The following is a 54,910-nucleotide window of genomic DNA, read 5'->3' as shown; positions in this document are numbered from 1 at the left end:
CCGTCGGCTTGGTCTCGACGTGCGCCCCGGGGGTGCGGGAGACGATCTCCTCGAGGGCGGACCGCACCCGGGACAGCAGCGCCACCTCGTCGTCGTCGAGGGGGGAGTCGAAACCACCCTCCCACTCCGACCCGTGGCTGCCCACCAGGACCACCGGGGCGTCGGCGCCGCTCACCTCCGCCAGCGCCGCGCGGTTACGGCCGGACAGCAGGGCGACGGTGGTCCGGGGCAGCCCCGCCAGTCTCGCCAGGGCGTCCGCGGCACCGGGGGCGGGCACGGCCTTTGTGGGGTCGTCGACGAACGGGGCGAGCGTGCCGTCGTAGTCGCACGCCACCACGAGGGTGGGGGCGTCGGCGGCGCGGCGCAGCGCCTCGTCCAGGGTCTCGGCGGTGGTCATGGACGTCAGGATAGGCGCGCCGCCCGGACCCGGGCACCGCGAAAGCGCCCGGCACGCCATGTGACGCGTGTTACGTTAAGGAGACTCAAAGGCTGAAGTCGGGCGTCGGAAGGACGTACCGGTGAGCGCAGAGGATCGGGCACCGGGTGCGCCCAGTGTCCGACCGCGACCGGAAGGTGAGAAGACCATGGCACCATCAGTGCTTAGGACATCCGTACGCCGTCGTCCGATGAGCGTGATCGCCGCCGCCGCGGTGATCGGCCTGGGGCTCACGGGCTGTACCTCGACGAATTCCGACGACGACTCGAGTCTGCTGGAGACCCTGCAGGACCGCGGCAGCGTGACGGTCGGCTTCGCCGGCGAGGCGCCCTACTCGTTCCAGGAGAACGGCGAGCTCACCGGCGCCACGGTCGCCCTCCACCGCGAGATCTTCGGGAATCTGGGCATCGACACCGTCGAGGGCGTGAACGCGGACTTCGGTGCCCTCATCCCCGGTCTCCAGGCCAACCGCTTCGATGTGGTGAGCGCGGGCATGTCGATCCTCCCGGAGCGCTGCGAGCAGGCCGCGTTCAGCGAGCCCGAGTTCAACTACACCACCGCCCTCATGGTCGAGGAGGGCAACCCGATGAACCTCACGGACATGCAGTCCGTCGCCGAGAGCGGTGCGCGGCTCGCGACGATGACGGGCGCGATCGAGTCCGACTACGCCTCCGAGCTGGGTATCGACAGCATGCAGGTCGCCACCCCCCAGGACGGGATGGACGCCGTCACCTCCGGGCGCGCCGACGTCTTCGCCCTGACCGGCATCTCGCTGAACTGGATGAAGAACAACAACCCCGACGCCCCCGTCGAGGTGACCGAGTCGTTCGTCGCGGAGATCAACGGCGAGCCGCAGGTCGGCGCGGGCGGTACCGTGTTCCGCACCGACGACCAGGAGCTCCTCGACGCCTACAACGAGGAACTGGCCAAGATCACCTCCGATCCGGAGAAGTACCTCTCCATCGTGGGTGAGTTCGGGTTCACCGAGGGGGAGCTCCCCGACCCCGCGCTGACGACCGCCGACCTCTGCGCCGGCGAGTGACGGTGCACGGAGTCCGGTGACGAACGACCGTGGAAAGTAACATCGAGGCCTTCCTGGAGGCGTGGCCCCGCTTCCAGGAAGGCATCGTCACCACCATCTATCTGACACTGGGCGGTGCGGCGCTGGGCTTCGCCATGGCGCTGGTCCTCGGCGTGGCGGCCGGGTCCCGCCTCATGGTGATCCGCGGGGTGTCGAGGACGATCGTCGAGTTCTTCCGGGGCACCTCGTTGCTGGTGCAGCTGTTCTGGCTGTTCTTCGTGCTGCCGCTGCTCGGCTACGAACTCGATCCGCTCTTCTGCGGAATCCTGGCGCTGGGACTCAACTACGGCGCGTACGCCGCCGAGGTGGTCCGTGGTTCGCTGGCCGCCGTCCCGACCCCGCAGAAGGAGGCCGCGGTCGCCCTCAACTTCTCGCCCTGGCATCGCATGTCCAAGGTCGTCTTCCCGCAGGCGTGGGTGCAGATGATCCCGCCGCTGAACAACCTCCTGGTCCAGCTCCTCAAGGGGAGTGCCCTGGCCAGCTTCATCCTGCTGCAGGACCTGACCTTCCACATCGGGGAGCTGCGCCGGGTGACCGGCGATACGGTGTTCGCCTTCGGCGTTGGGCTGATCCTCTACTTCGTCATCGCGTACGTCCTCACCCTGTTCATGAATCTCCTCGAGGTCCGGGCGAAGTCCCGACTGGGGGCGGGGCCGTCGCTCCGTGAGGTGCTCAGCCTGCGACCCGAACGGGTCAACGAGGCAGTGGGGGTGGGCCGATGAGCGTCGATTGGAGCTGGGAACGCGCCATCGAGAGCATCCCGATCCTGCTGGAGGGGTTCCGGATCACCCTGCTGGCCACCGTCGTCGGCTTCCTCATCGCCGCGGTGCTGGGACTGGTCGTCGCGATGGTGCGTCGCGCCGCGCCCGCCGTGATCACCGTGCCCCTGCGCCTGGTCACCGAGTTCATCCGCCTGACCCCGCTCGTCGTCCAACTGTTGTTCGCGTACTTCCTGCTCCCGCAGTTCACCGCGCTGCAGATCGGCATCGCCGTGATCGGCGTGCACTACGCGACCTATATGGCGGAGGTGTACCGCGCGGGCATCGACGCGGTCCCGACCGGGCAGTGGGAGGCCGCCCGGGCACTGTCACTCCCCGCGGGGCGCACCTGGCGTGCCGTCGTCCTGCCCCAGGCGATCCGCAACACGGTCCCGGCGCTCGGCAACTACGCGATCTCCCTGTTCAAGGACACCCCGTTCCTGTTCGCGATCACGGTGGTGGAGATGGTGACCGCCGCGCAGCAGTACGGCGCCCGCAACTTCCAGTACCTCGAGCCCATCACCCTCGCCGGGGTGATCTTCCTGCTCGCGAGCTACCCGACCTCGATCCTCATCCGGAGACTGGAGAAGTCCCTTGTCTACTGACCCCAGCACGCCGACGCGGCCGAGCACGCCGACAGGCGGCGAGTCGCCGATGGTGGTGTTCGAGAAGGTGGTCAAGCAGTTCGGCGACCACGTGGTCCTGGACCACCTCGACTTCACCGTGCGGCGGGGCGAGCGGGTCGCGCTGATCGGCCCCAGCGGGTCGGGCAAGACGACGATCCTGCGCCTGCTGATGACCCTCGAGGAGGCGAACGACGGCGTGATCTGGGTGGAGGGCGAACCCCTGACCCACCAGTTCAAGGGCGACACGCTGGTCAAGGCCTCCCAGAAGCACCTGCGCGCCGTCCGCTCGAAGATCGGGATGGTGTTCCAGCAGTTCAACCTGTTCCCCAACATGACGGTGCTCGAGAACATCACCGAGGCGCAGATCCACGTCCTGGGGCGGTCCAAGGGGGAGGCGGTGGAGCGGGCACGTGAGCTCCTCGACACGGTCGGTCTCGCGGACAAGGAGAACGCCCACCCGACCACGCTGTCGGGCGGGCAGCAGCAGCGGGTCGCCATCGCCCGGGCGCTGGCGATGGATCCCGATATCCTGCTCCTCGACGAGGTCACCTCGGCTCTCGATCCCGAGCTTGTCGCCGACGTGCTCGGGGTGCTGCGGATGATCGCCGAGTCCACCGACATCACGATGCTCATCGTGACCCACGAGATGGGGTTCGCCCGCGACGTGGCCGACCGCGTGCTGGTGTTCGATCAGGGCAAGATCGTGGAGGAGGGCACCCCCGAGGCCATCTTCACCGATCCCAAGCAGGACCGGACACGCACGTTCCTCAAGGCCGTCCTCGAACGGTGACCCGCCCCGTGTGGCGTGACGCTTGACCGTGACCCGGCCGCCTGTAGGATTGTCGACAATCAGACGGTTCCATGGAAGGCGCGCCGATGACCCTGTCGCACACGGCCCTCGAACTGGCCGACGGCTACCGCCGGGGCGAACTCTCCCCGGTCGATGCCGCCGAGGAGGTGCTCACCGCGATCGATCGGGTCGACGGCGAGATCAACGCCTTCTGTCACGTCGATCGTGACGCGACGCTGACGGCCGCGCGGTCGTCCGAGGAGCGGTACCACCGTGGTGAACCGCTGAGCCCGCTCGACGGCGTCCCCACCACGATCAAGGACATCTTCTACACCCGCGGCGTCCCGACGCTCCGGGGTTCCCGCCTCCTGGCCGACAAGCCCGGTGCGTCCGATCCCGCCTCGTGGCCCGACGACGCCCCCGTCACATCGGCGGTCGGTGAGGCCGGGTGCGTGGTGATCGGCAAGACCACCACCCCGGAGTTCGCGTGGAAGGGGGTCACGGACAACACGCTCACCGGGATCACCCGTAATCCGCACGACCCGGGCCTCACCCCGGGCGGATCCAGCGGCGGGGCGGCGGCCGCGGTCGCCGCCGGGCTCGGCCAGCTCGCGCTGGGCACCGACGGTGGCGGGTCGGTGCGCATCCCCGCCGCGTTCTGCGGGATCGTGGCGCTCAAGCCCACCTACGGCGTGATCCCTATGTTCCCGTCCAGCCCGTTCGGCACGCTCGCGCACGCCGGGCCGATGACCCGCACGGTCGCCGACACGGCGGCGTTCATGGACACCCTGCTGCGTCCGGACCCCCGCGACTGGTCGGCGGTGCCGGCGCGCGCGACGACCCCCGGTCCGGGCGGGTACCTCGCTGCGGCCGTCGACGGCTCACGCGGGGACCGCCCACTTGAGGGACTGCGCGTCGCGTACAGTCCCGACCTCGGTTTCGGCACCACCGACCCGGAGGTCGAGCGGGAGGTCGGACGCGCGGTCGCCGTACTGGAATCGCTGGGAGCGCGGGTCGAGACGGTCGACCCCGGGATCACCGACCCGGTCGACGCGTTCCACGTCCTGTGGTTCGCCGGACTCGCCGCGGTCCTCGCGCCCCACGGACCGGGCGCCGTCGACCACGTCGACCCGTCGATGCGCGAGGCGCTGGGGCGGTACCACGACTACTCCGCCGCCGACTATCTCGACGCCGTCGCGGTGCGGATGGCCCTGGGCGCGCGGATGGCCGACTTCCACCAAGCCCACGACATCCTCATCACGCCCACCACGCCGATCGCCGCCTTCGCGGCGGGATCGGACGTGCCGCCGGGCTGGCACAGTCCCGACTGGACGTCGTGGACGCCGTACACCTATCCGTTCAACATGACCCAGCAGCCGGCGCTGAGCGTCCCCTGCGGGACGACCGACGCGGGCCTCCCGGTGGGGCTGCAGGTGGTGGGTGCGCGGTTCGAGGACCGACTGGTGGTCCGGGTCGGTGCCGCACTCGAAGCCGCGCTCGGTCAGGTCGTGCCCACCCCGCGGGTCCACGCGGCGGAGCGGCCGGGGGACGGTCGGCCGTGATCGACTCGACCGCGGGACTGGAACCCGTCGTCCAGGAGTCGACGCCGTCCCTCATCGCGCGCGCTCTGCGGAGGGGCATCGCGGACGGCTCGCTGGCCCCCGGGACACAACTGGGCGAGGCCGCTCTCGCACGCTCGCTCGGCGTGAGTCGCGGCCCGCTGCGCGAGGCGATGCAGCGGCTCACCCAGGAGGGGTTGCTCGTCTCGCACCGCAATCGCGGACTGTTCGTCGCCGACCTGACGCCCGACGCCGTCGAGGACATGTACCTGCTGCGGACGACCATCGAGACCGGTGCTCTGGAGCGGGTGCTCGATCTGGGTCTGGGGGAGGCCACTGCCGACGCCCTCGACGCGGCCGTCGACGCCATGGCGGCGCTGGCCGACGAACCCCGGTCTGCGGCCATGGTGGCGGCGGATCTGGACTTCCACCACGCGCTGGTGGAGGCCGCGCGGAGCCCGCGGTTGTCGCGGGTGCACGAGACCGTGGTGGTGGAGACGAGTATGTGCCTCCACGCGATGCGCAGCACCTATACCGACGCCGCGTCCAGGCTCACGGAGCACCGCGCGATCGCGGACGCGGTGCGCTCGGGCGACCGACTCCGGGCCCGGACGTTGCTCGTCGACCACATGCGGGACGGGCTGGCCAGGGTCAGCGAGGGCGCGTAGCTCGGGGGACGGCGGTCAGGGCACGGAGCTCAGTTTCTCGACCCGAGGCCGTTCCGCAGTGCCCACGCCACGGCCTGCGGCCGGGTCGTCACCCCGATCTTGCGGTAGGCGTCCCGGATGTAGGACTTCACGGTGTTGATCGACAGGTAGCAGGCCGCGGTGATCTCCTCGTTCGACCGGCCCTGGGTGATGAGCGCCAACATCTCCGCCTCCCGGGGGGTCAGGCCCACACCGCCAGTGGGCCACGGCGCGGCCGGCCCGGAGTCCTCCCGGTCGATCACCGTGACGCGCTCACCGGCAGCGATGCGTTCGATACCGCTGACCAGCTCGTCCCCGATCAGGGACTTGGCGAGAAAACCCCGGGCCCCGGCCGCCAGCGCCTCGTCGACGGCCTTCGGATCGGTGATGAACGAGTAGACCGCCACCGCGCCGATCTGCGGGTCACGGGCGAGTTCGGCGCACCGCTGCTGCCACCCGGGGCCGGAGCCGAAGGTGTCGAACAGGGCGACGTCGACCGGCGTGGCGACGTCGGTCGCGTGATGGGTCGGCACCACGTGCACCCGGTCGGCGTACGGACCCAGCAGGGCCTCCACGCCGGCGACGACCAGCGAGTAGTCGTTGACCACCGAGACCCGGACCTTCATGAAGGGACATTAGCAGTTGTGACCCATCCCACCCCTGGGGGTGTGCCGAATCCCCCGGGGACATCGGAAGCTGGACCGGACGGCGAGGGGAACCATGATGCAGACAGCGATGACCAGACTCGACGATCGGTGGGCGTGGGCCGACTCCGGGATGTGCCGCGAGATCCCGGACCTCTTCTACAACTCGGAGGACGAGGCCAAGTCGACGCGGCGCCGCAAGGAGGCCGCCGCCAAGAAGCTCTGCGGGCAGTGTCCGGTCATCGACGCGTGCCGCCAGCACGCGATGGCCCAGCGTGAGCTGTACGGCGTCTGGGGCGGGATGACCGAGGCCGAGCGTCACCGCCGAGCCGGCCGCGTGCGCACCGGCTAGGGGAGCCAGCGGGTCGGCTCGGTTCGGGTCGGCTCAGCGCACGGGGATCGCGACCAACTTGGTCTCGACGAACTCTTCGATCCCGCTGAGCCCGCCCTCGCGCCCCAGCCCGGACTGCTTGATGCCGCCGAACGGGGCGGCCGGGTTGGACACCACGCCGACGTTGATGCCGACCATGCCGGCCTGGAGCCGCTCGGACATGGTCATGGCGCGGTCGAGGTTCTCGGTCATGACGTAGGAGACCAGGCCGAACTCGGTGTCGTTGGCCAGTGTCACGGCCTCGTCGTCGGTGTCGAACGGTACGAGGGCGGCGACGGGGCCGAAGATCTCGGTCGACATCAGCTCGGCGTCCGGGGTGACACCGGTGAGCACGGTGGGCGGGTAGAAGTAGCCGGGGCCCTCCAGGCGCGAACCGCCGGTCAGCACCTCGGCCCCGCGCTCGACGGCGTCGTCGACCAGGTCCACGACCTTGGTGACGGCCTTCTCCTCGACCAGCGGGCCCACGTCGGTGCCCTCGGTGGTGCCGTCACCCACGGTCAGGGCGGACATCTTCTCGGTCAGGCGCCGACCGAACTCGTCGAGGACCGAGCGGTGCACGAGGATCCGGTTGGCCGACGTGCAGGCCTCGCCCATGTTGCGCATCTTGGCGGCCATCGCGGCGGCCACGGCGGTGTCCATGTCCGCGTCCTCGCAGACCACGAACGGCGCGTTGCCGCCGAGCTCCATGGAGGTGCGCAGCACCCCGCGCGCGCACTGCTCGAGGAGCGTGCGGCCGACGGGCGTGGATCCGGTGAAGGACAGCTTGCGGGCGATGCCGGAGTCGATCCACGGCTCCACCACGCCGCCGGCGTCGGTCGTGCACACCACGTTGAGGACGCCGTCGGGCAGCCCCGCCTCGCGCAGGAGGTCCACCACGTACAGCGAGGTCAGTGGCGTGAGGTTGGCGGGCTTGAAGACCATGGTGCAGCCGGCGGCGATGGCGGGTCCGATCTTGCGGGTGGCCATGGCCAGGGGGAAGTTCCACGGGGTGATGAGGATGCACGGTCCCACGGGCTCGTGGGTGACCATGAGCCGGGTCTTGCCGTCGGGGGAACGGCGGGCGTCGCCGCGGATGCGGCAGGCTTCTTCGGAGAACCAGCGGAAGAACTCGGCGCCGTAGGTCACCTCGCCCTTCGCCTCGGCCAGTGGCTTGCCCATCTCTGTGGTCATGAGCAGCGCCAGCTCGTCGGCGCGCTCGACGATTAGCTCATAGGCCCGGCGCAGGATCTCGGCCCGCTCGCGGGCGGGGACCGCCGCCCACGACGGCTGGGCGCGACCGGCGGCCTCGATCGCGGCGGCGGCATCACCGGCCCCGCCGTCGGCGATGGTCGCGATCGCCTCACCGGTCGCGGGGTTGACCACGTCGAACGTCGCGCTGGAGGCGGCGTCGCGCCAGGCCCCGTCGACGTGGATGCCGGTCCCGAGGGCACTGATGATGTCGGCTGCGGAGCGGGTCATGTGGGCCTCCTGGTGGGTGCGGGGCTGGGGTCGGGACGGGGGTCGGGGTCGAGCAGTTCGAACAGGTGACGGCCGGTGCGGCCTGGTCCCGTGGTGGGGTCGCCGGCGCCGAGGTGGTCGACCTGGGTGGCGCACGAGAACCCGTCGGTGAGGACGGGGGCGTCGGTGTCGGCGCGCAGGGCGGGGGCGAGGGCTAGTTCGGCGACGGCCGCGGTGACGGTCTCGTGGCCGGCGGTGAAGCCGAAGTCGCCGGCGACGCCGCAGCAGCCGGTCGCCTCGCGGACCGAGCCCACGCCGAGGGCGGTGAGCATGGCGCGTTGGACGCGGTTGCCGAAGGTCGCGTACTCGTGACAGTGGGTCTGGACGGTGACGCGGTCCGGGGGCGCGCCGCCGGGCCACGCGGGGGCGCGGCCCTCGGCGGCGAGTCGGCCGAGGTGGTCGGCGGAGGAGCGGACACGGGCGGCCACGCGGCGTGCGGCGTCCGCGTGGGGGGTGTCGGCGAGCAGGCGGGGGAGGTCCTCGCGGAGGGTGGCGGCGCAGGAGGGTTCGACGACGACGACGGGGACCTCCTCCCCGCCCGGCCCGCGGATCGCGTCGAGGCGGCGCGCGGTCGAGGTCATGGTGCGGCGTGCGGCGTCGAGTCGGCCGGTGGTGACGTGGGTCAACCCGCAGCACTGGTCGGCTGTGCAGGCGACGGAGGTGTGCGTGCCGCCCAGCACGCGGGCGGCGGCGCCGGCGGCCGCGGGGCGCAGTCCGCGGGTGAACGAGTCGAGGAACAGCACGACCTCTGCGGAGGTGCGCCCCGGTGCCGGTTCGCGGACGGTCCACACGCTCTCCGGTACCCGGGCGAGCTCGTCGCGCAGCTGCCGGGCGGACGCGAAGCGGGGCAGGGTGCGCTCGGTGTTCAGGCCCCCGATCCGCGCCGCGGCGCGGCCGGCGCGGGTTCCCAGCAGGGCGTTGATCGGCCCGGCCGCGCGGACGGTGCCGCGCAGCCACAGCGGGAGCAGGCCCAGCGAGTAGTGGGCCGTCGGCCGGATTCGACGCCTGTAGCGACGGTGGAGGGCCTCGGACTTGAAGGTGGCCATGTCGACGCCGGTCGGGCAGTCCGAGGAGCACGCCTTGCACGCGAGGCACAGTTCGAGCGACTCCTCGACGGCCGGGTCGTCGATCGGCAGGGTGCCGCGGACCACCTCCTGCAGGACGCGGGCCCGACCGCGGGTGGAGTCCTTCTCGTCCCCGGTGGCCCGGAAGGACGGGCACATCACGCCACCGGAGGTGGTGCGGCAGCGGCCCACGCCGATGCAGGCCTGGACCGGGTGGGCGCCGTCCGGCGAGGTGAGCAGGCCCAGGTCGCGCCGGCCCACCCCGGCCAGGGCCAGGTCGGCGTCGAGGGGCCGGGTGGCGGTCAGGCCGCCCGGGGCGAGGATCCCCGCCGGGTCCCAGACCCCGGCGAAGCGGGCGAAGGCGTCCAGCATCTCGGGCGAGTACATCACCGGCAGCAGTTCGGAGCGGGCACGGCCGTCGCCGTGCTCCCCGGACAGCGACCCGCCGTGCCGCACGACGAGGTGGGCGGCGTCGGTGCAGAACGCGCGCATGACGGCCCGGCCCGCGTCCGAGCGCAGGTCGAAGCTGATGCGGATGTGCATACATCCCGCCCCGAAGTGCCCGTACATGACGCCCGTGAGCTCGTGCCGGGCAAGCAGGTCGCGGAAGTCGGCGAGGTAGTCGGCCAGCCGCTCGGGGGCGACGGCGGAGTCCTCCCAGCCGGGCCAGGACTCGATGGTCGCGCCCGTCGCCGGATCGGTCAGTCTCGAGCTCAGCCCGGCGCCGTCCTCACGCACGCGCCACAGGTCCGCGCGGGCCACGGGATCGGTCACGACGAGGACCTCGAGAGCGTGGCCGTCCCGCGTCAGCTCGTCGGCCAGTTCGGCCACCCGGGCGTCGAGCCCACGACCGCCGGCGCCGGCCTCGTCGTCGTCACCCCCGTCGTCGTCGCCCCCGTCGTCGTCACTCCCGTCGTCATCGAGTTCCACGAACAGCCACGCGTGGCCGCGCGGCAGCTCGGCGACCGAGTCGGCGCCGCGGCGCTGCCGCATCGTCGCGACGATCACCTCGTCGATACCCTCTACAGCTGTGGGGCGGTGTCGCAGGATGGCTGGCACGTCCCGCGCAGCGTCCACCACGTCGGCGTACCCCACGACCGCCAGCCCGGTGCGCGCGGAACGGGGGACGGCCCGCACGGTCGCGGCGGTGACGATCGCGCACGTGCCCTCGGAGCCCACGAGGGACCGCGCCACGTCGAAGCCCTCCTCGGGCAGCAGGTGACGCAGGTGGTAGCCGGACACCTGGCGGGGGAGGCGGCCGAGTTCGGTGCGGATGGCGGCCAGGTGGTCGGCGGTCAGGTCCTGCAACCGTGTGGTGAGGTGCTCGGCGCGGGCGGCGGCGGGCGCGTCGGCCGGATCGGTGGCCTCGACGCCGCTGCGGGTGGCGGTGAGGCGCAGTCCGTCGGCGGTGACGATCCGCAGCGCCTCGACGTGGTCGGCGGTCCGGCCGTGGCGCACGGAGTGGTTGCCGCACGCGTCGTTGCCGATCGCGCCGCCCAGGCAGGCGCGGGACTGGCTCGAGGGGTCCGGGGCGAAGGTCAGGCGGTCGCCCGTGGCGGCGTGGACGGCCTCGCGCAGGGCCGTGAGCACGGTGCCGGCCTCGGCGGTGACGGTCCCCGCCGCCTCGTCCACCTCGAGGACCCGGTTCATGTGCCGGGACAGGTCCAGGACCAGGCCGGTGCCGATCGCGTTCCCGGCCATCGACGTGCCGCCGCCGCGTGCGGTCGCGGGCACCCCGAGCCGGTGACACACGGCCAGGGCGGCGGCGACCTCGCTCTCCGACCGCGGGAACAGGACGGCCGCCGGCACGACCCGGTAGTTCGAGGCGTCGTAGGAGTACTCCGCGATCCGGCGGGGGTCGGACTCGGGCGCCAGGCCCGCGTCCACGAGCGCGCGAACGAGCGCCCGCCCGGGGGCGTCCGGTGCGACGCGGGAGGTCACGCCGCCCCGTTGCACACCCGGTGCACGGCGCGGGTGAAGCGCTCGACACCGGCGTCCACCTCGTCGGCGGTCACCACCAGCGCGGGAATGAGGCGCACGACCGAACCGGTCGGGCCGCAGGTCAGGGTGAGCAGGTCCTCGTCGATGCACGCCTGCTGCACCGCCGCGGCCAGGCGGGCGGCCTCGAGCGCACCGGAGCTGCCGGCGGGCGCGCCTGCGTCGCCGAACTCGACGCCCAGCATGAGCCCGGTCCCGCGGATGTCGCAGATCTCGCCCACGTCGCCGAGGGTACGCCGGAGCCCGTCGAGAAGCTGGGTCCCGCGGGCGGCGGCGTTGTCCACGAGACCTTCGCGCTCGACCACGCCGAGGGTGGCGACCCCGGCCGCCGCGGCGACCGCGTTTCCGCCGTAGGTCCCGCCCTGGGATCCGGGCCAGGCCTTGGCCATGAGGGCGGAGGGTGCGGCGATCGCGGAGATGGGGAAGCCCGACGCGATGCCCTTGGCGGTGATGATGATGTCCGGCACGAGCCCGTCGGTGTGCTGGTGCCCCCAGAACCGGCCGGTGCGCCCGATGCCGGCCTGGACCTCGTCGAGCACCAGCAGCGCGCCGATCCGGTCGGCGCGCTCGCGCAGCCCCTGCAGGTAGCGCGGGGGAGTGGCCATGTACCCGCCGTCGCCCAGCACGGGTTCGATGAGGAAGGCCGCGATCTCGCGGGAGTCGACGCGGGTGGCCATGAGGTAGTCGAGTTCGGCCAGCGCGAAGTCGATCGCGTCGTCCTCCGTCCACCCGTGGCGCAGGGCGTGCGGGAACGGGGTCATCACCACGCCGCCCATGAGCGGGGAGAACCCGGCGGAGAAGCGGGTGCCGGCGGTGGTGAGGCTGGCGGCGGCGACGGTGCGCCCGTGGAAGCCGCCCTGGACGGTGACGATGTTGGGCCGGCCGGTGGCCATGCGGGCCAGCCGGACCGCGGCCTCGACCGCCTCGGACCCGGAGTTGGCGTAGAAGACCGAGTCGATCCCCCCGGGCAGGTGCTCGCCCAGTTTCTCGGTGAGCTCCAGCAGCGGCTGGTGCATGACGGTGGTGTACTGCGCGTGGATGATCTTCCCGCACTGCTCGCGGGCCGCCGCGACCACGTCGGGGTGGCAGTGGCCGGTGCTGGTCACGCCGATGCCGGTTGTGAAGTCCAGGTAGTCGCGGCCGTCGGTGCCGTGGATCCACGAGCCGAGGGCGTGGTCCACCACGACGGGCGTGGCCTGCTTGAGATGGGGCGACAGGTGCGCGGTCATGGGTGCCAGTGTGTGGCGCGTCATGGTCGATTGTCAACAATCCGACGATCCTGGTTTCCGGCAGGGTCGGCGCGTTACGGTGGGGCCATGACGCAGCCGCACCATGACCCGGGCAACCGCGACCTGGGCCACCACGACCCGGGCAACCATGACCCGGGCACCCGGCCGACCGTCGTCGTCCTCACCGCGGACGGTGTCGAGCCCCCCACCACCCTCGCGCTCATCCGCGAGCTCGCCGACGTGCGCGAGTGCACGGCCGACACCCTCGTGCTGGCTCTGCCCGGGGCCGAGATCCTGCTGGTGTGGGACATCTTCTCCGACGCCCTGGCCTCCGCCTGGCACGCCGCCGACGCGCTGCGGTGGGTCCACGTGGCCGCCGCCGGGGTGGACAAGCTCCTGTTCGACGAGCTGCGCGACTCCGACGTGCTGGTCACCAACGCCCGCGGGGTCTTCGACGGGCCGATCGCCGAGTACGTCCTGGCCTGCGTCCTGGCCCACGACAAACGGCTCCACGAGACCGAGGCCCTGCAGCGCGCGGGTCGGTGGCGCCACCGCGAGACCACGCGGGTGGCCGGTCGGCGCGCCCTGGTGGTGGGCACCGGCGGCATCGGACGGGCCACCGCGCGCCTACTGCGGGCGGTCGGGCTCGACGTCAGCGGGGCCGGACGTCGACCGCGCGACGACGACGAGGACTTCGGCCGCGTCCTGGATTCCGCGCACCTGTCCGAGCATCTCGGCGAGGTCGACCATCTCGTCATGGTGGCGCCCCTGACCGACGCGACGCGGGGGATGCTCGGCCCCGCGGAACTGGCCGCCCTGCCCGACGGCGCCCACGTGGTGAACGTCGGTCGCGGAGAGTTGGTCGATCAGGACGCCCTCACGCGCGAGATCGGGACGGGCAGGCTCTCGGCGCACCTGGACGTCCTCGTCGTCGAACCCCTCCCCGGGGGCGACCCGCTCTGGACCCTAGACGGCGCGCACATCAGTCCCCACATGTCCGGCGACGTCGTGGGGTGGCGGGACACCCTCTCCGGGCAGTTCCTCGACCACCTGCGCACGTGGACCGGCGGCGGGACTCCCGGCCCACCGGTGGACAAGGGTCGAGGATACGTCAGCGGCTGAGCGGTTGTCCGGGGGAATCTCCCCGGATACGGTCTCCTCCGCGAGGGGCGGCACCCCTCGCTTTTCCCGAGTCAGCCGGGGTTTTCAGGCTGAGGAGAGAAAGGAGTCGTAGGTGACCATTGCCATAGATGACTACCAGTCCCGCGTGAGCGGGCGGCCGGAGATCGTCGAGCGCCGGGACCCCGTCCTGTGGGGACGCAGTGAGGATCCCGAGGTCCTCCAATTCGGCGAGCGCGGCTACATCCAGCGCGAGGGCGCACTCGACCGGCAGCGGATCGACGGCTGCCTGGCCGAGATCGACCGCATCGGATCGGATCCGCGGATGGCCGGCGATCCCCGGATCATCCGCGAGGCCGGCAGCGAGGCCGTCCGTTCGATCTTCGACGTCCACGACCTGAGTGAGGTCGTGTGGGAGGCGGTCGAGCGATCCGGCGCGATCGACCTGGCCCGGCAGATCCTGGGCTCGGACGTCTACGTCCACCAGAGCCGGCTCAACTACAAGCCCGGTTTCGCCGGAGGCGCCTTCTACTGGCACTCGGACTTCGAGACCTGGCACGCCGAGGACGGGATGCCGCGGCCGCGTGCGTGCAGCGCCTCTTTGGCGTTGACGCCCAACGAGACCTACAACGGTCCCCTGATGATCATGCCGGGCACGCACAAGTACTACGTGCAGTGCGCTGGGGAGACGCCGGAGGACTACTACAAGGAATCGCTCGTCTCGACGTCGCCGAAGATCGGCGTCCCGTCCGAGGAGCACATCTCCGAGATGTACGAGCGCCACGGTCTCGACGTGCTCACGGGCGGGGCGGGATCGATGACGATGTTCGACTGCAACGCCCTGCACGCCTCGGGCGGCAACATCACGCCGCTGCCCCGGGCGAATGTGTTCATCGTGTTCAACAGTGTCGAGAACGAGTTGACCGAGCCGTTCGCGGGTACCCCGCCGCGGCCGGACTTCCTCGCGCGCCGGCCCTGAGCCGGGCACTGATGCCGGGCCCCGCGGGTGCGGGACCCGGCATCAGTGCCCCGGAGTCAGGCGGGGTCCAGGCCGACCTCGCGGGCGCCGTCGGTGAACGCCTCGACGAACGCCTGCAGCGGTCGCCGCCGGGCGTCCCGCCGGCGATAGGTGATCGACACCGTCCTGGTGAGCTCGTCCGTCAGGGGGATCACCTCCACGTCCGCGCCGAAGGTGCTCAGCCCGAGGTCGGAGGCCAGGGTGACCCCGAGGCCCGCGGCGACCAGGGACAGCGCCGTGGACTGCTCGCCCGCCTCGTGCCGCACGTCGGGTTCGAACCCCGCCTCGCGACAGGCGATCCGCACCGCGCGACCGAAGTGCGACCGCGGGTGCGCGACGACCCACGGCGCGTCGGCGAGGTCGGCCAGCGACAGTCGGGTCGAGTCCACGAAGCCGCGGGGGACGACCGCGTGCAGTGACTCCCTCGCGATGGGCACCCGCACCAGGTCGGTCACGTCCGCCATCACGTAGCTGGAGTAGTCCAGCACGAACGACAGATCGAGCGAGCCGTCCCGGACCGCGCCGGTGGTGTCCTCCGGGGCGAGCTCCCGGGTCCGCACCACGATGCCCGGGTGGTCACGGGCCAGGATCCGCATCCCGGCGGGCAGCAGCGTGACGGCCACCGACGCCCACACCCCGGCGGTGAGGTTCGTGCCGACGCCCGCACGGGCCGATTCCATGGCGTGACCGGCGTCCTCCACGGCGGACAGGATCGTCCGCGCGTGCCCGGCCAGTATGAGCCCCGCCTCGGTCAGCGCGAGCCCGCGACCCCGCTTCTCGAACAGCGGGGTCCCCGCCTCCCGCTCGAGCAACGAGAGTTGCTGCGACACGGCCGAGACGGTGTATCCCAGCGCGGCCGCGACCGCGGTGACGGTGCTGCGGCGCTCCAACTCGGCGAGCAGCCGTAGCCGGTGCAGTGACGGCTCCATTCCCCGAGCGTAGGAGCGCGCGGACGCATCGTGCAGGAAAAGTGAACGGTCCGGTCCACGAAGTCTCGCTGGACCCCCGGGACGCATGCTCCCATGCTGGAGACATCCCCGCCGGACCAGCCGGCGGACGAGGTCGCCGAGGAGGCGAGCACCATGACGTCCATCGAGATCCCGGGCACCACCGGTCATACCGGATCAGCCCCGCAGACCGTGCCTGCCGGGCACTGCGCCCCCGCACAGGTCGCCCCCCCGGCTCCGGAGAGCGCCGGCCGGTCGAGCCGTGAGCCCTACCTGCGGCTGCACTGGAAGGACGACGAGACCGGGGCCCGGGGTTACCTCGTGGTCGACACCCTCGTCGGCGGTCTGGCCACCGGCGGGACCCGCATGCGCGCCGGGTGCACCCTCCGCGAGGTCGAGGACCTGGCCCGCGGCATGACCCGCAAGACAGCGGCGTTCGACCTGCCCATCGGCGGGGCCAAGGGCGGCATCGACTTCGACCCCAAGGACCCCCGCGCCATCGACGTGCTGGGCCGGTTCTGCGAGGCCATGCGGCCGTTCCTCGACCGGCACTGGGTCACCGCCGAGGATCTGGGTGTGCCGCAGCACCTTATCGACGAGGTGTTCGCCGGGCTGGGGATGCGGCAGTCCTACCACGCGGCGATCGAGCGGTCGGCCGATCCCGCCGCCACCGCCGAGCGGATCTTCCGCGGGCTGGGCGCCGAGGTTCCGGGCGGGCTGCTCGGCGACGTGATCGGCGGCTACGGGGTCGCGCAGGCGTGCCTCGCGGCGGCGTACGTCCGGGGCTGGGACATCGAGCGCACCTCGGTGGCCGTCCAGGGCGTGGGCACGATGGGTGGCGGCGCCGCCTGGTACCTTCACGAGGCCGGGATGCGAGTCGTCGCACTGGCCGACGCCGTCGGAACCCTCTACGACCCGGCGGGACTCGACGTCCCGGCGCTCCTGGCGACCCGCGACCGCTTCGGGGAGATCGACCGTTCGGCCGTCCCCGCCCGGGTGCAGCGGCTGGACCGCGACCGGATCCTCGGCATGGACGTGGACGTGCTCGTGCCTGCCGCCGTCTCGTACGCCATCACCGCCGACAACTGCCCCGAGGTCACCGCACCGATCGTGGTCGAGGCGGCCAATGCCGCCACCACGGCCGACGCGGAACTCGACCTCACGGCCCGCGGGATCGCGGTGCTGCCGGACTTCGTCGCCAACGCCGGGGCCGTGGCCTGGGCGTGGTGGCTGATCCTCGGGGAGGTCGACGACCAGCCCGAGAGTTCGTTCCTCCGCCTGAGCCGCGAGATGACCGCCAAGGTCGCTGACCTGCTCACCAGATGGGATCCGAGCCGGGGCCCGCTGCGGTGGATCGCCGACGTCTCCGGCTCGGTCCGGACGGTGCCGCCGGTCGTCGTGCCCTGACTCCGCCTTCGCGCTCGGCTCGTTCGGGCGCGGTCGGGATACCGAGCCGAAGTCAGCCGGCGGCGGGAGCGGCGGACGGAGCGTCGTCGGTCTGGCCGGTGTCGTGGCCGTTGCCGATCGCCGAGTGCATCCGGGCCCGGCGGGGAGAGTCGTCGCTGCCCAGCAGCAGATCGATGGTGAGTCCGAGCCTGGTGGCGACCTCAGCGGCCGACGACCTGCGGGTCAGCCACGACACGAGGTTGGACATCCACACGTCGGAGACGACCCGGGCGATCGAGAGCTGCACCTCGTCCGGGGTGTCCTGGGCCATCGCGCGGGCGAGGATCCGGTCCATGTAGAAGCCGACCTCCTCGACCTCGTTGGCCACGGAGGCGTCGGCGAACATGAAGGCGCGCGTCATCGCCTCGGTGAGGTTCGGGTCGCGCTGCATGGACTTGGTGATCATCTCCACCACGACCTTCATTCGCTCCTGCGCGGTGTCGCCGGGCGGGGCGGAACGCTCGGTGCGCTGGTCGAGCCGACGGAACTCACGGGCGAGCGCCGAGACCAGCAGGTGCACCTTGGACGGGAAGTACCGGTAGAGGGTGCCCACCGCGACCTCCGCCTTCTCGGCGACGGCACGCATCTGCACGGCCTCGTAGCCGCCCTTGGCGGCCAGGGCGAGGGTCGCGTCCAGGATCCGCCGACGGCGCTCGCGTTGCGACGACGTGGTGGGCTCGTCACTCCGGGGGGCGGGATCCGACGCGGCCGCGGCGGAACCGGTCTCGGCTGAGCTCTTGGTCATGGAAGCGGTACCTTCTGCGCTGGGCGGATCGGGTCGGGTCGGCGGAGCATTCCGGCGGTCTGGGGCGGGACCCGGGTGTGCGTCGAGGACCCCGCGGGTGCATTCTAGAACACGTTACTGTGAACGCGTTCTGTGATGGCGTGCAGTTCGCGGGTCAGCGGGCCCGCGACGAGCGGGCAGAATCTCCGGCGACCACGTTGTTCTCGGCCGGGAAGCCCGTCTCCAGCAACCACTCCCACCCGGCGATGGTGTCCTCGGTGGCCGCGGGGTGCGGGTGCTCCGGGGCGAGTCGGTAGTCCGACAGGAACACGGGAGGCCGGGACCGGCCCGTCCCCGGACCAGTCCTTGGTGGGCGCCGGGCGGACGAACATCCGCAGCCCTCCCGCGAGCCCGCGGGACCGCAGAGTGCCCTGCTCGGTCGGTCTCCCGCGCCGACGAGCGATGGCCATGCTGCGGCACGTCCCCCGACCCCGTCGAACGCGGCAGCCGGAGACCGCCGTCGTACGGCGGGCCGGGATTACTGGTCCGTGACCCGCTCATGCTCGCCGCAGCAGGTCGCGGACAACGTCTCGCCCGAGGGCAACTTCAAGATCGTCATCTCAGCACCGCTCATGTACGGCGCCAGCCTGTTCACCCTGCTGGCCCACGTCAACCTGGGCGGTCAGCTCGTCATGTTCCGCGTCTTCGACGCCGAGGTGATCGTGGACGCGTCCGCCGGGTACGACTTCCGTGACGACTTCGGCGCGTCCGAGACCGGCAACGACGGCGAGATGAACCTCAACGGGCAGGGTGGGATGCTGGTGGCACCCCCGCGCCTCGGTGTGATCGCCGAGTCGATCCGTCCGATCACGCAGGGTAGGACGAGGTCGCGTACATCGTCCTACGCGGCCACGGCGAGAAGGTGTTCCCGGAGGAGGTTGAGCAGGCGCTCAAGGCTCGTCCGGCGGTCCACGACGCGCTGGTCGCCGGCGCTCCCGACGAGCGGTACGGCCAAGAGGTCGCCGCGGTGGTGTCGTTCGGCGACGGCGTGTCGGCCGCAGGAGGAGCTCTCGGCGTTCCTGCGCGAGTCTCTCGCGGACTACAAGGTCCCCAAGGTGATCGTCGACGTCCCCGAGATCCGTCGCCCGCCCGCGGGCAAGGTCGTCCTCCCGCCCGGCCGCGGTGCGTTCAGCCCGCGGTGAGGATGCGTTCGACCGCTCCCATCGGCACCGCGACCCAGCCGGGCCGGTTTCGCGTCTCGTAGACGACCTCGTACAGCGCCTTGTCGAGCGTGTAGGCCCGCAGCAGTGCACCGGTCTCGCGCGGGTCGGAGGCCCTGACCTCGGCATACCCTGTGCAGAAGGCGTCGACGTTGCGGTCACGCCATTCGCGGGCCCGGAAGCGCAGTTGCCGGTCCTCGACACCGACCAGGGTGTGCTGCGCCGCGTAGTCGAGACTGCGCAGAATGCCGGCCACGTCGCGGGCGGGGGCGTCTGCCACCCGCCGCTCGGCGAGGGGCGCGGCCGGTTCGCCCTCGAAGTCGATGACGATCCACCGGTCCGGGACCCGCAGCGTCTGCCCGAGGTGCAGGTCGCCGTGGATGCGGTGCACCCGCACCGGGCCGGATCCCGCCACCTCGTCGAACACCGTCCGGGCCGCGTCGGCGAACCCCGCCAGCTCCGGCACCTCCGCCACTGCCGCGTCCAGGCGGGCCCGCATCGACGCCACCAGGTCGGTGCCGTCCCGGGTGCCGACCCCGGTCGCCGCCGCCAGGTCTTCGTGCACCTGCGCGACGGCGGCGCCCAGCCGGAAGCTCTCGTCGGCGAAGTCCGTGCCGACCTCCTCGGCGAGCAGGTCGGCCTCGGCGAACAGGTCGCGCACGCTCGCCGTGGCCATCGCCCACCCGTCCGCCGCCCCGGCCATGAACTCCTGGGCCATGGCGAGCGTGGTGGGCCCGGCTCCGGTGTCGCCGACAGTGTCGTCGTCCAACTCCACCCATCCCCGCAGCGCAGCCACCGCCGGGCATTCCCGCTCCGCCAGCGCGGCGTGGAGCTCCACGTCCGGGTTCACACCCGGCTGGACCAGTCGGAACACCTTGACCATGAGGTCGTCTCCGAACACCAGCGACGAGTTGGACTGCTCGCCCTCCAGCAGCCGCCCCCACGTGGGCCCGGGCAGGGTTGCACCGGGGACCAGTCGGAACCTCAGTCCGCCGACCTCGTCCTGCCCGGCCAGGTGGCGGAGCAGCGACTCGGTGCTGCGGGGGTCACGCAGCCCGTCGTAGACCACGGGGGAGGCGCCCTCCGGGGTCAACGGGAACGTCCGTCGGTCCCCGGGTAGCTCGGCCGCGGTCGCGATCGGCACCTGGTAGCGCTGGGGCCGACCGTCCACCTCGACGTCCACCAGCAGGTGCTCGACCAGCACCTCGGGATCGTCCAGGAACACCTCGCGCCTGGAGATCCGCACGCCGGCCAGCTCCAGCCCCTTGCCGGCGAACCACCGCTGCTCGGGCAGCCAGTCGGTGAGCAGTCGGGCGAGCGTGTCGTCGTCGACGGCGGGGATCGACGTCCTGGGTCCGGTCATCTCGGTCCTTCCTCCGGGCTGCGCAGTTCGAGCCAGTAGAAGCCGTACCCGGGCAGCGTGAGCTGGTAAGGGTCGGCGTCGATCTCGGGGAACGGCACCCCGCCGGTGAGCTCGACGGGCTGGCAGCCGGCGTACTCCGCCAGATCCAGACGAACCGCCTGCGGGAAGCGCGACAGGTTGTTGACGCAGAGGATGACGTCACTGCCCCCGGCGGCGGGGGAGTGGAGGGTGCGCAGGTAGGACAGGATCGACGGGTTGGACCCGCCGAGGTCGGTGAACTCGCCCAAGCCGAACGCCGGGTGGCTCTTGCGGACGTGGATCATGCGCCGCGTCCAGTGCAGCAGGCTGGCGGTGGAATTCATCTGCGCCTCCACGTTGACGCCCTGGTAGCCGTACTGTGGGTCCATGATCGCGGGCAGGTACAGTCGGCCCGGGTCGCAGCGGGAGAAGCCGGCGTTGCGGTCGGGGCTCCACTGCATCGGGGTACGGACGGCGTCACGGTCGCCGAGCCAGATGTTGTCGCCCATGCCGATCTCGTCGCCGTAGTACAGCATCGGCGACCCGGGCAGGCTCAGCAGCAGCGCGGTGAACAGCTCGAGCTGGTTGGTGTCGCCGTCGAGCAGCGGGGCAAGGCGTCGGCGGATGCCGATGTTGGCCTTCATCCGCGGGTCCTTGGCGTACTCGGCGTACATGTAGTCGCGTTCCTCGTCGGTGACCATCTCGAGCGTCAGCTCGTCGTGGTTGCGCAGGAAGATCGCCCACTGGGCCGATGACGGGATGTCCGGGGTGTGCGCGAGGATCTCGGTGACGGGGAAGCGGGACTGCCGCCGCACCGCCATGAAGATCCGCGGCATCAGCGGGAAGTGGAACGCCATGTGGCACTCGTCGCCCACCGCGGACTCGCCGAAGTAATCCACGACGTCGTCGGGCCACTGGTTGGCCTCGGCCAGCAGCACGCGCCCCGGGAACTCCTCCTCGACCACGGACCGGCAGTTTCGCAGGAAATCGTGTGTCTCGGACAGGTTCTCGCAGTTGGTGCCGTCGCGCTCGAACAGGTACGGCACTGCGTCCAGGCGGAACCCGTCGATCCCCAGGTCCAGCCAGAAGCGCAGGACGTCGATCATCGCCTCCTGGACCTCGGGGTTGTCGTAGTTGAGGTCGGGCTGGTGGGAGAAGAAGCGGTGCCAGTAGAACTGCCCGCGGACCGGGTCGTAGGTCCAGTTGGACGACTCGGTGTCGACGAAGATGATGCGGGCCTCCGGGTACCGCGTGTCGTCGTCCGACCACACGTAGAAGTCGCCGTACGGCCCGGTCGGGTCGGCGCGGGACTCCTGGAACCACGCGTGGGTGTCGGAGGTGTGGTTCATGACCAGGTCGGTGATCACCCGGATGCCGCGGCTGTGGGCCTGTTCGAGGAGCTCCACGAAGTCCTCGACGGTGCCGAACTCCGGCAGCACGGTGCGGAAGTCGCGGATGTCGTAGCCGCCGTCGCGCAGCGGCGAGTCGTAGAACGGTGGCAGCCACAGGCAGTCCACGCCGAGCCATTCGAGGTAGTCGAGCTTCTCGATGAGCCCGCGCAGGTCGCCGGTGCCGTTGCCGTCGGAATCGTAGAAGGCCCGTACCAGGACTTCGTAGAACACAGCGGACTTGTACCAGTCGTGGTTGATCTCGAGTTCGGTGGCGTGACGGTAGTCGTCCGCGCTGGGCTCGACGACGTGCCCGTCGTCCGTGAGCTCCGGATCGGCGGGGTGTGACTCGGGCTGAAGGCTGGGCTTCGGTGCCATGGGGGCGAGCCTACGGCCCCGTACGATCCGTTGCATGCGGAAAATTGACCCGGTGCGGTCGTATCGGGACCGGCACGGTCGGCGCGCCCGTGCGCTGGCGGCGCGGTTCGACGGCGACGACGAGGTGGTCGTCCGCCCCTGGGAGTTACGGCTTCCCCGGTCGGTCATCTACGCGGCGGCCCGGGCCAGGGGCCTGGAACCGGTGGGGGGCACGCGGGCGCTCGTGCAACGGGGCCCGTGGCTCGAACCGATGCGTTTCACCCGCCCGGCCGCGGCCGGATCCGTCCGGGCGGCGACCCGATGAGCCTCGGCTGGGGGCTCACACTCGTAGCGCTGCTCCCGCTCGCCGCGTGGGGGATCGCGCTCACCGTGGTCGCGGTGCGCCGGTGGCTGCGGCGCCGTGGGGACGAACCGACACGCCGGTTGAGACTGGCCCGGTTGTTCGGTAACGCCGACCTCGCCGTCGTCCCCACCTCCGATGTCGATCTGCCCGAGCACACGGTCCTGGAGGTGGCCTCCGACGCGGGGATGCGGCTGGTGGGTTATGAGCGCACCGATACGCCGCTGCGTCGCCGGGTCGGGGTCTTCGTGCGGATCGGCAGCGAGCTCGACGCGGTGATCCGGGATGACCGGACCCCCCGGTAGCGTTGCGCGTATGCGCATCGGAATGGCTCTCAACTACAGCGGCGGGTTCGCCGAGACGGCCGCGGAGGCCGCCGACCTCGAGCGGGCGGGACTGGACATCGCGTTCGTCCCCGAGGCCTATTCGTTCGACGCGGTCAGCCAGCTCGGCTACCTCGCGGCCAAGACGTCCACCATGGGGCTGGCCTCGGGCATCCTGCAGATCTACACCCGCACGCCCACGCTCACCGCGATGACCGCGGCGGGGCTGGACTACGTCTCCGACGGCCGGTTCACCCTCGGCCTGGGCGCCTCCGGCCCGCAGGTCGTCGAGGGTTTCCACGGTGTGAAGTACGACGCGCCGCTGGCCCGGACGCGCGAGATCATCGAGATCTGCCGGAAGGTGTGGCGCCGCGAGAAGGTCGTCCACGACGGGAAGAAGTACCAGATCCCCCTACCCGCCGATCAGGGCACGGGCCTGGGCAAGCCGCTCAAGCTCATCAACCACCCGGTGCGCGAGGACATCCCGATCATCCTCGCCGCCCTGGGCCCGAAGAACGTCGAGCTCGCGGCCGAGGTCGCGAACGGCTGGCAGCCGCTGTTCTTCCACCCGGAGAAGGCGGACGTGGCGTGGGGTGACGCGCTGGCCAGGGGCCGGGAGAAGCGCGATCCGTCGCTGGGCGAGCTCGAGGTCTACGCGGGACCCGCGCTGGCGATCTGCGAGGAGGACGAGGTCCCCGGTTACCTGGACTTCGTGCGCCCGCACCTGGCCCTCTATATCGGCGGCATGGGTGCCCGCGGCAAGAACTTCTACAACGAGCTCGCCTGCCGCTACGGCTACGAGGCCGAGGCCGCCCGCATCCAGGACCTCTACCTGGACGGCAAGAAGGAGGAGGCCGCCGCAGCCGTGCCCGACGAGCTGGTCCGTTCGGTCTCTCTCATCGGCCCGGCGGGGTATGTGGCCGAGCGCGTCGCGGCGTTCCGCGAGGCCGGCGCCACCACGCTCACCGTCACTCCGATGGCGCTGGACGCCCCGGGTCGCCTCCGGCTGGTGGAGCAGTTCCGCGAGCTCTGCTGATCGGGCGTCGGGTGCTCTCGAATGCCGCCCGGGAGGCGACCAGCGCCGGTCAGGCGAGATCGACCACCACGTTCTTCAGCACGGGGGCGTCGTCGCGCTCCACGACGGTCGCCGCCACGAGCAGTCGCGAGCCCTCCTCCCACACGCGGATGCGCATGGTCTCGCCCGGGAAGAAGATGCCGCCGAAGGTGACTCCGTAGCTGCCGACGCGCGCCACGTCGCCGCCGAGTACCTGATCCACGACCGCCCGCAGGACCAGGCCGTACGAGCACAGTCCGTGGAGGATCGGGCGCGGGAACCCGGCCGCCTCGGCGAACGCGGGATCGGAGTGCAGCGGGTTGCGGTCGCCGCAGAGACGGTAGAACAGCGCCTGCTGGGGGAGCGTGGCCACCTCGATGGTGTGGTCGGCCTCCCGCTCGGGGTACTCGACCGTCCCGGAGATACCGCGATTGCCGCCGAAGCCGCCCTCGTTGCGGGCGAAGATGCCCGAGCGCGAGGTCCACAGCTTCTCACCGTCGGCGGAGACCGTCTCGGACTCCTGGATGATGACCGCGGCCGAGCCCTTGTCCTGGATCTCGGCGATCCTCGTGGTGGTGGTGGCGGTGCCCGAGGCGGGGATCGCCCGGTGCAGCATGACGGACTGACTGCCGTGGACGACCTTGGCGAGGTCGATCTCCACGCCCGGGAAGGACACGCGGGGAGCCTCGGTGACGTTCAGCGTCGCGGCAACGGTGGCGAACGACGGCAGGACCTTGGGCGCCGTGTCGTGGACGTACTCCAGACCGGTGGTGTCCATCGGGTCGGCGGCCGCGCCCACCGATAGGGCGTACAGGGCCACGTCGGAAGCGGTCCAGGAGAACTCCTGCGAGGGGAGCTCGGCCCCGAGGGCCTTGTCGAGGTCGATCGGCACGTCAGACTCCCGTCTTCTCGGTGGTGGGGGCGCAAGCCAGCAGGTTCTCCACGGCGAGGTAGCCGAAGACCATCGCCGGGCCGATGGTAGCGCCCGGGCCCGCGTGGGTGTGGCCCATGACCGGTGAGGAGGCGTTGCCCGCGGCGTAGAGGCCTTGGATCACCGAGCCGTCCTCACGCAGGACCCGGCCGTGGACGTCGGTGTTCGCGCCGCCCTTGGTGCCGAGGTCGCCGGGCACCATCTTGGCGGCGTAGAACGGCGCCTTGCGGACCGGGCCGAGGCTCGGGTTGGGCTTGTTGGTCGGGTCGCCGTAGTAGTGGTCGTAGCCCGACTCGCCGCGGCTGAAGTCCTCGTCGACGCCCTTGGCGGCGAAGCCGTTGAACTTCTCGGTGGTCCGCTCCAGCGCCTCCGCCGGCACGCCGATGAGGTCGGCGAGCTCGGCGAGGGTGTCCGCCTGGTGGAAGTTCTCGGTCTCGAGCCACTTCCTGGGCAGCGGTTGCTTGGCCTGCAGGCCGGCGAAGAGGTATCTGTTCTTGTACTCCTGGTCGAAGATGATCCAGGCCGGGACGTTCTCGCCGGGGGTCCCTTCCTGCCCGGCGGGTGCCTGTCCGAACTCGCCGTCGTACATCTTGTGGCCGGCCTCGACGTAGGGCAGCGACTCGTTCATGAACCGCTCGCCGCGGGAGTTGATCATGAAGGAACACGGCAGCGACCGCTCGGCCAGCGCGAACCAGGGGCCGCGTGGCAGCAGGATCGACGGGCCCCACCAGGAGTCCTCCATGAACGACAGCGAGGCGCCGGCCTTCTCCATGTACTCGATGCCCTCACCGGTGTTGGCGGCGGCGCCGACGGTCCACGAGGTGTGGATGGGCTGACGCTGGTACCTGTCGCGCATCTCCTGATTGTGCTCGAAGCCACCGGACCCGATCACCACGCCGAGCCGCGCGCGGAGGGTCACCTCCTCGCCATCGCGGGTGGCGGTGATGCCGACCACGTGCGCGTGCCTCCCCGAGCCCTCGGTCACGAGACCGGTCATCGGCGTGGAGAGCCACACCGGCACACCGGCGTCGAGCACGCCCTTGCGCATCGCGGCGATGAGCGCGCGACCCATCCCCACCGAGTTCTGCCCGCGCGCCTTGGCGAGGAACATTCGGAGGGTGACCCGGATCGAGCGCCTCATGCCCTTGGTGTGCGGACGCTGGAGGAGGTTGAGCCAGCGGTAGTCGGACTGCATCACCACCATGTTGACCGGCGCCTTGGCGTAGCTCGGCTCCAGCTTGTCGGCCTCGGACCCGAGCTGGCGGAGGTCGAACGGCTTGGGCTCGACGGACCGGCCGCCGAGACGTCCGCCGGGGGCCTCGGGGTAGTAGTCGGAGTAGTCCTTGACCCACTCCAGCCGCAGGGGGCTGTTGGCGAGGACGAAGTCCAGGACCTCGGGCCCGCGGTCGAGGTAGGTGTCGATCTTCTCGGGCTCCACCGCGTCGCCGATGATCGAGCGGAGGTACGTGCGGGCCGCCTCCGGCGTGTCCAGGACGCCGTCGCGCCGGAGCACGGAGTTGTTGGGGATCCACACGCCGCCGCCGGAGCGGGCGGTGGAGCCTCCGTAGTGCGGGGCCTTCTCCACGAGAACCACGCTGAGGCCTTTCTTTGCTGCCGCGAGGGCGGCCGTCATGCCTGCTCCACCGCTGCCGACGACGACGACGTCGAACTCCTGGTCCGCCATGTAGAACACGTTATAGAACCGATCGCCGTGGCGCCAGACGGCCCAGGTGGCTTCTCCCTCGTGCTCAACGAGGAGACCCGCGCCACGCCAGCCCGGCGACTCCGTGACGCCGAGTCCGACGTCTTGCCGATCGTGCCACTGACCGACGATCCTCCGGACATGGCCCCGGACGACGCCTTCGAGATCCAGCTGGTCGACAACCGCCGCAGGCTCGTCGCCGGCGTAGTGGTGACCGGCCACAAGGCTGGCCTGGTGTCCAAGGCGATGCAGGAGATGATGGGCGTCGACGAGCCCGATTACGGGCATCTGATCGACACGATCGCGGACAACGCCTCGTCGTGTGACTACGTGGTGGGCGAGCAGCGGGTCCAACTCGTGCACCAACGGCCCCAGCCGGTAGCGCTGCCCGATCCGTTCGACCGCGTCGTTCCGCTCGAGTGCGGCCAGTAGGCGCAGCGCCGTGGGCCTGGACAGCCCGGTCGCGCGCGCGACCTCGCTGGCGGGGGCTCGGCCATGCGGCCGAGTGTAGCGCGCGGGTCGGACACGGGGTCGCCACCGCAGTCGAACCCTTGCGCGAATGAGAACGGTGCCGTAGTTTCGAACAAGAGTACTATTACGGGCACGGCAGGGGTGGGGAAGTGACGACAACGACGAGGACACTGTTCGCGGTCCCGGAATCCCTGGGAGGGCTCGACACGACGGCGGTGAGCGAGGCGGCACGAGCCGCGACCCTGGCGCAGAACCGGGCAGGTGCCACCCGGCTGGAAGCGGCAGCGGCCCTGGTCGAGCAGATGGCGCGGGCGGATGAGGCCGACAAGTGTGCCGATGGGGTCGCGGGGAGCGGGGGTCGTGCACGTCCGGCGTACGCACGGTTGGACTCGCAGGCCAGGGCTCGTGATCATCTCGTGGCGGCCTGTCAGCTCACATGCTGGCACGCCACACGCCTGGTCACCGCAGGGGTCCAGATCCACTCTCGGCTCGTGCGACTGCGGGCCTCAGTGGAGCGCGGGGTCCTTCCCGAGCAGCTCGCCATCGACATCGCCTGCAAGCTGGCTGAGGTACCCGACTCGATCGTCTCGGACGTGGAGGACGAGGTAATGGCGGGCATCGTCGACGACCTGGACGGTGGTGACCGGCCGAGTCGCAATTCGGTGGACGGCCGGATCGATGAGGCCGTCGGCCGGCTCGACCCAGAGGGCGCCGAGGATGCTTGCGCCCGGGCGGCGCTGACGCGCACGGTCCGGTTCCGGTCGGGCCGGGACGGGATGGCCTCGATGTGGGCGAAGTTGCCGCTAGCCGATGCGGAACTGCTGCGGGGACGCGTCGAGACCGACGCCCGCGCAACCTTCAGAGACGGGATGCCCGGCACGTTGGATCAGCTGCGTGCCGACGCTCTCGCCTCCCTTGCGGTGCACGCCCCGACCCCGACCCAAGCGCCCGCCGACGCTGGCGGGACGGACTCCGATCCGGAGGATGACGGATCGATCGAGCTGGGCGAGGTCACGGTGGGCGCGGACCTGCCCAGGCCATCGTTCGGTAACGCCGCCGCAGCAGGTCGGCCGATGGTCAAGCCCCTAGAAGTGGTGTAACTGAATTGTGATCCTTCGTTGGTGATCAGGCGGGTAGTTGCATCAGTGCATCAGTGGTCACCTCCGTCTGCGAGCTGGTGTCGGTGTCGGTGGTCAGGGTGAGTCGGCAGCGGCCCAGGACTTCGAGTCCGAGGTATCGGCGTCCTTCGGCCCATTCGTCGGTCTGCTCGGCAAGGACGGCGCCGATGAGGCGGACGATGGCATCTCGGTTGGGGAAGATGCCCACGACGTCGGTGCGGCGGCGGATCTCTCGGTTGAGCCGCTCGGTGGGGTTGTTGGACCAGATCTGTCGCCACACGTCGTCGGGGAACACGGTGAAGGCGAGCAGGTCCTCGCGGGCGTCGCCGAGGTGCTCAGCCACGTCGGGCAGTCTGCCTTCGGTGTACTCGAGGAGCCGGTCGAACTGCTCGTGCACCGCGGTGTCGTTGGGCTGGTCGTACACGCTGTGCAGCATCGCCTTCACGGCCGGCCACATGGACTTGGGGCACACCGCCATGAGGTTCGCCGAGTAGTGGGTGCGGCAGCGTTGCCACGCGGCTCCCGGCAGGTTCGCCGCAATCGCCCCGACCAGCCCGGCGTGGGCATCGGAGGTCACCAGCCGCACCCCGCCCAGGCCGCGGGCAACCAGGTCGGCGAAGAAGGTGTTCCACGAGGCCGTGGTCTCACTGGTGGCGACCTGTATGCCCAGTACCTCGCGGTGGCCGTCGCCGTTGACGCCGGTGGCCAGCAGCACGGAAGCCTTGACGACCTGCTTGTTCTCGCGGACCTTGATCGTCAACGCGTCGGCGGTGACGAAGGTGAACGGCCCGGCCTCGTCCAGGCGGCGGTGCCGGAACGCCGCGACCTGCTCGTCCAGGTCCTGGGCCATGCGTGAGACCTGCGACTTGGACAGCGAGTCGATACCCAGGGTCTTGACCAGCTTGTCCATCCGGCGGGTAGACACCCCGGCCAGATAGCAGTCGGCTACGACGGTGATCAGCGCGGACTCGGCCCGCTTGCGGCGCTCGAGCAGCCACTCGGGGAAGTAGCTGCCCGAGCGCAACTTCGGGACGGCGACGTCGACGGTGCCGACCCGCGTATCCAGGGGCCGGTGGCGGTAGCCATTGCGGTGGTTGGTGCGCTCAGCCGAGCGGGCGTTCCACTCGGCGCCGCACACAGCGTCGGCATCGGCGGAGAGCAGTGCGTTGATCATGGTCTGCAGCAGCTCGCGCATCAGATCCGGCGACGCGTCAGATAGGGCTTGGCCAAGCAGGCCTGCAGGGTCGACAATATGGGGTGCGGTCATCGCGATGACTCCTCGAGGATTCTTTAGACGGTTGACTCGAAAGATCACGCGGTGGCCGCTCTACATCCGTCAACGACACGGATGTCGGAGACGATCTCGGCCACCGAGTTACACCACTCTATGGGGCACTACTCGGCCGATCCGGGTGAGTGTGATCGCCGCGGCCGCGCAGGGGCTGCCCAACCGCGTGGAGTTCGTGCACGGGGCGTACAGCAGTTTCAACTGGTTGTGCCAGCAGTTGTTGGAGGGCGAGGACGCGAGCGTGCGGTTCGAGCTCATCGACCCTGCCCCCGGCGTGCTCGACTCCCCCGAACACGCCCTGCGCTACGTGATCACCCCGGCGATGGCCGAGCGCATCCGCCTACGTGACGGCACCTGCCGGCACCCGGGGTGCTCGGTTCCCGCCAAGGACTGTGACGTGGACCATGTGATCGCCTTCAACAAGAAGGACCCCGAACTCGGCGGGCCGACCACCGAGTGGAACCTCGTCTGCCTGTGTCGGAAACACCACCGGGAGAAGACGTTCGGGACCAACGCCTACCGGCCCGGGCCGTTGGGTGAACTCGTCATCATCACCGACACCGGACACGAACACCGCACCAGGCCCAAGGGCCCCTTGGCCCGTGCGCGCGACGCCATACGAGAACGCGAGTGGACCGCCTTCGCCGACCGGCTCATCAGTGCCGACGGCTACGTCATGAATCGTCCGGGCGCGGCTCGGGCACGCGGACGACCGGCTTGAATGACGGCGTGCACCGTCCTGGAGTGCCGCAATTCCACTGCGATCGTGGGGTCCGGCAACATCGGTACCGACCTCATGTACAAAATTCAGCACAGCGAGTTCATCGAGCCGAAGTGATCGGCATCGGCGCCGAGTCCGAGGGGATGAAGCGCGCCGCCCAGGAGGGCCTGTTCTGTATGGCCGGCGGTGCCGACGAGCTCCTACCTCGATCGAGGTCGGGGGCGAGAAGCCGGACCTCCTCTTCGAGGCGACGAGCGCCCAAGTACGAAGCCGCCGGCATCGTCGCGATCGACCTGACCCCCGCAGCGGTGGGGCCGATGGTGATCCCGCCGGCCAACCTGCGCGACTACCTCGACTCACCAAACACCAACATGGTGACGTGTGGCGGGAAGGCCACCATCCCGATGGTCCACGCCGTCTCCTCGGTCGTGTCGGTCGACTACGTGAACATCGACGAGTCCACGCTCACCACCAAGATGGCCATCGAGAAGGTGGGGCGGCGGATGCTGGGGCGAGGTCGGCGAGCTCGACGGCGGGCGTACCGAGTCGTCTGCCTGGGGCGGTGGCGTATCGCCGGGTGTGCCTAGCATCCGACTCACTCGGAGTACGACACCTCGACACGGTCGGACTTGGGCAGGAGCTGGCAGCTCAGGACGTATCCCTCTTCCTCTTCCTCGGGGTCGAGGATCCCGTTGTGCATCATCTCGACCTCACCGGACTTGAGGATGCAGGCGCACGCCGAGCACTCGCCCTTCCGACAGGAAAACGGTGCCTTGATCCCCTTGGAGAGCAGGACGTCGAGGAGCGGGGTCTTGCGGGGCCAGGAGACCTCGTGTACCTCGTCGTCGAGCTCGACGATCGCGGTCGCCGGGCCTGCGCCGTCCTCGTCGGCCGAATCGTCGATGACGATCTCGGCGAACGGGTCGCCCTCGATAGAGGAGAACACCTCGGTGTGGATGAGGTGCATGTCGGCGCCCGAGCGGCGGAGCCCGTCCTTGACGGTCTCCATGAACGGGGCCGGTCCGCAGATGTAGGAGTGCCGTTTGGTCGCGACGGGATGGAGGAGGTTGCCGATCATCTCTGCGGTGGGGATACCGGAGACCGACTCGAGCCAGTGCACGACGGTGAGGCGGTCGGGATTCTCCCGCTGGAGCCTCTGCAGCTCGTCCTTGAAGATGACCGACTTCTCGTCGCGGTTCGCATAGACCATGACGATGTGGCCGGTGCCCTGGGCGAGAGCAGACTTGAGGATCGACATCACGGGGGTGACGCCCGAACCCGCGGCCAGGAGGATGAAGTCCTGGTCGAGATTCTTGGGCGTGAAGATGCCGGACGGCGCGAGCACGTGCATTTTCATGCCGACCTCGGCGTTGTCGCACAGCCAGTTGGACCCGTAACCGTCGATCGTGCGCTTGACGGTCACCTTGAGCCGGGCGTCCTCGGTGGGTGAGCTCGACAGGGAGTAACAGCGCGCGACGGATCCGGTCCGCTCACTGGGGACTCGCAGGGTGAGGAACTGTCCGGGGGAGTACCGGAAGTCGTCCTCGCAGCCGGCGGGGATGTCGAAGACGATCGACTTGGCGTCGGCGGTCTCCTCGATCACCTCGGCGATCGTGAGCTCGCGCACGAAAGAGCCGAGCGGGGGGGTTTCGGTCATGGATCGGGAGCCTACCGCTTGGTTTCGCGCGGACGGATTTCTGCGCACTGTTCGAGACGGCGGCGACCTCCTCCCGTTTTTCTCACCTCGGGGTAGTCGCCGGCCGTCGGGGTGTTACTCGGGGGCGTAGAGCGGTTTCACCATGTGCTCGTCTTCGCCCGGGTCGACGCCCTCGGCGATGGTCAGCAGCCCCTCGGCGTAGGCGTGGCGGAAGCTCGCGACCATCCGGGGGGCACGGAAGTGGGTGGCGCGTGAGTCGACGGCCGTGAACCTGCGGGGCCGCGAGTTCTCCGTCGGACTCCGATAGCCGCCTAGGCTGGGCCCGCAGACCAGTTCACGACCACAAGTCCAGGGAGGACGACTCACATGAGCAGCACCGACGAGGGCCCGGAGGGCCAGTCCTTCAGCAGCCGTGAACTGCGCGACGTAGTGGGCCAGTTCTGTACGGGGATCACCGTCATCACCGCTGTCGAGGACGACAAGCCGGTCGGTTTCGCCTGCCAGTCGTTCTCGGCACTGTCGCTCGAGCCGCCGTTGGTGCTGTTCTGCCCGATGAAGACCTCGGCTTCGTGGAAGGGCATCGAGAAGGCGGGACGGTTCGCGGTGAACATCCTGTCCGAGGAACAGGAGGATGTCTCCTCGATGTTCGGCCGACACGGCGACGACAAGTTCGCGCAGATCGACTGGTCGCCCAGCCCGCTGGGCTCGCCGGTGATCGACGGCGTCATGGCGTGGCTGGACTGCGAGATCGACCAGGTACTCGACGGTGGCGATCACTGGATCGTGCTGGGACGGGTTGACAACCTCGGCCCGACCAAGCGTGACATCCGCCCCTTACTGTTCTACCGCGGTGCCTACCTCAGCATCGAGGAGGACGTGGTCGACCCGACGCCCGAGCAGGAGGAGCTGGAGAACTTCATCACCTCCGCCGACTCCTACACGTGGTTGTGAGCGGGCCCGGGGGATACGACGGGACGGCTGGCAGGAGCGCTGGCGGAGGAGATCATCCGCTCGGCGCCGCATGTCCGCACCGAGGATGACGTCGCGGAGGGACTCGACTCTTGCTCGGGACCGTCCGGGGGGCCATCGAGACCGGCCGGCACCGCGAGAGCGTACGCACTCGCAGCTGTTCCAGGTCACGGGCCCGTACACCAAGATGGGCCTGGAACCCGGACACCTGTACTCGTCGCACGCGGCGTTCGACGACCGTGCGCTGGAGATCGACGCCAATGGCTGGTACTCGTTCCGGTTGGGACCGGCGAGGTACGACGACGAGGTCGACGCCGGCTACGTGGTGCTCCACACGGGGGCGTCCATGATCGCGGTCCGCGAGGTGTACTCCGACTGGAGCTGTGAGGAGGCCGGGTCGGCCATCATCCACAGACTCGACACGGTCGGCACCGCGCCGGAGCCGGCGACGCTCGCCGGGCAGCAGGTGGTACGGCCCGCTGGAGTACGTGCACCACCAGACCAGTCTCACCTCCGATCAGGCGCACGTCACCTCCGACGGGCTGATCCATCTGGTGGTCTCCGAGCGCGACCCGGGGCCGGCCAACTGGGATGAGACGCAGGGCCGCCGCGAGGGCGCCATGCAGTTCCGCTGGCCGCGGGTGGGCGAGCCCTTCACACCGGAACTGGGCCCCTCGGTGAAGGTGGTGCCGTTCGAGCGGCTCGCCGGCTACCGCGTCCCGGAGCGCTAGAGGTACGTGCGGACCACGTCGATAATCGTTTCGGCCACGTCCTGTGTGCACACCAGCAGATCCGGGAACTCGATCTGCTCGGTGTTGTACACGAGCTCGGACCCGTCGAGGCTGCTCGCATGCAGTCCGCGCTGGGTCACCACGCCGACGGTCGCGGCGGAGTCCCACTGGTGGTGGCCGCTGGTGTGGATGTACGCGTCGCACTCGCCCTCGAGCACGGTGGCGGTCTTGCCGCCACCGGAGCCGAGACGGACCAGGGAGGCGTCGAGTTCCCCGGCGAGTTCCTCGGCGAACGCGGGCGGCTCGGCCTCGGAGACGGCGATGCGCAGGCGCTCGTCCTCGCGGGGCGGCACCAGCGGTCCGGGCCGGGGGCCGCGGATGATCGACGTGGGCTGATAGGTGGTGGCGCCGCGTCCGGTGAGGACCCGGCCGTAGGCGGGCATCGCGATCGCGCACGCGGTGATACCCCCGACCTCCCCGGGGTACTTCTCCCACAGCGCCACATGGACGGCCCAGTCGGGACGGCCCTCGGTCACGTAGGAGCGCTCCCCGTCGAGGGGATCGACGAACCACACGCGGTCGGCTTCCAACCGGGCGCGGGAGTCGGGGTCCCACTCGCCGAAGACGAGGTCGTCGGGCCTGGCCACGGCCAGCCGGTCGATGATGACGGACTGCGCCTCGGCCTCCGCGAACGCACCGAGATCCTCCGGCGCCACACGTGAGACCCGCAGGTCGGTGAGCAGGCGACCGGCCTGGGCCGCGAGGTCCTCGGCCGCCCGCTGGTCGTTGGTCCGTCCGTGCGCGGGGAAGGGGTTCATGTGGGTGATTCTAGTGGCCCTGGCTGCAGTCCCGCCTCGACCTCCAGGGCGGCGAGGAGTTGGTGCGGTTGTCCGAGCAGTTGCGCTGCCGCGTGTGCCCGCTTGAAGTACAGGTGGGAGTAATACTCCCGGTTGACGCCGACGCCCCGTGGAGCTGGATCGACTTCCCGGCGATCCACTGCGGGGCCTGGGAACAGTAGACCTTGGCCACGGCGGCCTCGGTCTCTGCGGCGTAGGCCGCATCGTCGGTGACGGAGGCGGCGGAGTAGGACAGCGACCAGGCGGTGTCGACCTTGATGTACATGTCGGCCATCCCGTGCTTGAGCGCCTGGAACGCCCCGATGACCCGGGGCCGAGCTGAGTGCGCTCCTGCGTGTACTGCACGGTGGCGTCCAGCACGGTGCGGCCGGTACCGACCTGCTCGGCCGACAGTGCGGCCACGCGGCGGCGCGCGGGTGGGGAAGGAAGCTCGGACGGGTGGCGATCGCGCCGAACACGTGGTGAGCGGTGCCGGTGGGTGGCGGCGTCGCCGGGCAGCACGGCCTGGGCGGCGAGGACGGTCTAGCCGAGCATCGGGGAGGGCGTGAGCCGCCGGCCCAGCTCCTCGCACACCAGGTGGGTCTCGACCCGGGTCGCCCCGGCGCCGTCGGGTTCCTCGGGGATCGACAGTGCGGCGGCCCAGATCTGGTCGACCAGCCTCGCCCACAGCGCGGGGTCGTACCCGATCGCGGTGGTGGCTCTGCGTGCCCCACGCCGTCTGCGGGCGCGGGTCTTGGTCAGCCACAGGCCCGGGTCGTGCTCGAGCGTGTACCCGATGGCCCCGTGCATCTGCAGGGCCGGCGGGCCGAGAGGTAGGCGGTGTCCGCCACGGCCACGCGGGCGGCGGAGACGTCGTGGACGGCCGGCGCGAGATCGTCGGGGTGCTCGGCGACCGCCAGGGCAACGGCCCACAGTAGTGGCCGTGCCATCTCGAGCGCGATCGCGAGTTCGGCGAGCGAGCCCCCCGGTCGACCGTGAGCTGGGCGCCGGAGATCGACCGCGACCCGTCGCCGGCGAGGTGGGAGACCGCCTCGGAGACCTCCTCGGGATCGATCATCGGCATGTCCACCGAGTATGGATGGATCGAGTTGACGCGAATGTTGAACTCGCCCACCTCGAGTGCGAGGGCGGTGGTCAGTGCCACGAGGCCGGACTTCGATGCGCAGTAGTGCTCGTTGCCGGGCGTGGCCTTGAGTCCCGCAGGCGAGCTGACGATGATGTCGACCGCCGTTGCCCGCCTCGATCATCGCCGGCACCGCCGCAGGGATCGTCCGCCACGTGCCGCTGAGGTTGACGCCGATGAACTCGTCCCAGTCGTCCTCCGGCATCTCCCACCCTGACGGGCGGCCGGCGGCATCAGGCGGTCCGGACCTTCTCCGCCTGCGCTGCGAAGAGTTCGACTGCGGTGTCCCGGGCCTCGTCGGACACCGGCCCGTCGGTGCCGGACGCCGTGACGGAGACGCCGAGCCCGCGGACGACGCCCGTGATCATCACGTTCGAGGTCCGAATGGTCTGACCCATCATGTTCATCGAGTTGTCCTGGATCACGGCAGCGAAGTCCTCGACCCCCTCCGGGGCGTCGATGTCCAGCAGCGAGTTCCGCGCCTCGGTGATCATCTCCTCGCCCCGGAGCGGGAACGCGACCGTCATGACCGGGCAGTCCTCGATCTGCTGCGCACGCGCGGCCATGCCGTCGGTCACCCGGGTCACGGCCACCGCGAACGAGGTGCCCCCGACCTGGCCGGCCTGGATCGCCATCGCGTCCGGCTCCGCCTGCGCACCCAGCCCGTCCTTACTGATATCCGCGCACTGCTCCGGCTCGACGCGGACATCGGAGGTGAACGCGCCGAGCGCATCCATCCCGCCGGCGATCTCATCCGCGGGGACGGGTTGGAGTCCCACCTGCGGGGCGTCCTCGGCGGAGAGGACGAGCTGCTCGACCTTCCCGGGCGGAGGTGTCGACCCCGGGTCGGCCGGCTCCGACGGCTCTGCCGACCCCGCCGGTTCGGCCGGCTCGGCCGCCGCGGTGGCGGGGGCGGTGCCGCCCTCGTCGTCGTTCCCCTCCCCGGACGCGCACGCGCCCAGCCCCAGCGTCAGGCCGAGTACCGCCGACGCCGCGAGGACACGGGTGCGAAAGGGGCGGGAGGTCAGTGATGAGGTGGGCCGCATGCGCCGGAGTCTAGTGGCGAGGTGGGCGCGGCGGCGGCGCTCGTGCGCCGCGCCCGGTGCCTGCGCGGCAATGCGGGGACTGTCACGCGGACCGACGGGGCCTCACTAAGCTGAGTGTCGTCAACCCCTCGACCATCGGATATGAAGACTGATTGACATCAGCGGCGTGCTCGGACGGCTCGCCGACGACCTGTGGGGGTCCGTGGACGGCATCGTCCCGGCCGGATCGGCCGGCAACGTGATCGGTTGGCAGATAGGGCTTGTCGGTACCGCGGGTCCGGCGAGTTGGTGTGTTATCTCGCAACATCGTGGACACCGGATCTCGACTCTTCGGTGACAGCCGATCTCACGACTTCGTGTGTCCTGTCTCATCACTTCGAGGACACACGATCTCATGACATCGTGGACACGCTGTCTCACCACATCGTGCACAGGAATCGGCGTGGGCTGGGCGAGTGTGGCGGTCATGTCCAATTCACTGTCGCCGCGCACGCGGGCCTCGATCATCAACTACGACCCGACCCAACCGCACGCCTTGTCCGTGACCGAGTTCTGCCGGTCCTTGAAGATCTCGCGCAGCGTGTTCTACAAGGTGCGCACCCGCGCGGCCCAGGAGTCGACGGCGGCGTTGCATCCTCGCTCTCGAGCGCCACGGTCACCGGCTCGGCGGTACGGCCCAGACGTGGTCAACGAGATCGTCGGGATCCGCAAGCGTCTCAAGAAGGATGGATGGGATTACGGCCCACGCTCGATCCACTACGAGGCCGCGATGCAAGACGCCTTCCCCGGGGACTTCATTCCGTCGGTGGCGACCATCGGCCGGTTGCTGTCCGCAGTCGGGCAAGTCGACCCGGCCCCGAAGAAGCGACCGAAGTCGTCTTACATCCCGTTCGTCCGCGCCACAGCGATGGCGCTGTGGCAGCTGGACGCGTTCGAGTATCGCCTCGCTGACGGCACAACTGCGACCGTCTATCAGGTGCTCGACGACGCGACCCGCTACGACGTCGGATCGTGGGCCCATAGCCGGCACGAGAACAGCATCGACGCTAAACGTGTACTCGAGGACGCGATTGAGCGGCACGGCGCTCCTCAGGAGTTGCTGTCAGACAACTCGTCTGCGTTCAACCAGCTACGCGGTGGCAGGATCGGCAACGTGGAGGTGTTCCTCGCCTCGAGAGGCACCATGCCCATCACGGGCCTGCCGGGAAGGCCCACCACGCAGGGCAAGAATGAACGCTCACACCAGACGATGACCCGGTTTCTCAATGCGAACCGTCCAGGCACGCTGGAGCAGTTGCGCGAGCGGATCACCAGGTTCCGCGAGCACTACAACCACCGCCGCCCGCACCAGGCTCTGGACCAGGCCACGCCACGGACTGCGTGGGATCTACTCGACCACACCCCTGCGGTCGAACCGATTCGCATGGAGGTGCTCCAAGCAAAGGCCTCCCAGTATCGGCAGGCTCGACGCTTGAGCCAACGACAGATCGGGCGTGCAACGGTAACGGTCTCCAAGTCAGGGCAAGTGCTGCCTGAACCGCCCAGCGTCGACGCGATGGAGCAGGCCGCAGACCAAACGGTCGTTGAGGTCACGGCAGCGAACCGGCAGGTCTACTACCACGGGTACGCCGTGCGTCTTCCGACCACGTTCGGCGGACGCGAGTTCTACCGGACCATCACCGACGACGAATTTCTCCTGTCCGACATCACCACCGGCGAGGTCGTCATGTCTTTCCCGCTGCCAATGGTGGCGCTGCGGGTCCGCGGCCGGCACGTCGCCTCCTACGCCATCCGAGGCGTTCACGTGGCCAACCCGACCGCACAGTGGGCGCGGAAGATTGCCGAACATGAAGCAGAGTTCGCTCGGCGTCAGGAGGCTGTCCCCGAAGTCTTTGGGGACGGTCGATGACACCGGCCACCAACTCCAACGGGGCAACGCGCGATGCCTGGTAGACGTGCACGAAGTCGTGAGATCGGCTGTCACCGAAGAGTCGAGATCCGGTGTCCACGATGTTGCGAGATAACACACCGGATCGCCGGACTAGGCGTACCCACTGGCCCTATCTGCCAATCGGTGGCGTGCTCAGGCTGTCCGCAGCCCTGCTCTACGGCTCGGCGTACCTCTTCTGGGGCTTCGGCTCCCACGGCCACGCCTGATCCGACCGAACGGACCCTCCCCGCCCGCCGGCTCCCTCGGCGACGTCTTCCACGGGGTTCTCAACATCCCCGGGACACTCATAGCGAGCCTGGAGTACGTCTTCCTAGGCTTCGGTTCCTGACCCGACCGCGCGACAGTCACCCGGCCCCCAAGGGGTCCGCTCCCGGGGGCCCGGGGACGCGAGGGAGGGCCGAACCTCCACCCAGCAAATGCTTGGTTGGTTCCCTCCGGGTGGGACCAGCACGACCAGACGTGAGGAGCTCCTGTCGATCTCGGCAGGACTCTTCGCCGAACGCGGATTGCGTGTGATCACCGTCCGCGACATCGCCGGCGCCGCAGGCATCCTCTGAGGGAGCCTCTACCACCACTTCTTGTCCAAAGAGGCGATCCTCGACGAGATCCTGCGCGGATTCCTCGACGCGCTACCCTCGAGAAGATGACCCCGCTGCCGCTGCTGGCCTCCGCCAACGTCACGATCATCGAGCGCCTGGACGCCTGACGGCAACGACCCCGACGACGGGACGGGCCCCGCACCACCCGGTCGTGCCGCCGCCCTGGATGGGGGCCATGCCGGCGGCGGCGAGCCCGGCAGCGGCCTTCTTGGCGATGGTCATGAACGCTCCATCGTGAGGTGATCGACGTGGAGTGCTCGATCACGCTGTCGTTCAGGAGAAGCTCAGGGTTACATACCGCGCGAAATGACCGGTGCCCGGTCCGCTCGAGCGGACCGGGCACCGGTGATCAACCGAGGCGTGGTGAGGGATCAGTTCTCGGTATCGGTCTCGCCGAGCGCGGAGGACAGGACGGCCAGGTCGAGCTCGCCCTCCGCCTCGCCGCCGAGCGCGGACGAGAGGGTGTCGAGGCCGAGGCCGCCGCCGGCCTCGCCGCCCTGGAGCATGGCGGAGCCGGTCTCCAGCAGGCCATCGGAGCTCAGGCCGCTGATCGCGTCGAGGGGGCTGCCGACCGTGATCACCGAGATGTCCGGGTCGGACATCGTCGTCAGGCACACCGTCACCAGGCCGTAGAAGCCGGACTTGACCTCGGAGGCGCTGACGGTGTCGGTCGGGGTTTCCGGGGACATCTCGACGAACGGTGAAGATCCGTTCTTGAGCACCTGAACTCCCTCGAGGTCGTCGAGGATGGTGAGGAGCCCTGAAACGCCCTCGGTCGTGTCGAGGTTGTTGAGGATCGTCAGTCCGGCGGTGGGCGGGACGAGCGCGGCGCCGCAGGTATCGCCGTCCTCACCCGACTCGAGCGTGAACTCGACGGAGACCGTGTTGCCGTCGACGGACGAGTCGGCGGTGGTCGCGGCCGCGACACCGGCGCCGGCGATGGTCAGTGCGGTGGCCGCGCCGAGGGCGGCGGCGGTGCGGAGAGCAGTACGGGGCATGAGGGGTTACTCCAGAGGGGATGGGACGGGCCGAGCCCGCCTGTCATGTGAACGGTCTAAGGATAAGTCAAGAGTTCGCCACACGTGGTGATTGTCGAATACGGACGCCCCCACCCGTGGTGAGCACAGGGCGGGGGCGTTCGTAGAGACGCGTGTCAGCCGAGTTAGTGGAGCGCGTCCAGCCGTTCGTGGGCTTGGGTCATGATCCGCTGGGTCAGTTCGTCACAGCTCGGCAGGTCGTCGCTCATGCCCACGACCTGCCCGGAGGCGATGGACCCCGGCCCCGGTGTTGCCCTCGACCAGTCGGGCCTTGAGCAGCATCGGGCTGTTGGCGGCCATGACGATCTGCTGCCACGTCCGGTCGGACGCCTTCTTCATGTTGAGGCCGTCCTTGGCCAGCTGCTGCCACTTCATGCCGGTCATGGACTTGAACTTATCGGCGTTCTGGACGGCGGCGGACATGCCCTTGAGGGGGCTGCCCGATCCGAGGGCGTTGACCATGCCGGTGCGCAGGACACGGTGCGACATCCCGTCGGCGCGGGCGGAGACGACGGTGTCCTGGAGCCCACGCTCGAAGTACTGCTTCTTCACCACGTCGGGCACCCGGGAGTCGCTGGTGAGGAGGAAGAGGAGCAGGGTGGTGGCGACCTGGCCGGTGTGTCTTGCGGCGCCGATGGAGGGGACGACGACGAGACCGTTCTCTTCGAGTCTGGCGATCAACTCCGGCTTGGGCGCGAGGATCGCCGCCTCAGCCGAGGGGAATGAGCCCCTGGTTTTGGTGATCTTCCGGAGTTGATAGTTGATCGACTCGATTTGATTCGTCGTGTAAATGACCTTGCGGATCTCCGGCGTGAACGCCAGGAACGGAGTGAAGTCCTCCCACGCATTGCGCCACGCCAACACCGCCCCTGGGGCCTTGGTGCCCCAGGTCTCGGCGAAGGTCTCCATCGCCATCTCGGCGGCCTGCACGGTGGCCGCTGTGTAGATCGGCTTCATGTCCTTGGCCATGGTCTTGCGGTCGGTGTAGGAGGCGTACTTCATGGCCGATCGCAGCAGGTGCACCACGCAGGTCTGGAGTGTTCCCGCTAAAGTGGCCACTGCAATTAAGCGGCGAGTTCGTATATGTCTCTGAATCCTAGTTCAAACTCGGCTGGTGTCAAATGGCCCAGTGTGGAATGTCGTCGCGTCCTGTTGTAGTACTCCTCGATCCAGATGAATGTGCTCTTTTTGAGTGATTTGAGAGTGGGCCATGGGCGCGTGTGAATGAGTTCCTTCTTGTAGCTCGCGAAGAATGATTCTGCGACCGCGTTGTCGAAACAAATGCCAGTTCGCCCCAATGATCGTCTGATATTGTTTTCACTGCAGTATTTGTCGAAGTCGGTGGACGTGTATTGAGTTCCGCGATCGCTGTGGAATATGACTTCTCCGGATGGTCGACGGCGAGCGATGGCCATGTCCAGTGCGTCGGTGACCAGCTCGGTGCGCATGTGGTCGGCCACGGCCCATCCGACGACCATCCTGGAGTGCAGATCGATGACCGTGGCCACGTACGCCCAGCCGTTCCAGGTCCGCACGTAGGTGATATCGCCGCACCACTTGGTGTTCGCCTCTGCCGCCGTGAAGTCGCGGCCGATGAGGTCAGGTGCGGCGACGGGGCTGTCTCCGGCGACGGTGGTGCGCTTCCACGCCTTCGGGTGGCGGCCTTCCAGGCCTGCGGCCTTCATGAGCCGCCACACCCGCTTGTGCGAGGCCCGGTGGCCGCCGGCGGCGAGCTCGGCGCGCATGCGTCGAACGCCGGGACGGCCGTTGAGGTGCTCGTAGTGGTGCTCGATCAGCGCTGTTAACTCGTCGTCTCGGAGGTCTCGAGCTGAGCGGGACGTGCCGCGCCACTTGTAGTAGCCAGAAGTCGAGACGCCGAGTTGAGCACACATGAACGTGACCGGGTAGGAGTTGGATTCAGCCCAGTCCGCGATAGCCGCGAATTTCACCGCGGGTCTTTCGCGAACCAGGTCGCTACTTTTTTTGCGAACTCCGCCTCCATCCGGGCGTGCTTCACTTCTTCGCGGAGGCGCTCGAGTTCTGCCCGCTCGTCCTCATTCAACGGGCGGTCAGAATCGCCGTTTCCCTCGTCTCGAGTCTTCTTCACCCATTTCCCCAGTGTCATCTCGTGAACGCCGATACTGCGTGCAACTTCGGCGATCGTACGGCCATCGTCGATGACCAAACTTACCGCGTTGGCCTTGTACTCGGCAGTGAAGCTCCGACGAGTCGATCCCATAATCCGCTCCCTCTATCTTGGGGGAACTCACCGCTCATCTCCGGGTGTCCACCAGAACGGGAACGGTCCAGTCTGCACCACGGTCTCGGGGTAGACGCTGTTGACCGCGGCCGGCAGCCCGGTCAGCCCGTCGCAGCACAGGATCAAGATGTCCTTGGCTCCGCGATTGCGGATTTCCGTCAGCACGTTGGCCCAGAACTTGGCCCCCTCGGTGGCGCCGAGCCATAGGCCCAGCACCTGCTTACGGCCCTCCAGATCGACGCCTACGGCCACGTGGCAGGCTTTGTTGGACACGACTCCACCGTCGCGGATCTTCAACCAGATCGCATCGATGTAGACGATCGGATACACCGTCTCCAGCGGCCGGGACTGCCAGAGGGCGATCTCGTCTGTCACCACGTCGGTGACCCTGGAGATGGTCGCGGCGGAAACCTTGGAGCCGTAGATCTCCTCGATGTGTGAGCCGATATCCCGTGTCGTCATTCCACGGGCGTAGAGGGACAGGATCATGTCCTCGACCTTGCCCAGCCGGCGGGCCCTCTTGGGAACGATTACCGGCTCAAACGAGCTATTGCGGTCCCGCGGCACGGTCAGCTCCACAGGGCCCTGGAGGGTCTGGACGCTCTTGGTGGTCTTGCCGTTGCGGGAGTTGCCGCTCCCATGGCCGGCGGGGTCTCCGGCCTCGTAGCCCAGGTGGTCGCTGAGTTCGGCTTCCATGGCCCGCTCCAGCACGGCCTTGGTCATCCGCGTCAGCAGCTCCTCGACCCCATGGCGGCCCTCACCGAGCTCCTCGGCGGCGGTCACCATCGCGTCGATCTGATTGGCGTTGAGAACCCCAGCGAGGGGGTTCTGCGCACCAGCAATTTCGGTCATTCGGTCGGTCCTTCCAAGAGGTGAAACCCGTAGGTCACACCTCGGTTCGAGACCGGACCCTTACACACTCAATGAAACACCCTCCGCACCGCTCGGCGGCGTCCTCGACAACGCCGGGGGCGCACCGTTCGCCCTCGGGGCGGAGGCAAACGCGCACTTCCACGCCAAGATCGTCGCCCTCACCTGCTGTCGTCCGTCTCGGGACATCGGCCTTCACCGGGCACGGCGTCGTACGGGGCGGCCAAGGCGGGCGTCGACTCGCTCACGCAATCGCTCGCGGGGGAGTGGTCGCCCGCGGTCCGGATCAATTCCGTCGTGTTAGGGGCTGGTCGAGACCGAACCGGCCCACCGCCGACACCAAGCACTGACCACCCAGCAGCAAGGCGAACAACTATGGGAATCTGCGACGCACGCGTCGTCATCGTCACCGGCGCCGGCGCCGGCCGCGGGACCGGCCGCGAACACGCGCTGGCCTTCGCCGAGGGTGCCAAGGTCGTGGTCAAAGCCGCCGGTGGCGACGCCATGGCCGACGGGAACGACATCTGCTCGTGGGAGGGGCCCGCGAGCTCGTCCAGCAGGCGAGCGACACCGCGGGTGGCAGCGCACCGCACCCGAGGACAAGGGAGCTCGGTGGGAGCCCGCGGAGGCAGAGCGTCTCCCGGCACGACGACAGGAGCCCCGCGCCAGACTGGTGCGGGGCTCCTTCGTCTTGACCGTCAGTCTTAACCTCAATTCACCGATGAAGTAGCCGGGGCGGTCGCTGGCATGGTCGTGGGTCGTGACCGTATGGAGGGCGTGTGAGGTCCGCCGGTCTGCCCGGCTTTCCACTTTGGTTCCTGGTCGTAGGTGCTGGAGTTGGGAGTCAGATCGGCACGTTGGGCCGGCGCGGGGAGAAGACGGTGTCGTAGAGCGCCTGCCAGGCTGTTTGCCATGGCCAGCTTTCGGGTAGATGGAGTCGGAGCCGCCGGGCTGAGGAGGCGATCCGGGCCGGGATGTTGATGAGTTTGCGGCGGATCGTCGCGGTCGTCGCGCGTGCCAGGCTCGAGCTTGTGGTCAGGGTGGCGGCGGCGCGGGTGAGGTTGAACGCCATGACGGCGCAGGTCAGCCAGGCGGCGTTGGCGTTGAACACGCCCGAGGGCAGGTGCGCCAGCGCGGAGGCTTTCAGGTCAGCGTGGACGTTCTCGATGATCGCGTGTGCGCGGTGGGTCTTGTCGGCCGCCACTGTGTCGTACTGCTCTACGGATGTAGTGGTGAAGAACGCATGGAACCGCCAGGTATCGAACAGGCTCGCCTGCCCACTTGCAGCCTTGGGATTCAGGTCGGGGATACGGCGCACCACGAGCCGACCCGGCACCTGGTCGTTCTTGGGCTTCGAGGTGAATGCGGTGAAGTCGACCTCGGCGACTTCGGCGCGGGAGATCCAACGGTTGGTGTGTTCGTCGAAGATCGCGTCGGTGTAGTTGATCGTGGTCCACGCGTCGTCGTCGATGGTGGCGATGGCACGTTTGACCGCCGGGTCCATGCGTACGGTGACCGAGACCTCGGCTCCGGCGGCCAGGCAGGCGGGGACCATGCTGTGGGAGTAGCACCCCGAATCGCCTCGGACCAGCACGTCACGGCCGTGAAGGTGGGTGCGGCGGATCAGTGCCAGCGTGTCGGTGGCCAGCCGGGCAGCCCCTCGCGGGGACCCGGCAGAGCCCTTGCGCAGCCGTTGAGCGGCGATCACCGGAGCAGCCTGCTCGGTGGAGACCGTGGCCAGCAGCGCGTTCAGGCCACGTACCCCGGAGTAGCCGAACGAGGCGCCCTGCTTGGCGTGTCCGTAGACCTCCACGATCGTGTCGTCGATATCGACCATCACCGTCCCGGTGTCCGACTCATGACCGAGCAGTCCGGTGTGTTCGGCCAGTGCGCGCACGAACCGCGAGGCGATCGCATCGGTTTGGCGGACGTGGCCGAAGGTGAACTGCCGCAGGAACGATCCCAGCGTCGAAGGGGCGTACGGGCGGTCGAAGAGTGTGCCCATCGCCCCGTGGCGCAGCAGGGCCATGTCGTCGATGCTATCCGCGCCTGCGGCCATCCCGGCCACGAGCGAGGCCAGTTTCACTCCACCGTTGGAGCCCTTGTCGGTGGGCACGCTCAGATGCTCGTCACCGAGCCGGTGCAGGCCCGCCCGGTCGGCGAGTTTCATCAGCGGCACGAGGCCGGCGCCCGACACGAGGTTGGGCTCATCGAACGTCGCGAAGCTTACGGGCAGAGTGTGAGATAGTTGCATCTGCGGGATGCCCTTCTTGAATTGGCGATACGGACCTTAAGCAAGTCGTATCTTGCCAGTTCAGAAGGGCATTCTCGCGTTCCCACACCGCGCTAGAAGTTCATCTCATCGGTGGATCCAGGCTTAACGGTCAGTCATCGACGATCAGTTGCCCTCGTTCTCAGGGTGCGTGCAGTCGACGGCGATCGCCGAGCCGGCGTCAGCCAGTTGGTCGACCATGTCGTGCGGTAGGTCGCAGATGCCCGGGACGTGGACGCCTGGGAGTGCGGGCAGTGCCGGGAGCTGAACGTCGTCGGCAACGGTTGCACCGATGGCGGCGCCACCGAGGGCAACAGCCCCGCCCAGGGACAGGATCGGAAGTAGGCCGCCGCCGACACTGGACTCGATACTGGTGATGCTCTCGAGTGACGTGGCGGTGCCCACGCCGGACGCCGTGTCGGTGGACGCCGTGGCACGCAGCGAGCCGTTGTCCGCGGAGGCTGTGCCCTGCAGCGAACCGTTCTCCAGCGAGCCGGTGAACGCGGTGAGCGAGCCGTTCACTCCGGTCAGCTCTTCAGCGGAGCCGACGCCGACGTACGCGCTGTCGCTGGAGATGTTGGTGATCGCGTCGGAACTCTGCCCCGTCGAACCCCCGGTTCCGGTGAGTGAGCCGAGCAGTCCGGTGTCCGGACCGGCGACCGAGTTTGAAAGCATGCCGAGCGAGCCGGCCAGATTCTCCGTGATCAGACCGCCGGTGACCGAGCCGAGCAGTCCTGTGTCCGGATCCGACAGGGAGCCCGAGGTGTTGGCGATCGAGCCCTCGGTAGCCGCGAGGATGCCCTCGAGTGAGCCGCCGTCGTCAATGGAACCGGCGATCGCTCCGGTGACGCCCTCGAGTGAGCCGCCGTCGTCGACAGAACCTGACATTGCGAGGCCGAGGTTGCCAAGCGATCCGCCGATGCCGGAGGTGATGTCACCGGCAGAGCCGCCGTCACCCAAGGAGCCGGTGATGCCCGACGCGATGTCGGTGAGGGAGCCGGCGACGCCGGTGGTGATGTCGCCGGCGGACCCTCCGTCACCGAGGGAGCCCTCGAAACCCGCGAGCACGCCCTCAAGCGAGCCTCCGGTGTCGAGTGAAGTCGCGAAGCCGTCGAGGATCGTGGTGAGGGAGCCTCCCGTTATGGAACCCTGAACGCCGTCCAGCACGCCTTCAAGGGAGCCGCCCTCGGAGATGGAGCCGGTCAGAGCGGTGGCGAAGTCGCCAAGCGATCCGCTGGCACCCGTGGTCGACCCCGTGATGCTGTCAAGGGAGCCTGCAGCCTCCTCGAGGATGCCAGTGACGGAACCACCCTCAAGTGAGCCGGCGATCCCATCAGAGATGATGCCTCCGGAGCCGGTGAAATCGGCGGAGCCGCCCAGGTTTTCAGAACCTGTTCCGATGCCGTCCGTGGAACCGTTGGGGATCACGCCGGCGGAGCCGGGAATCAGGTCCATAGAGCCCAGGTCCGTGGAGCCCATGTCAGGGAAGTCCACATCCGACGACGCCAGGCCCTGAAGGATGTCGAAATTAAGGGTTCCGGACTGTGCGTTGGCCACACCGGTGGCGCCCGATACGGCGAGCGCAGCGGCAGCAGCTACGGCTGCGGTCCTGGTCATGTACTTCATTAATAGCCCTTTCCTGAGAGCGATCCCCCTGGATCACTACGTTGCCGCATCGCCACTGGTAGGGAAGGCGGCTAGTCATTAGAATCCGCTAAGGAGGCGCAGGTGTCAACTGAATTCACAGGAAACGGTACGGAAGTGGCGGAAGGTTCCAGTGGCGCGGCCTCAGCCGGTCGCGGTGGTCAGTTCCGCGGTTCGCAGATGATGATCGGGATGATCCGGCTGCTGTTGGCCTGGTAGTCGGCGAAGTCCGCGTAGCGCTGGACGAGCCTGGGCCACAATTCCGCGCTCGGTCGGGGGTGCGTCCCTCGCCGTCATCGCGCGATGACGGCGACTCACCTGGACGGCGACGTTCGGGTCGGCCAGCACGTTGTAATACCACTGGGGATGCTTGGGGAGTCCGCCCTGGGAGGCGACGAGCAGGACCCGGTCCCGTCCGGGAGGTGGTGCAGCGGTACGGTCCGCGGTTCGCCGGACTTGCGGCCGGTCGTCGTCACGAGGCACACGGGCACCGGGGCCCGCAGCGCGGAACCCACCCGCCAGGATCCGCCGACCCGTCCGCCGGACACCCGGTACGCCCACCTGTTGACCCGCGACATCACCTTGATGACGCCCACGACCCACGGCGCGCCCCGCCTCGGGTCGTCGACGCCGGCCTCGGGTGTGGAGCCGGCTCCGCTCACCGGCTACCGGCTGGCCATCGGTGCGCGGACGATCAGGTGCTTGCCGGGGAAGAACGCGGCGAGTTCGCGGCGGCTCTCCTTGAGTGACCGGAGCCCGAAGCCCTTCTTGCGCTCCTCGGGGCGGATCCAGATGGCCACATCAACGTCACCGTTGTCGATCTGCTCGCCGAAGACGAGCCCGATAGGCGCGTCTCGGTCGGTGTCGACCGCCACGAACCACATCGCCGACTCCGCCTCGATGCGGTCCAGTCCGTTCCGCAGCTCCTGCTCTGTCTTCTCCCGGTCCCACGTTCCGCCGGTCGCGGACGTCTCGTCGGACGAGCGCGCGCGATAGAGGGACGTGTGTTCCTCGGACTCCGTGAACGGCCGCAGGGTGAAGCCCTGTCCGGCGTCTCCGGCGGTGGGGCCGGCGAACGTCTCGAGTGGAGCCCGCAGGACCTCGCCCGCCTCGTCGGGGGACACCGATAGCAGGCTGGCGATGGCGCGGACCGCGTCCTCGGGTCCGTCGGCCGACGACACGGCGGCGAAGACCTCCCGCCGGCGGTTCGCAGCCGTTTCGATGGCGTTGCTCATGTCAGATCCTCTCGATGATGCTCGCCGAGGCCTGGGCGCCGCCCGCGCACATCGTGATGAGGGCGCGTTCGCCGTCCGTGCGCTCGAGCTCGTGCAGGGCGGTGGTGATGAGCCGCGACCCGGTACTGCCGACGGGGTGGCCGATCGCGATGGTCCCTCCGTTGACCTTGTCCATGTCGGGCCCGTGCACCTGCGCCCAGCTTAGGAGAACGGAGGGCAACGCCTCGTTGCATTCCAAGAGATCGAAGTCCGAGATCGACATGCCGGAGTGGCCGAGTACCCGCTGGGTGGCAGGGACCGGGCCGTCGGACATCTGGCTGGTGGTGCCGGCGGCGTGCAATCCGCCCTCGATGACGGGCTTGAGGGACGCCAGTACCTCCGCGGTGGTGTGGCGCAGCCCCTGGTCGCGGCTGACGGTCCCGTCTCGCCGGTGTAGGTGCCGTCCTTGAGGCACTCGGGGGCGTCGACGGTGAAGGTCTCGCGATCGAAGCGGCCCTCCGCCCAGGCGCGCTTCGCGGTGGACTGGCCCGGCAGGTTGAAGTCCCAAGCGTCCGGGCGGGCATCCCGTTGGAACCATCGCCGACGGCGGCGCGCAGTGCGATCCAGCTCAACGACTCGCCGCCGCACGCGACCCCGACGTCCATCGCCCACGTGTGGATGTGCCCGCCCGCGATCCGAGGGCCCGTCTCCTCCTCCGAGGGGCGGGCCCCTCGTCGTCGTCACCGTCGTTCTCGTCACGGACGGCGTGCCGGAACGCCGACGCGCCTGGAGAACGCGTTCTACCCTGGGCGCATGACCAGCACCCACACCGCGCGCGAGCTCACGCTCGCGCAGATCCTCGAACGGCAACAACAGGCGTTTCTCGCCGACCCCCAGCCGGGCGTCAAGGTCCGCCGCGACCGGATCCTGCGACTCAAGCAGCTCGTCCTGGACAACGCCGCCGAGCTGACCGAGGCGATCCGTGAGGACTACGGTTCACGACCGGAGACGTTCTCCACCATCACCGACATCGCCTCGTCCATCCCGGACCTGGACCACCAGCGCGGCAACATCAAGAAGTGGATGAAGCCCACACGGATCTCCAGGGTCCTGGACGCGGTCGGGTTCTCGCAGCAGGTCCGCCACGACCCCAAGGGCGTCGTGGGGATCATCGGGCCCTGGAACTTCCCGCTCTACCTCACCATCGTCCCGGCGGGATCCGCCCTCGGCGCAGGTAACAGGGTGATGATCCGGCCGTCGTCGGTCACGGCGAACACCACCGAGGTGCTGTGCCGGCGGGCGCCCGAGTACTTCGCCGTGGACGAGCTGGCGATCGCCGGCCCCGAGCACGGTCGGGGTTCCGACTTCTCCGTCCTCCCGTTCGATCACCTGTTCTTCACCGGTTCGCCCGGGGTCGGCAAGTCCGTCGCCAAGGACGCCGCGGACAACCTCACACCGGTCACGCTGGAGCTGGGCGGCAAGAATCCGGTCCTCGTCGACACCAGTGCCGACATCGATCGGGCCGGGCGCAGCATCGCGTCCTCCCGCCTCGTCAACGGCGGTCAGGTGTGCATGTGCCCGGATTACGTGTTCGTCCCCGAGGACCGACTGGACGCGTTCTGCGACACCGTGCTGGACCAGTGGCGCACCACCCTCCCGGCCATCGTCGGCAACCCCGAGTACACGGCGACCGTCAACACCTCGAATTACGAGCGGATCGTCGGGTTGATCGACGACGCCGTGGCGAAGGGTGCAGTCAAGCGCGACGCTGCGCCAGCCGGCGAACGGCTGCCCGACCCGGTCGTCCGCAAGATCGCGCCCACCCTGCTCACCGGTGTGTCCCCAGACATGGAGATCGACTCCGACGAGGTGTTCGGCCCCGTCCTCGCGGTATTCGGCTACAAGGGCCTCGACGAGGCGATCCGCTACGTCAACGACCGGCCCAGCCCGCTCGTCCTGTACTGGTACGGGGACAGGAACGACCGCTTCGAGACCGTCGCCGACCGCACCCGCTCCGGCAACATCTACGGCAACGACTTCGGGATCGGCATGGCCTCGTCCGCCATCCCGTTCGGCGGCGTCGGCAACTCGGGGATGGGCGGATACCACGGCCACTACGGTTTCCGCACGTTCACCCACGAGCGGGCGGTGGCGCACCACTCGTTCGACTTCAATGCCTCGCAGCTCATGGTTCCGCCGTTCACCAGCGGCAAGAAGCGGATCGCCTCGGCGTACCTGGGGGTGATGCAGGTACGGACACGCCTCAAGCTGTAAGCGGGACGCCTGGCCATCAGGTCCTCAGGTCGTCAGCTGGCCAGGACGAACAGCAGCATCGCGGACCAGTGGCAGGCGAACGCGATCACGGTGCACGTGTGGAACACCTCGTGGAAGCCGAAGACGCTGGGTGCCGGGTCGGGTCGCTTGAGACCGTAGACCACCGCGCCGCCGGTGTACGCGACGCCACCGACCAGCACGAGGATGACGGCGGCGAGGTTGGCATTGATGAGGTCGCCGGCGAACCATACCGCGGTCCAGCCCAGGCCGATGTACAGGACGACGTACAGCCAGCGCGGCGCGGACAACCAGAAGAGGCGGAACAGGATTCCCAGCAGAGCCCCCGACCACACGAGCGTCAACAGGATCTGGGTGGTCGGGGGCTCCAGTGCCGCCACCGTCATGGGGGTGTACGTCCCGGCGATGAGCAGGAAGATGTTGGAGTGGTCCAGACGGCGCATCAGGGCTGTGGCGCGTGGCCCCCAGTTCACTCGGTGATACAGAGCCGAGATCCCGAACAGTAGAGTTGAGGTCGCCAGGAACACGGCGCAGGCCCAGGTCAGCGCGGTCCCCTCGGCGAGCACGGTGAGCACGACGCCCAGCGCGATCGCCACGGGCAGGGTGCTGGCGTGGATCCATCCCCGCAGCAGCGGCTTGGGCGGGACGGGGGCGGAGATGCCGAAGTCGTCATCGGCGGGATGCTGGAGGTCGGTGTTCGCGGCGTCGTCCACACCCTGAAACTTACCGGCGACCTGACCCCGGGGGTGAAGGCCCTGCACCGTCGGCGCGGACCCAGACCCTGTCCCCGGCCGATTCGGCGCCCCGCGAGCTGAGGTCGCGGGCCCGGAACTTGAAGCTGGCCTTCCGTGGCAGCGCGGCGGTCATCCGTAGCAGCGACGGCCACTGTTCGGGCCCCAGGTCGGGTTGGGCGGCGAGGAAATCGCCGAACCCGTCGGCCAGAGGCGACCGGGCCGCGCACCGTCTCCGCCGGCACGGCGTACACGCCGACCTCGGCCACGTCGGGGGTGGCGCCGCAGTACGCGTTCGAGCGGTGCCCCCGCCAGGTTCTCCCCGTCCACGCGCATCCGACCCGTCGGCGACCATCTCACCCACGGACTCGTCGGCGTTGCGCAGGACGTCGGCGCCGTCGAACCGGGCGCGGGGTCGGGCGTCGTCGAGCCAGTTGCCGGCGGAGAAGCGACGCCGCAGGGCGATCGAGCACCCGGAGTGCAGGGCGATCGGCCACGCCACCATCACGGCGTTGGAGTGGACCAGCGGTATCGCGCTGTGGACGCAGTCGTCCGGGCCGATCCCGAACTTCTCGGCGAGCATACGGCCGCGCACGGAGATCTCTGCCTGATCCGGGCGACCTTGGGGTCGCCGCTCGTGCTCGAGGTGAACACCAGCGCGACGGGGTCGTCGGGGCCGACGAGCACGCCGGGATCGAGCCCGTCGAGCAGTGCGGCGTTGTCGGTGTCCGTGAGGATGAGCGCGCAGTCGGGGAGGGCCGCGTCGCGGATAAGAGCCTCGCCGCGCCCCTCGCCGCGATCCGTACGAGGACATCGTCAAGACCACCAATGTCGCCGCCGACGGTGTGGTGTCCGCCGCCGTCGAGCACTCCCACCACGACCGGGCCGAGGTGATCAGGGCTATCGACCCGACCATCGGCAACCCGAAGTCCGATGAGGACCAGGCCCGCCGGTACCGGGTGCGTGTGACCGTGAACCGATACGACGACGGCGAGATGAAGGTCACGGGGTGGACTTCACCCATGACCGCTCCCGACTCCGACCTCGGCGCCACCCGCGAGATCACCGCCTAGATGTCCACCTACGACCACCGGACGGTGGACGCGGCTCGGAGCGGTCCGGGACGGGCTCGCCGACCCGGCACTGTCGGAGTCCGTCGAGCTCAGCGCGCTGGAACCCGGTCCGCCGCCATCTAATCGTCCGCCGTGGCGTCGAGTGTGTTGAAGAACCGGCGGGCCCACGCGTGGACGTCGTTGCCCAACACCTGACGACGCAGCGACCGCATACGGCGCCGCCGATCCTCGGGGGAGTCGTCGACCGCGGCCATGATGGCGTCCTTGACCCCGTCGAGATCGTGCGGGTTGCACAGGTACGCCTGGCGTAGTTCCGCGGCGGCGCCGGCGAATTCGCTGAGCACCAGGGCGCCGTCGCCGTCGGTGCACGAGGCCACATATTCCTTGGCCACCAGGTTCATGCCGTCCCGCACGGGCGTCACCAGCATGACGTCGGCAGCGGTGTAGAACGCCACCAGTTCCGTCTTCGGGACGGGCCGGTGGATGTAGGTCACCACGGGGTGCCCGATCTCGCCGAACGTGCCGTTGATGCGGCCCACCGACTCCTCGATCCGCGACCGCATGATCTGGTACTGCTCGACCCGCTCGCGGCTCGGCGTGGCCAGCTGGAGGAGGGTCACGTCGGCGGGCTCCAGACGCCCCTCCTCGAACAGCTCCTCCAGCGCGCGCAGGCGGACGTCGATGCCCTTGGTGTAGTCCAGACGGTCCACGCCCAGCAGGAGGACCCGCGGCGAACCCAACTCCTCGCGCAGGCGGGCGGCGCGGGCCTGGGTCTCGCGCGTGCGGGCCGTGGCGTCCACGGCCGCGGAGTCGATGGAGATGGGGAACGCGCCGACACGCACCATGCGGTCGTCCACCCGGATCTCGGAGGCGCGGCCCCGCGTCGAGCGCAGTCGGACGGACGGGTAGCCGCGCAGGCGGTTGGCGAGGATCCGGAAGTTGTCCGCCCCGCCGGGCAGGTGGAAACCCACCAGGTCGGCGCCGAGCATGCCCTCGACCAGCTCGGTGCGCCACGGTAGCTGCATGAACAGTTCGACGGGCGGGAACGGGATGTGGAGGAAGAACCCGATGGTCAGGTCGGGGCGCAGCTCACGCAGCAGACAGGGCACCAGCAACAACTGGTAGTCCTGCACCCAGACGGTGGCACCCTCGGCGGCGGCCTCCGCGGTGGCCTCGGCGAAACGGGTGTTGATCTCGCGGTACGCGTTCCACCATTCGCGGTGGTACTCGGCCGGCACCACCACGTCGTGGAACAGCGGCCAGAGGGTGGCGTTGGAGAAACCCTCGTAGTAGAGCACGACGTCCTGGGCAGACAGGGTGACCGAGTGGAGGCGGATGCCGTCCGTGTCGAACGGTTCGGGGGCGGCGTCGGGGACGCCGGGCCACCCCACCCAGGCGCCGTCGTTGGCCTTGAGGATGGACTCCAGCGCCGTCACGAGACCGCCGGGGCTGGCCTTCCAGTGTTCGGTGCCGTCCCGGTCGATGACGAGGTCCACGGGGAGACGATTGGCGACGACGACGAAGTCGGCACCTGCTCCGGTGGACGTCTGCCCGGTACCGCTCGTCATCGGTTGTCCCCTCGCGTGGATCGCTGTGGTCTGGTTACTCGGCGTCCGCCGTCACCTGCGGCTCCGGACCGATCCCCAGCATGTCGAGGAGCATCCGGCACTCGTCGGCGTCGGCCGAGTACGAGGCCACGACCTTGCGGGCCATGTCGGCGGTCTCGTCCGCGACCGGCTCCAGGTCGTCGAGCTCGGGTTCTTTGCTGGCGGCGGCGGATGCCATCGGTGTCCTCCTGTGATCGGTGGGGGGCGCGCGCCCTGTTCGGGCGACATCGTCCGCTGCCGATCCTACGTCACCCGTCCGCGGCCGCCGACCGGCGCAGATTGCGGGTCACCCACTCACCGAACACGATCCCGGCGGCCAGTGCCACCGCGATCGCCAACGCCTGGAACATCAGGCCCAGACCGATACCCGTCTGGTCGCTCGTCAGCGCCGACAGGCCGCGGTACACCGACAGGCCCGGCAGGAACGGCGTGATCCCGGCGATGGTGACCACCAGCGGCGGGACGGTGGCGATACGGGCGAGGATGCCGCCGATCAGGCCCATCGTGCAGGCCGCGAGGGCGGACCCCACCACCACGCCCAGCCCGGTGGCCATGACCGCCTGGAAGATGAGCATCCCGATCGCGCCGACGGCCGCGGCGAGCCAGGTCGCCCGCACCGTCGCATAGCTCGCCACGGCGAACCCGGCGG

General features: G+C 69.4%; 52 protein-coding genes and 11 pseudogenes (2 of these 63 only partly in view). 26 read left to right on the top strand and 37 right to left on the bottom strand.

Annotation, left to right across the window (positions count from 1 at the left end):
* Window positions 1-397, bottom strand: the 5' portion of a protein-coding gene (otsB, locus tag Q2K20_RS13155; protein WP_132062723.1) for a trehalose-phosphatase. The gene continues 362 nt to the left of window position 1, outside the view; only the first 397 of its 759 coding nucleotides appear in the window; its start codon is at window positions 395-397; its stop codon lies off the left edge, out of view.
* Between the two features lie 229 nt (window positions 398-626).
* Between otsB and ehuB the strand changes: the two genes are divergently transcribed.
* From ehuB to Q2K20_RS13125, 6 genes are all read left to right on the top strand, one after another.
* Window positions 627-1,478, top strand: coding sequence for an ectoine/hydroxyectoine ABC transporter substrate-binding protein EhuB (gene ehuB, locus Q2K20_RS13150; protein WP_205475706.1), 852 nt, complete (start codon window positions 627-629; stop codon window positions 1,476-1,478).
* Window positions 1,479-1,507: 29 nt separating this feature from the next.
* Complete coding sequence (gene ehuC / locus Q2K20_RS13145; RefSeq protein ID WP_067711660.1) at window positions 1,508-2,239, top strand: ectoine/hydroxyectoine ABC transporter permease subunit EhuC; 732 nt, start codon at window positions 1,508-1,510, stop codon at window positions 2,237-2,239.
* Window positions 2,236-2,880 (top strand): ectoine/hydroxyectoine ABC transporter permease subunit EhuD, encoded by a 645-nt coding sequence (ehuD, locus tag Q2K20_RS13140; RefSeq protein ID WP_069388849.1) that lies wholly within the window; start codon window positions 2,236-2,238, stop codon window positions 2,878-2,880. Before ehuC ends, ehuD begins: the two co-directional genes overlap by 4 nt.
* Window positions 2,881-2,929: 49 nt before the next feature.
* Window positions 2,930-3,691 (top strand): ectoine/hydroxyectoine ABC transporter ATP-binding protein EhuA, encoded by a 762-nt coding sequence (gene ehuA / locus Q2K20_RS13135; RefSeq protein ID WP_069388850.1) that lies wholly within the window; start codon window positions 2,930-2,932, stop codon window positions 3,689-3,691.
* Between the two features lie 86 nt (window positions 3,692-3,777).
* Window positions 3,778-5,253: an amidase gene (locus tag Q2K20_RS13130; protein ID WP_119192633.1), complete on the top strand. Its 1,476-nt coding sequence runs from the start codon at window positions 3,778-3,780 to the stop codon at window positions 5,251-5,253.
* Window positions 5,250-5,918, top strand: a complete 669-nt coding sequence (locus Q2K20_RS13125; protein WP_069388851.1) for a GntR family transcriptional regulator — start codon at window positions 5,250-5,252, stop codon at window positions 5,916-5,918. Before Q2K20_RS13130 ends, Q2K20_RS13125 begins: the two co-directional genes overlap by 4 nt.
* A gap of 29 nt (window positions 5,919-5,947) precedes the next feature.
* On the opposite strand, the gene Q2K20_RS13120 is transcribed toward Q2K20_RS13125, so the two are convergent.
* Entirely contained in the window at window positions 5,948-6,562 is a 615-nt protein-coding gene (locus Q2K20_RS13120) for a helix-turn-helix transcriptional regulator (RefSeq protein WP_069388852.1), read from the bottom strand.
* Between the two features lie 97 nt (window positions 6,563-6,659).
* Here Q2K20_RS13120 and Q2K20_RS13115 point away from each other — a divergent pair, with 97 nt between their 5' ends.
* Window positions 6,660-6,932 (top strand): WhiB family transcriptional regulator, encoded by a 273-nt coding sequence (locus Q2K20_RS13115; protein WP_167507195.1) that lies wholly within the window; start codon window positions 6,660-6,662, stop codon window positions 6,930-6,932.
* 33 nt (window positions 6,933-6,965) lie between these two features.
* On the opposite strand, the gene Q2K20_RS13110 is transcribed toward Q2K20_RS13115, so the two are convergent.
* The 3 genes from Q2K20_RS13110 to Q2K20_RS13100 are packed head-to-tail and all read right to left on the bottom strand — an operon-like array spanning window position 6,966 to window position 12,759.
* Entirely contained in the window at window positions 6,966-8,429 is a 1,464-nt protein-coding gene (locus tag Q2K20_RS13110; protein ID WP_269501618.1) for an NAD-dependent succinate-semialdehyde dehydrogenase, read from the bottom strand.
* On the bottom strand, window positions 8,426-11,473 hold the full coding sequence (locus Q2K20_RS13105; protein WP_269501616.1) for an FAD-binding and (Fe-S)-binding domain-containing protein: 3,048 nt from the start codon (window positions 11,471-11,473) through the stop codon (window positions 8,426-8,428). Before Q2K20_RS13105 ends, Q2K20_RS13110 begins: the two co-directional genes overlap by 4 nt.
* On the bottom strand, window positions 11,470-12,759 hold the full coding sequence (locus Q2K20_RS13100; RefSeq protein WP_069388771.1) for an aspartate aminotransferase family protein: 1,290 nt from the start codon (window positions 12,757-12,759) through the stop codon (window positions 11,470-11,472). The genes Q2K20_RS13105 and Q2K20_RS13100 overlap by 4 nt, the downstream gene beginning before the upstream one ends.
* Before the next feature lie 87 nt (window positions 12,760-12,846).
* Here Q2K20_RS13100 and Q2K20_RS13095 point away from each other — a divergent pair, with 87 nt between their 5' ends.
* Entirely contained in the window at window positions 12,847-13,881 is a 1,035-nt protein-coding gene (locus Q2K20_RS13095) for a D-2-hydroxyacid dehydrogenase (RefSeq protein WP_269501612.1), read from the top strand.
* A gap of 112 nt (window positions 13,882-13,993) precedes the next feature.
* On the top strand, window positions 13,994-14,857 hold the full coding sequence (gene thpD / locus Q2K20_RS13090) for an ectoine hydroxylase (protein ID WP_069388772.1): 864 nt from the start codon (window positions 13,994-13,996) through the stop codon (window positions 14,855-14,857).
* 56 nt (window positions 14,858-14,913) lie between these two features.
* Here the strand turns inward: thpD and Q2K20_RS13085 are convergent, their stop codons facing one another.
* Window positions 14,914-15,825, bottom strand: a complete 912-nt coding sequence (locus tag Q2K20_RS13085; RefSeq protein WP_069388773.1) for a LysR family transcriptional regulator — start codon at window positions 15,823-15,825, stop codon at window positions 14,914-14,916.
* Between the two features lie 93 nt (window positions 15,826-15,918).
* Between Q2K20_RS13085 and Q2K20_RS13080 the strand changes: the two genes are divergently transcribed.
* Window positions 15,919-17,250: a Glu/Leu/Phe/Val dehydrogenase dimerization domain-containing protein gene (locus tag Q2K20_RS13080; protein ID WP_253695500.1), complete on the top strand. Its 1,332-nt coding sequence runs from the start codon at window positions 15,919-15,921 to the stop codon at window positions 17,248-17,250.
* 52 nt (window positions 17,251-17,302) lie between these two features.
* On the opposite strand, the gene kstR is transcribed toward Q2K20_RS13080, so the two are convergent.
* Complete coding sequence (kstR, locus tag Q2K20_RS13075) at window positions 17,303-18,034, bottom strand: cholesterol catabolism transcriptional regulator KstR (protein ID WP_069388774.1); 732 nt, start codon at window positions 18,032-18,034, stop codon at window positions 17,303-17,305.
* A gap of 154 nt (window positions 18,035-18,188) precedes the next feature.
* On the bottom strand, window positions 18,189-18,344 hold the full coding sequence (locus tag Q2K20_RS13070; protein ID WP_308203070.1) for an alpha/beta hydrolase fold domain-containing protein: 156 nt from the start codon (window positions 18,342-18,344) through the stop codon (window positions 18,189-18,191).
* A gap of 591 nt (window positions 18,345-18,935) precedes the next feature.
* On the opposite strand from Q2K20_RS13070, the gene Q2K20_RS18225 reads away from it, so the two are divergent.
* The gene (locus Q2K20_RS18225) at window positions 18,936-19,277 is read left to right on the top strand and encodes an AMP-binding enzyme (RefSeq protein ID WP_253695502.1); all 342 of its coding nucleotides are present in this window, start codon (window positions 18,936-18,938) and stop codon (window positions 19,275-19,277) included.
* On the opposite strand, the gene Q2K20_RS13060 is transcribed toward Q2K20_RS18225, so the two are convergent.
* Both Q2K20_RS13060 and treS read right to left on the bottom strand, forming a co-directional pair.
* Window positions 19,202-20,596, bottom strand: a complete 1,395-nt coding sequence (locus Q2K20_RS13060; RefSeq protein ID WP_269501601.1) for a maltokinase N-terminal cap-like domain-containing protein — start codon at window positions 20,594-20,596, stop codon at window positions 19,202-19,204. The genes Q2K20_RS18225 and Q2K20_RS13060 overlap by 76 nt on opposite strands.
* Complete coding sequence (gene treS, locus Q2K20_RS13055; protein WP_069388685.1) at window positions 20,593-22,380, bottom strand: maltose alpha-D-glucosyltransferase; 1,788 nt, start codon at window positions 22,378-22,380, stop codon at window positions 20,593-20,595. The genes Q2K20_RS13060 and treS overlap by 4 nt, the downstream gene beginning before the upstream one ends.
* A gap of 34 nt (window positions 22,381-22,414) precedes the next feature.
* Here treS and Q2K20_RS13050 point away from each other — a divergent pair, with 34 nt between their 5' ends.
* Genes Q2K20_RS13050 through Q2K20_RS13040 form a run of 3 tightly spaced genes read left to right on the top strand, consistent with a single transcriptional unit; the run spans window position 22,415 to window position 24,079 of the window.
* Window positions 22,415-22,684, top strand: coding sequence for a hypothetical protein (locus Q2K20_RS13050; RefSeq protein WP_069388684.1), 270 nt, complete (start codon window positions 22,415-22,417; stop codon window positions 22,682-22,684).
* On the top strand, window positions 22,681-23,025 hold the full coding sequence (locus Q2K20_RS13045; protein ID WP_069388683.1) for a hypothetical protein: 345 nt from the start codon (window positions 22,681-22,683) through the stop codon (window positions 23,023-23,025). Before Q2K20_RS13050 ends, Q2K20_RS13045 begins: the two co-directional genes overlap by 4 nt.
* 10 nt (window positions 23,026-23,035) lie before the next feature.
* Window positions 23,036-24,079: an LLM class F420-dependent oxidoreductase gene (locus Q2K20_RS13040; RefSeq protein ID WP_069388682.1), complete on the top strand. Its 1,044-nt coding sequence runs from the start codon at window positions 23,036-23,038 to the stop codon at window positions 24,077-24,079.
* Between the two features lie 49 nt (window positions 24,080-24,128).
* On the opposite strand, the gene Q2K20_RS13035 is transcribed toward Q2K20_RS13040, so the two are convergent.
* On the bottom strand, window positions 24,129-24,989 hold the full coding sequence (locus tag Q2K20_RS13035) for a MaoC/PaaZ C-terminal domain-containing protein (RefSeq protein WP_069388681.1): 861 nt from the start codon (window positions 24,987-24,989) through the stop codon (window positions 24,129-24,131).
* A gap of 1 nt (window position 24,990) precedes the next feature.
* Window positions 24,991-26,721: a 3-oxosteroid 1-dehydrogenase gene (gene kstD, locus Q2K20_RS13030; RefSeq protein ID WP_083249500.1), complete on the bottom strand. Its 1,731-nt coding sequence runs from the start codon at window positions 26,719-26,721 to the stop codon at window positions 24,991-24,993.
* An 18-nt stretch (window positions 26,722-26,739) separates the two neighbouring features.
* Between kstD and Q2K20_RS18220 the strand changes: the two genes are divergently transcribed.
* The gene (locus tag Q2K20_RS18220) at window positions 26,740-27,162 is read left to right on the top strand and encodes a hypothetical protein (RefSeq protein WP_253695463.1); all 423 of its coding nucleotides are present in this window, start codon (window positions 26,740-26,742) and stop codon (window positions 27,160-27,162) included.
* Between the two features lie 6 nt (window positions 27,163-27,168).
* Here Q2K20_RS18220 and Q2K20_RS18215 read toward each other — a convergent pair.
* A pseudogene (locus Q2K20_RS18215) lies at window positions 27,169-27,372 on the bottom strand (hypothetical protein); the annotation flags it as partial.
* A gap of 320 nt (window positions 27,373-27,692) precedes the next feature.
* Between Q2K20_RS18215 and Q2K20_RS13020 the strand changes: the two are divergent.
* Entirely contained in the window at window positions 27,693-28,301 is a 609-nt protein-coding gene (locus Q2K20_RS13020) for a hypothetical protein (protein ID WP_156776017.1), read from the top strand.
* Between the two features lie 25 nt (window positions 28,302-28,326).
* On the opposite strand, the gene Q2K20_RS13015 is transcribed toward Q2K20_RS13020, so the two are convergent.
* A complete protein-coding gene (locus Q2K20_RS13015; RefSeq protein ID WP_069389740.1) occupies window positions 28,327-29,586 on the bottom strand; it encodes an IS256 family transposase in 1,260 nt (419 codons plus the stop codon).
* A gap of 136 nt (window positions 29,587-29,722) precedes the next feature.
* Between Q2K20_RS13015 and Q2K20_RS13010 the strand changes: the two are divergent.
* Window positions 29,723-30,328 (top strand): annotated as a pseudogene (locus Q2K20_RS13010) (HNH endonuclease signature motif containing protein); the annotation flags it as partial.
* An 18-nt stretch (window positions 30,329-30,346) separates the two neighbouring features.
* Window positions 30,347-30,843: pseudogene (locus Q2K20_RS13005) on the top strand (acetaldehyde dehydrogenase (acetylating)); the annotation flags it as partial.
* Window positions 30,844-30,923: 80 nt separating this feature from the next.
* Here Q2K20_RS13005 and Q2K20_RS13000 read toward each other — a convergent pair.
* Window positions 30,924-31,985, bottom strand: a complete 1,062-nt coding sequence (locus Q2K20_RS13000; RefSeq protein WP_069390197.1) for a ferredoxin--NADP reductase — start codon at window positions 31,983-31,985, stop codon at window positions 30,924-30,926.
* Window positions 31,986-32,351: 366 nt separating this feature from the next.
* Here Q2K20_RS13000 and hsaB point away from each other — a divergent pair, with 366 nt between their 5' ends.
* Window positions 32,352-32,936 (top strand): 3-hydroxy-9,10-secoandrosta-1,3,5(10)-triene-9,17-dione monooxygenase reductase subunit, encoded by a 585-nt coding sequence (gene hsaB / locus Q2K20_RS12995; protein ID WP_069390196.1) that lies wholly within the window; start codon window positions 32,352-32,354, stop codon window positions 32,934-32,936.
* A gap of 506 nt (window positions 32,937-33,442) precedes the next feature.
* Window positions 33,443-33,685 carry a hypothetical protein gene (locus Q2K20_RS12990; protein WP_069390195.1) on the top strand — a complete coding sequence of 81 codons (243 nt, stop codon included), beginning with the start codon at window positions 33,443-33,445 and terminating at the stop codon, window positions 33,683-33,685.
* Here the strand turns inward: Q2K20_RS12990 and Q2K20_RS12985 are convergent.
* The 5 genes and pseudogenes from Q2K20_RS12985 to Q2K20_RS12965 all read right to left on the bottom strand — a co-directional run bounded on the left by Q2K20_RS12985 (window position 33,682) and on the right by Q2K20_RS12965 (window position 36,711).
* Window positions 33,682-34,503 carry an inositol monophosphatase family protein gene (locus tag Q2K20_RS12985; RefSeq protein ID WP_069390194.1) on the bottom strand — a complete coding sequence of 274 codons (822 nt, stop codon included), beginning with the start codon at window positions 34,501-34,503 and terminating at the stop codon, window positions 33,682-33,684. The genes Q2K20_RS12990 and Q2K20_RS12985 overlap by 4 nt on opposite strands.
* Window positions 34,504-34,513: 10 nt before the next feature.
* On the bottom strand, window positions 34,514-34,816 hold the full coding sequence (locus tag Q2K20_RS12980) for an acyl-CoA dehydrogenase family protein (RefSeq protein ID WP_069390193.1): 303 nt from the start codon (window positions 34,814-34,816) through the stop codon (window positions 34,514-34,516).
* A 248-nt stretch (window positions 34,817-35,064) separates the two neighbouring features.
* Window positions 35,065-35,331 (bottom strand): hypothetical protein, encoded by a 267-nt coding sequence (locus tag Q2K20_RS12975; protein ID WP_069390192.1) that lies wholly within the window; start codon window positions 35,329-35,331, stop codon window positions 35,065-35,067.
* 172 nt (window positions 35,332-35,503) lie between these two features.
* Window positions 35,504-35,876 (bottom strand): annotated as a pseudogene (locus tag Q2K20_RS12970) (SDR family oxidoreductase); the annotation flags it as partial.
* Window positions 35,877-35,898: 22 nt separating this feature from the next.
* The gene (locus Q2K20_RS12965) at window positions 35,899-36,711 is read right to left on the bottom strand and encodes a hypothetical protein (protein ID WP_269505671.1); all 813 of its coding nucleotides are present in this window, start codon (window positions 36,709-36,711) and stop codon (window positions 35,899-35,901) included.
* A gap of 466 nt (window positions 36,712-37,177) precedes the next feature.
* Between Q2K20_RS12965 and Q2K20_RS12960 the strand changes: the two genes are divergently transcribed.
* Window positions 37,178-38,620, top strand: coding sequence for an IS481 family transposase (locus Q2K20_RS12960; RefSeq protein WP_069390199.1), 1,443 nt, complete (start codon window positions 37,178-37,180; stop codon window positions 38,618-38,620).
* 458 nt (window positions 38,621-39,078) lie between these two features.
* Window positions 39,079-39,303: pseudogene (locus tag Q2K20_RS12955) on the top strand (TetR/AcrR family transcriptional regulator); the annotation flags it as partial.
* A 42-nt stretch (window positions 39,304-39,345) separates the two neighbouring features.
* On the opposite strand, the gene Q2K20_RS12950 reads toward Q2K20_RS12955, so the two are convergent.
* The 7 genes and pseudogenes from Q2K20_RS12950 to Q2K20_RS12920 all read right to left on the bottom strand — a co-directional run.
* A complete protein-coding gene (locus Q2K20_RS12950) occupies window positions 39,346-39,483 on the bottom strand; it encodes a hypothetical protein (RefSeq protein ID WP_156776389.1) in 138 nt (45 codons plus the stop codon).
* Between the two features lie 149 nt (window positions 39,484-39,632).
* A complete protein-coding gene (locus Q2K20_RS12945) occupies window positions 39,633-40,259 on the bottom strand; it encodes a hypothetical protein (protein ID WP_069390189.1) in 627 nt (208 codons plus the stop codon).
* A 164-nt stretch (window positions 40,260-40,423) separates the two neighbouring features.
* A pseudogene (locus Q2K20_RS12940) lies at window positions 40,424-40,997 on the bottom strand (nitronate monooxygenase); the annotation flags it as partial.
* Window positions 40,998-41,363, bottom strand: a pseudogene (locus tag Q2K20_RS12935) (transposase); the annotation flags it as partial. It lies immediately after the preceding pseudogene.
* A complete protein-coding gene (locus Q2K20_RS12930; RefSeq protein ID WP_216637686.1) occupies window positions 41,363-42,247 on the bottom strand; it encodes an IS3 family transposase in 885 nt (294 codons plus the stop codon). The pseudogene Q2K20_RS12935 and the gene Q2K20_RS12930, both read right to left, overlap by 1 nt.
* Window positions 42,244-42,537 (bottom strand): transposase, encoded by a 294-nt coding sequence (locus Q2K20_RS12925; protein ID WP_205475954.1) that lies wholly within the window; start codon window positions 42,535-42,537, stop codon window positions 42,244-42,246. Before Q2K20_RS12925 ends, Q2K20_RS12930 begins: the two co-directional genes overlap by 4 nt.
* 69 nt (window positions 42,538-42,606) lie before the next feature.
* Window positions 42,607-43,410 (bottom strand): annotated as a pseudogene (locus Q2K20_RS12920) (IS256 family transposase); the annotation flags it as partial.
* Window positions 43,411-43,501: 91 nt separating this feature from the next.
* On the opposite strand from Q2K20_RS12920, the pseudogene Q2K20_RS12915 reads away from it, so the two are divergent.
* Window positions 43,502-43,752 (top strand): annotated as a pseudogene (locus tag Q2K20_RS12915) (SDR family NAD(P)-dependent oxidoreductase); the annotation flags it as partial.
* Between the two features lie 520 nt (window positions 43,753-44,272).
* On the opposite strand, the gene Q2K20_RS12910 reads toward Q2K20_RS12915, so the two are convergent.
* Window positions 44,273-45,682 carry an IS1380 family transposase gene (locus Q2K20_RS12910; RefSeq protein ID WP_317176842.1) on the bottom strand — a complete coding sequence of 470 codons (1,410 nt, stop codon included), beginning with the start codon at window positions 45,680-45,682 and terminating at the stop codon, window positions 44,273-44,275.
* 144 nt (window positions 45,683-45,826) lie between these two features.
* A complete protein-coding gene (locus tag Q2K20_RS12905; protein WP_156776393.1) occupies window positions 45,827-47,317 on the bottom strand; it encodes a beta strand repeat-containing protein in 1,491 nt (496 codons plus the stop codon).
* Window positions 47,318-47,428: 111 nt separating this feature from the next.
* Here Q2K20_RS12905 and Q2K20_RS12900 point away from each other — a divergent pair, with 111 nt between their 5' ends.
* Window positions 47,429-47,563 (top strand): hypothetical protein, encoded by a 135-nt coding sequence (locus Q2K20_RS12900; RefSeq protein ID WP_269505128.1) that lies wholly within the window; start codon window positions 47,429-47,431, stop codon window positions 47,561-47,563.
* Here Q2K20_RS12900 and Q2K20_RS12895 read toward each other — a convergent pair.
* From Q2K20_RS12895 to Q2K20_RS12885, 3 genes and pseudogenes are all read right to left on the bottom strand, one after another.
* Window positions 47,506-47,922, bottom strand: a pseudogene (locus Q2K20_RS12895) (nitroreductase family deazaflavin-dependent oxidoreductase). The gene Q2K20_RS12900 and the pseudogene Q2K20_RS12895 sit on opposite strands and share 58 nt — an antisense overlap.
* 87 nt (window positions 47,923-48,009) lie before the next feature.
* On the bottom strand, window positions 48,010-48,579 hold the full coding sequence (locus tag Q2K20_RS12890; protein ID WP_069390234.1) for a GNAT family N-acetyltransferase: 570 nt from the start codon (window positions 48,577-48,579) through the stop codon (window positions 48,010-48,012).
* 1 nt (window position 48,580) lies between these two features.
* Window positions 48,581-49,253: pseudogene (locus Q2K20_RS12885) on the bottom strand (steroid 3-ketoacyl-CoA thiolase); the annotation flags it as partial.
* Between the two features lie 118 nt (window positions 49,254-49,371).
* Between Q2K20_RS12885 and Q2K20_RS12880 the strand changes: the two are divergent.
* On the top strand, window positions 49,372-50,832 hold the full coding sequence (locus Q2K20_RS12880; RefSeq protein WP_069390236.1) for an aldehyde dehydrogenase family protein: 1,461 nt from the start codon (window positions 49,372-49,374) through the stop codon (window positions 50,830-50,832).
* Between the two features lie 32 nt (window positions 50,833-50,864).
* Here Q2K20_RS12880 and trhA read toward each other — a convergent pair whose 3' ends face one another.
* Both trhA and Q2K20_RS12870 read right to left on the bottom strand, forming a co-directional pair.
* A complete protein-coding gene (gene trhA / locus Q2K20_RS12875) occupies window positions 50,865-51,563 on the bottom strand; it encodes a PAQR family membrane homeostasis protein TrhA (protein ID WP_172815799.1) in 699 nt (232 codons plus the stop codon).
* 10 nt (window positions 51,564-51,573) lie between these two features.
* Window positions 51,574-52,176, bottom strand: coding sequence for a hypothetical protein (locus Q2K20_RS12870; protein WP_241727754.1), 603 nt, complete (start codon window positions 52,174-52,176; stop codon window positions 51,574-51,576).
* Window positions 52,177-52,429: 253 nt separating this feature from the next.
* On the opposite strand from Q2K20_RS12870, the gene Q2K20_RS12865 reads away from it, so the two are divergent.
* Window positions 52,430-52,654, top strand: coding sequence for a hypothetical protein (locus Q2K20_RS12865; protein ID WP_241727753.1), 225 nt, complete (start codon window positions 52,430-52,432; stop codon window positions 52,652-52,654).
* Window positions 52,655-52,773: 119 nt separating this feature from the next.
* Here Q2K20_RS12865 and Q2K20_RS12860 read toward each other — a convergent pair whose 3' ends face one another.
* The 3 genes from Q2K20_RS12860 to Q2K20_RS12850 all read right to left on the bottom strand — a co-directional run.
* Window positions 52,774-54,222, bottom strand: a complete 1,449-nt coding sequence (locus Q2K20_RS12860) for a trehalose-6-phosphate synthase (protein WP_269505116.1) — start codon at window positions 54,220-54,222, stop codon at window positions 52,774-52,776.
* 34 nt (window positions 54,223-54,256) lie between these two features.
* Window positions 54,257-54,439 carry a hypothetical protein gene (locus tag Q2K20_RS12855; protein WP_067711921.1) on the bottom strand — a complete coding sequence of 61 codons (183 nt, stop codon included), beginning with the start codon at window positions 54,437-54,439 and terminating at the stop codon, window positions 54,257-54,259.
* 70 nt (window positions 54,440-54,509) lie between these two features.
* Window positions 54,510-54,910, bottom strand: the 3' end of a protein-coding gene (locus Q2K20_RS12850; RefSeq protein WP_269505114.1) for a threonine/serine exporter ThrE family protein. 982 nt of this gene lie beyond the right edge of the window; the window shows 401 of its 1,383 coding nt (coding positions 983-1,383); its start codon lies off the right edge, out of view; it ends in the stop codon at window positions 54,510-54,512.

The organism is Dietzia sp. IN118, from assembly GCF_032905965.1.
Lineage (GTDB): Bacteria > Actinomycetota > Actinomycetes > Mycobacteriales > Mycobacteriaceae > Dietzia > Dietzia kunjamensis.
This window is presented reverse-complemented; position numbering and strand designations above follow the sequence as displayed.

Coding starts and splice junctions, on each gene's coding strand:
- ehuB (WP_205475706.1), top strand. CDS start 627: ATGAGCGTGATCGCCGCCGCCGCGGTGATCGGCCTGGGGCTCACGGGC.
- ehuD (WP_069388849.1), top strand. CDS start 2,236: ATGAGCGTCGATTGGAGCTGGGAACGCGCCATCGAGAGCATCCCGATC.
- ehuA (WP_069388850.1), top strand. CDS start 2,930: ATGGTGGTGTTCGAGAAGGTGGTCAAGCAGTTCGGCGACCACGTGGTC.
- Q2K20_RS13130 (WP_119192633.1), top strand. CDS start 3,778: ATGACCCTGTCGCACACGGCCCTCGAACTGGCCGACGGCTACCGCCGG.
- Q2K20_RS13120 (WP_069388852.1), bottom strand. CDS start 6,562: ATGAAGGTCCGGGTCTCGGTGGTCAACGACTACTCGCTGGTCGTCGCC.
- Q2K20_RS13115 (WP_167507195.1), top strand. CDS start 6,660: ATGCAGACAGCGATGACCAGACTCGACGATCGGTGGGCGTGGGCCGAC.
- Q2K20_RS13110 (WP_269501618.1), bottom strand. CDS start 8,429: ATGACCCGCTCCGCAGCCGACATCATCAGTGCCCTCGGGACCGGCATC.
- Q2K20_RS13100 (WP_069388771.1), bottom strand. CDS start 12,759: ATGACCGCGCACCTGTCGCCCCATCTCAAGCAGGCCACGCCCGTCGTG.
- Q2K20_RS13095 (WP_269501612.1), top strand. CDS start 12,847: ATGACGCAGCCGCACCATGACCCGGGCAACCGCGACCTGGGCCACCAC.
- Q2K20_RS13085 (WP_069388773.1), bottom strand. CDS start 15,825: ATGGAGCCGTCACTGCACCGGCTACGGCTGCTCGCCGAGTTGGAGCGC.
- Q2K20_RS13080 (WP_253695500.1), top strand. CDS start 15,919: ATGCTGGAGACATCCCCGCCGGACCAGCCGGCGGACGAGGTCGCCGAG.
- kstR (WP_069388774.1), bottom strand. CDS start 18,034: ATGACCAAGAGCTCAGCCGAGACCGGTTCCGCCGCGGCCGCGTCGGAT.
- Q2K20_RS13060 (WP_269501601.1), bottom strand. CDS start 20,596: ATGACCGGACCCAGGACGTCGATCCCCGCCGTCGACGACGACACGCTC.
- treS (WP_069388685.1), bottom strand. CDS start 22,380: ATGGCACCGAAGCCCAGCCTTCAGCCCGAGTCACACCCCGCCGATCCG.
- Q2K20_RS13050 (WP_069388684.1), top strand. CDS start 22,415: ATGCGGAAAATTGACCCGGTGCGGTCGTATCGGGACCGGCACGGTCGG.
- Q2K20_RS13045 (WP_069388683.1), top strand. CDS start 22,681: ATGAGCCTCGGCTGGGGGCTCACACTCGTAGCGCTGCTCCCGCTCGCC.
- Q2K20_RS13040 (WP_069388682.1), top strand. CDS start 23,036: ATGCGCATCGGAATGGCTCTCAACTACAGCGGCGGGTTCGCCGAGACG.
- Q2K20_RS13015 (WP_069389740.1), bottom strand. CDS start 29,586: ATGACCGCACCCCATATTGTCGACCCTGCAGGCCTGCTTGGCCAAGCC.
- Q2K20_RS13000 (WP_069390197.1), bottom strand. CDS start 31,985: ATGACCGAAACCCCCCCGCTCGGCTCTTTCGTGCGCGAGCTCACGATC.
- hsaB (WP_069390196.1), top strand. CDS start 32,352: ATGAGCAGCACCGACGAGGGCCCGGAGGGCCAGTCCTTCAGCAGCCGT.
- Q2K20_RS12985 (WP_069390194.1), bottom strand. CDS start 34,503: ATGAACCCCTTCCCCGCGCACGGACGGACCAACGACCAGCGGGCGGCC.
- Q2K20_RS12980 (WP_069390193.1), bottom strand. CDS start 34,816: ATGGCCGACATGTACATCAAGGTCGACACCGCCTGGTCGCTGTCCTAC.
- Q2K20_RS12975 (WP_069390192.1), bottom strand. CDS start 35,331: ATGCACGGGGCCATCGGGTACACGCTCGAGCACGACCCGGGCCTGTGG.
- Q2K20_RS12965 (WP_269505671.1), bottom strand. CDS start 36,711: ATGCGGCCCACCTCATCACTGACCTCCCGCCCCTTTCGCACCCGTGTC.
- Q2K20_RS12960 (WP_069390199.1), top strand. CDS start 37,178: ATGTCCAATTCACTGTCGCCGCGCACGCGGGCCTCGATCATCAACTAC.
- Q2K20_RS12950 (WP_156776389.1), bottom strand. CDS start 39,483: ATGACCATCGCCAAGAAGGCCGCTGCCGGGCTCGCCGCCGCCGGCATG.
- Q2K20_RS12945 (WP_069390189.1), bottom strand. CDS start 40,259: ATGCCCCGTACTGCTCTCCGCACCGCCGCCGCCCTCGGCGCGGCCACC.
- Q2K20_RS12925 (WP_205475954.1), bottom strand. CDS start 42,537: ATGGGATCGACTCGTCGGAGCTTCACTGCCGAGTACAAGGCCAACGCG.
- Q2K20_RS12910 (WP_317176842.1), bottom strand. CDS start 45,682: ATGCAACTATCTCACACTCTGCCCGTAAGCTTCGCGACGTTCGATGAG.
- Q2K20_RS12905 (WP_156776393.1), bottom strand. CDS start 47,317: ATGACCAGGACCGCAGCCGTAGCTGCTGCCGCTGCGCTCGCCGTATCG.
- Q2K20_RS12890 (WP_069390234.1), bottom strand. CDS start 48,579: ATGAGCAACGCCATCGAAACGGCTGCGAACCGCCGGCGGGAGGTCTTC.
- Q2K20_RS12880 (WP_069390236.1), top strand. CDS start 49,372: ATGACCAGCACCCACACCGCGCGCGAGCTCACGCTCGCGCAGATCCTC.
- Q2K20_RS12860 (WP_269505116.1), bottom strand. CDS start 54,222: ATGACGAGCGGTACCGGGCAGACGTCCACCGGAGCAGGTGCCGACTTC.
- Q2K20_RS12855 (WP_067711921.1), bottom strand. CDS start 54,439: ATGGCATCCGCCGCCGCCAGCAAAGAACCCGAGCTCGACGACCTGGAG.